At 41.1% G+C, this 57,671-nt stretch carries 50 protein-coding genes (1 of these 50 running past the window's edge); 15 read left to right on the forward strand and 35 right to left on the reverse strand.

Features of this window, described 5'->3' with window-relative positions:
- Positions 1-485: 485 nt before the first annotated feature.
- Together D5018_RS10250 and D5018_RS10255 are read left to right on the forward strand one after the other, a co-directional pair.
- On the forward strand, positions 486-1,436 hold the full coding sequence (locus D5018_RS10250; RefSeq protein ID WP_121838912.1) for a hypothetical protein: 951 nt from the start codon (positions 486-488) through the stop codon (positions 1,434-1,436).
- Positions 1,437-1,449: 13 nt separating this feature from the next.
- Entirely contained in the window at positions 1,450-2,010 is a 561-nt protein-coding gene (locus D5018_RS10255) for a sigma-70 family RNA polymerase sigma factor (protein ID WP_121838913.1), read from the forward strand.
- Positions 2,011-2,021: 11 nt separating this feature from the next.
- On the opposite strand, the gene D5018_RS10260 is transcribed toward D5018_RS10255, so the two are convergent.
- Genes D5018_RS10260 through D5018_RS10270 form a run of 3 tightly spaced genes read right to left on the reverse strand, consistent with a single transcriptional unit; the run spans position 2,022 to position 4,506 of the window.
- Entirely contained in the window at positions 2,022-2,351 is a 330-nt protein-coding gene (locus D5018_RS10260; RefSeq protein ID WP_121838914.1) for a 5-carboxymethyl-2-hydroxymuconate Delta-isomerase, read from the reverse strand.
- A gap of 20 nt (positions 2,352-2,371) precedes the next feature.
- Complete coding sequence (locus D5018_RS10265; RefSeq protein WP_121838915.1) at positions 2,372-3,487, reverse strand: site-2 protease family protein; 1,116 nt, start codon at positions 3,485-3,487, stop codon at positions 2,372-2,374.
- Complete coding sequence (locus tag D5018_RS10270) at positions 3,487-4,506, reverse strand: methyltransferase (RefSeq protein WP_121838916.1); 1,020 nt, start codon at positions 4,504-4,506, stop codon at positions 3,487-3,489. The genes D5018_RS10265 and D5018_RS10270 overlap by 1 nt, the downstream gene beginning before the upstream one ends.
- A gap of 164 nt (positions 4,507-4,670) precedes the next feature.
- Here D5018_RS10270 and D5018_RS10275 point away from each other — a divergent pair, with 164 nt between their 5' ends.
- Positions 4,671-6,077 carry a hypothetical protein gene (locus D5018_RS10275; protein ID WP_121838917.1) on the forward strand — a complete coding sequence of 469 codons (1,407 nt, stop codon included), beginning with the start codon at positions 4,671-4,673 and terminating at the stop codon, positions 6,075-6,077.
- A gap of 34 nt (positions 6,078-6,111) precedes the next feature.
- Here the strand turns inward: D5018_RS10275 and D5018_RS10280 are convergent, their stop codons facing one another.
- The 4 genes from D5018_RS10280 to D5018_RS10295 all read right to left on the reverse strand — a co-directional run bounded on the left by D5018_RS10280 (position 6,112) and on the right by D5018_RS10295 (position 13,915).
- The gene (locus D5018_RS10280) at positions 6,112-8,355 is read right to left on the reverse strand and encodes a hypothetical protein (RefSeq protein WP_121838918.1); all 2,244 of its coding nucleotides are present in this window, start codon (positions 8,353-8,355) and stop codon (positions 6,112-6,114) included.
- 97 nt (positions 8,356-8,452) lie between these two features.
- The gene (locus D5018_RS10285) at positions 8,453-9,514 is read right to left on the reverse strand and encodes a hypothetical protein (RefSeq protein ID WP_133309274.1); all 1,062 of its coding nucleotides are present in this window, start codon (positions 9,512-9,514) and stop codon (positions 8,453-8,455) included.
- Positions 9,515-9,620: 106 nt separating this feature from the next.
- A complete protein-coding gene (locus D5018_RS10290) occupies positions 9,621-12,752 on the reverse strand; it encodes an efflux RND transporter permease subunit (protein ID WP_121838920.1) in 3,132 nt (1,043 codons plus the stop codon).
- 2 nt (positions 12,753-12,754) lie between these two features.
- A complete protein-coding gene (locus D5018_RS10295) occupies positions 12,755-13,915 on the reverse strand; it encodes an efflux RND transporter periplasmic adaptor subunit (RefSeq protein WP_121838921.1) in 1,161 nt (386 codons plus the stop codon).
- 362 nt (positions 13,916-14,277) lie between these two features.
- On the opposite strand from D5018_RS10295, the gene D5018_RS10300 reads away from it, so the two are divergent.
- Complete coding sequence (locus D5018_RS10300) at positions 14,278-15,369, forward strand: death domain-containing protein (RefSeq protein WP_121838922.1); 1,092 nt, start codon at positions 14,278-14,280, stop codon at positions 15,367-15,369.
- Positions 15,370-15,686: 317 nt separating this feature from the next.
- Positions 15,687-16,646: a hypothetical protein gene (locus D5018_RS10305; protein WP_121838923.1), complete on the forward strand. Its 960-nt coding sequence runs from the start codon at positions 15,687-15,689 to the stop codon at positions 16,644-16,646.
- A gap of 48 nt (positions 16,647-16,694) precedes the next feature.
- Here the strand turns inward: D5018_RS10305 and srmB are convergent, their stop codons facing one another.
- Positions 16,695-17,918 carry an ATP-dependent RNA helicase SrmB gene (gene srmB, locus D5018_RS10310; protein WP_121838924.1) on the reverse strand — a complete coding sequence of 408 codons (1,224 nt, stop codon included), beginning with the start codon at positions 17,916-17,918 and terminating at the stop codon, positions 16,695-16,697.
- Positions 17,919-18,028: 110 nt separating this feature from the next.
- Between srmB and D5018_RS10315 the strand changes: the two genes are divergently transcribed.
- Entirely contained in the window at positions 18,029-18,466 is a 438-nt protein-coding gene (locus D5018_RS10315; RefSeq protein ID WP_121838925.1) for a nuclear transport factor 2 family protein, read from the forward strand.
- Positions 18,467-18,526: 60 nt separating this feature from the next.
- Here D5018_RS10315 and D5018_RS10320 read toward each other — a convergent pair whose 3' ends face one another.
- From D5018_RS10320 to D5018_RS10345, 6 genes are all read right to left on the reverse strand, one after another.
- A complete protein-coding gene (locus D5018_RS10320) occupies positions 18,527-20,068 on the reverse strand; it encodes an HD domain-containing phosphohydrolase (protein WP_121838926.1) in 1,542 nt (513 codons plus the stop codon).
- Positions 20,069-20,077: 9 nt separating this feature from the next.
- The gene (locus D5018_RS10325) at positions 20,078-21,691 is read right to left on the reverse strand and encodes a sensor histidine kinase (RefSeq protein WP_121838927.1); all 1,614 of its coding nucleotides are present in this window, start codon (positions 21,689-21,691) and stop codon (positions 20,078-20,080) included.
- A 277-nt stretch (positions 21,692-21,968) separates the two neighbouring features.
- On the reverse strand, positions 21,969-23,033 hold the full coding sequence (locus D5018_RS10330) for an efflux RND transporter periplasmic adaptor subunit (protein WP_121838928.1): 1,065 nt from the start codon (positions 23,031-23,033) through the stop codon (positions 21,969-21,971).
- Positions 23,030-26,131, reverse strand: a complete 3,102-nt coding sequence (locus D5018_RS10335) for an efflux RND transporter permease subunit (protein WP_121838929.1) — start codon at positions 26,129-26,131, stop codon at positions 23,030-23,032. Before D5018_RS10335 ends, D5018_RS10330 begins: the two co-directional genes overlap by 4 nt.
- 124 nt (positions 26,132-26,255) lie before the next feature.
- Positions 26,256-26,513 carry a hypothetical protein gene (locus tag D5018_RS10340; protein ID WP_121838930.1) on the reverse strand — a complete coding sequence of 86 codons (258 nt, stop codon included), beginning with the start codon at positions 26,511-26,513 and terminating at the stop codon, positions 26,256-26,258.
- Between the two features lie 67 nt (positions 26,514-26,580).
- A complete protein-coding gene (locus tag D5018_RS10345) occupies positions 26,581-27,282 on the reverse strand; it encodes a tRNA1(Val) (adenine(37)-N6)-methyltransferase (protein WP_121838931.1) in 702 nt (233 codons plus the stop codon).
- Between the two features lie 194 nt (positions 27,283-27,476).
- Between D5018_RS10345 and brnQ the strand changes: the two genes are divergently transcribed.
- From brnQ to recJ, 4 genes are all read left to right on the forward strand, one after another.
- Positions 27,477-28,802, forward strand: a complete 1,326-nt coding sequence (gene brnQ, locus D5018_RS10350; RefSeq protein WP_243637421.1) for a branched-chain amino acid transport system II carrier protein — start codon at positions 27,477-27,479, stop codon at positions 28,800-28,802.
- A gap of 62 nt (positions 28,803-28,864) precedes the next feature.
- Positions 28,865-29,773 carry a site-specific tyrosine recombinase XerD gene (gene xerD / locus D5018_RS10355; RefSeq protein ID WP_121838932.1) on the forward strand — a complete coding sequence of 303 codons (909 nt, stop codon included), beginning with the start codon at positions 28,865-28,867 and terminating at the stop codon, positions 29,771-29,773.
- Positions 29,774-29,860: 87 nt separating this feature from the next.
- The gene (dsbC, locus tag D5018_RS10360; protein WP_121838933.1) at positions 29,861-30,586 is read left to right on the forward strand and encodes a bifunctional protein-disulfide isomerase/oxidoreductase DsbC; all 726 of its coding nucleotides are present in this window, start codon (positions 29,861-29,863) and stop codon (positions 30,584-30,586) included.
- Between the two features lie 98 nt (positions 30,587-30,684).
- The gene (gene recJ, locus D5018_RS10365) at positions 30,685-32,409 is read left to right on the forward strand and encodes a single-stranded-DNA-specific exonuclease RecJ (RefSeq protein ID WP_121838965.1); all 1,725 of its coding nucleotides are present in this window, start codon (positions 30,685-30,687) and stop codon (positions 32,407-32,409) included.
- Positions 32,410-32,481: 72 nt separating this feature from the next.
- On the opposite strand, the gene D5018_RS10370 is transcribed toward recJ, so the two are convergent.
- On the reverse strand, positions 32,482-33,783 hold the full coding sequence (locus tag D5018_RS10370; protein WP_121838934.1) for a hypothetical protein: 1,302 nt from the start codon (positions 33,781-33,783) through the stop codon (positions 32,482-32,484).
- Positions 33,784-33,959: 176 nt separating this feature from the next.
- Positions 33,960-36,044: an elongation factor G gene (gene fusA / locus D5018_RS10375; protein WP_121838935.1), complete on the reverse strand. Its 2,085-nt coding sequence runs from the start codon at positions 36,042-36,044 to the stop codon at positions 33,960-33,962.
- 362 nt (positions 36,045-36,406) lie between these two features.
- Between fusA and D5018_RS10380 the strand changes: the two genes are divergently transcribed.
- From D5018_RS10380 to D5018_RS10390, 3 genes are all read left to right on the forward strand, one after another.
- Positions 36,407-36,823 carry a hypothetical protein gene (locus D5018_RS10380; protein WP_121838936.1) on the forward strand — a complete coding sequence of 139 codons (417 nt, stop codon included), beginning with the start codon at positions 36,407-36,409 and terminating at the stop codon, positions 36,821-36,823.
- 124 nt (positions 36,824-36,947) lie between these two features.
- A complete protein-coding gene (locus D5018_RS10385; RefSeq protein WP_121838937.1) occupies positions 36,948-37,481 on the forward strand; it encodes a DUF2878 domain-containing protein in 534 nt (177 codons plus the stop codon).
- Positions 37,482-37,884: 403 nt separating this feature from the next.
- Entirely contained in the window at positions 37,885-38,781 is an 897-nt protein-coding gene (locus D5018_RS10390) for a hypothetical protein (RefSeq protein WP_121838938.1), read from the forward strand.
- A gap of 60 nt (positions 38,782-38,841) precedes the next feature.
- On the opposite strand, the gene D5018_RS10395 is transcribed toward D5018_RS10390, so the two are convergent.
- Positions 38,842-43,392 carry an ATP-binding protein gene (locus tag D5018_RS10395; protein WP_121838939.1) on the reverse strand — a complete coding sequence of 1,517 codons (4,551 nt, stop codon included), beginning with the start codon at positions 43,390-43,392 and terminating at the stop codon, positions 38,842-38,844.
- A 159-nt stretch (positions 43,393-43,551) separates the two neighbouring features.
- Here D5018_RS10395 and D5018_RS10400 point away from each other — a divergent pair, with 159 nt between their 5' ends.
- Both D5018_RS10400 and D5018_RS10405 read left to right on the forward strand, forming a co-directional pair.
- A complete protein-coding gene (locus D5018_RS10400) occupies positions 43,552-44,463 on the forward strand; it encodes a LysR substrate-binding domain-containing protein (RefSeq protein ID WP_121838940.1) in 912 nt (303 codons plus the stop codon).
- A gap of 9 nt (positions 44,464-44,472) precedes the next feature.
- On the forward strand, positions 44,473-45,627 hold the full coding sequence (locus D5018_RS10405; protein WP_121838941.1) for a C15 family peptidase: 1,155 nt from the start codon (positions 44,473-44,475) through the stop codon (positions 45,625-45,627).
- Here the strand turns inward: D5018_RS10405 and D5018_RS10410 are convergent.
- From D5018_RS10410 to sctD, 18 genes are all read right to left on the reverse strand, one after another.
- A complete protein-coding gene (locus D5018_RS10410; protein ID WP_121838942.1) occupies positions 45,624-46,487 on the reverse strand; it encodes a hypothetical protein in 864 nt (287 codons plus the stop codon). The genes D5018_RS10405 and D5018_RS10410 overlap by 4 nt on opposite strands.
- Before the next feature lie 48 nt (positions 46,488-46,535).
- The gene (locus tag D5018_RS10415; protein WP_121838943.1) at positions 46,536-46,997 is read right to left on the reverse strand and encodes a hypothetical protein; all 462 of its coding nucleotides are present in this window, start codon (positions 46,995-46,997) and stop codon (positions 46,536-46,538) included.
- Positions 46,990-47,391 carry a hypothetical protein gene (locus D5018_RS10420; RefSeq protein WP_121838944.1) on the reverse strand — a complete coding sequence of 134 codons (402 nt, stop codon included), beginning with the start codon at positions 47,389-47,391 and terminating at the stop codon, positions 46,990-46,992. The genes D5018_RS10415 and D5018_RS10420 overlap by 8 nt, the downstream gene beginning before the upstream one ends.
- 9 nt (positions 47,392-47,400) lie before the next feature.
- Positions 47,401-48,738: an EscN/YscN/HrcN family type III secretion system ATPase gene (locus D5018_RS10425; protein ID WP_121838945.1), complete on the reverse strand. Its 1,338-nt coding sequence runs from the start codon at positions 48,736-48,738 to the stop codon at positions 47,401-47,403.
- Positions 48,739-48,751: 13 nt separating this feature from the next.
- Positions 48,752-50,809, reverse strand: coding sequence for an EscV/YscV/HrcV family type III secretion system export apparatus protein (locus tag D5018_RS10430; RefSeq protein WP_121838946.1), 2,058 nt, complete (start codon positions 50,807-50,809; stop codon positions 48,752-48,754).
- The gene (locus D5018_RS10435; RefSeq protein WP_121838947.1) at positions 50,806-51,168 is read right to left on the reverse strand and encodes a type III secretion apparatus; all 363 of its coding nucleotides are present in this window, start codon (positions 51,166-51,168) and stop codon (positions 50,806-50,808) included. Before D5018_RS10435 ends, D5018_RS10430 begins: the two co-directional genes overlap by 4 nt.
- Before the next feature lie 77 nt (positions 51,169-51,245).
- Entirely contained in the window at positions 51,246-52,277 is a 1,032-nt protein-coding gene (locus tag D5018_RS10440; RefSeq protein ID WP_121838948.1) for a TyeA family type III secretion system gatekeeper subunit, read from the reverse strand.
- A 23-nt stretch (positions 52,278-52,300) separates the two neighbouring features.
- On the reverse strand, positions 52,301-53,014 hold the full coding sequence (locus D5018_RS10445; RefSeq protein ID WP_121838949.1) for a type III secretion protein: 714 nt from the start codon (positions 53,012-53,014) through the stop codon (positions 52,301-52,303).
- A complete protein-coding gene (locus D5018_RS10450; RefSeq protein ID WP_121838950.1) occupies positions 53,011-53,670 on the reverse strand; it encodes a type III secretion system domain-containing protein in 660 nt (219 codons plus the stop codon). Before D5018_RS10450 ends, D5018_RS10445 begins: the two co-directional genes overlap by 4 nt.
- A gap of 28 nt (positions 53,671-53,698) precedes the next feature.
- Positions 53,699-54,424, reverse strand: coding sequence for a type III secretion system inner membrane ring lipoprotein SctJ (sctJ, locus tag D5018_RS10455; protein WP_121838951.1), 726 nt, complete (start codon positions 54,422-54,424; stop codon positions 53,699-53,701).
- A complete protein-coding gene (sctI, locus tag D5018_RS10460) occupies positions 54,421-54,780 on the reverse strand; it encodes a type III secretion system inner rod subunit SctI (protein ID WP_121838952.1) in 360 nt (119 codons plus the stop codon). Before sctI ends, sctJ begins: the two co-directional genes overlap by 4 nt.
- A 12-nt stretch (positions 54,781-54,792) precedes the next feature.
- Entirely contained in the window at positions 54,793-55,098 is a 306-nt protein-coding gene (locus tag D5018_RS10465; protein WP_121838953.1) for an EscG/YscG/SsaH family type III secretion system needle protein co-chaperone, read from the reverse strand.
- 32 nt (positions 55,099-55,130) lie between these two features.
- The gene (sctF, locus tag D5018_RS10470; RefSeq protein ID WP_121838954.1) at positions 55,131-55,346 is read right to left on the reverse strand and encodes a type III secretion system needle filament subunit SctF; all 216 of its coding nucleotides are present in this window, start codon (positions 55,344-55,346) and stop codon (positions 55,131-55,133) included.
- A gap of 13 nt (positions 55,347-55,359) precedes the next feature.
- Complete coding sequence (locus D5018_RS10475; RefSeq protein ID WP_121838955.1) at positions 55,360-56,058, reverse strand: helix-turn-helix domain-containing protein; 699 nt, start codon at positions 56,056-56,058, stop codon at positions 55,360-55,362.
- A 124-nt stretch (positions 56,059-56,182) separates the two neighbouring features.
- Entirely contained in the window at positions 56,183-56,758 is a 576-nt protein-coding gene (gene sseB / locus D5018_RS10480) for a type III secretion system translocon protein SseB (RefSeq protein WP_121838956.1), read from the reverse strand.
- Between the two features lie 41 nt (positions 56,759-56,799).
- On the reverse strand, positions 56,800-57,213 hold the full coding sequence (locus D5018_RS10485) for a hypothetical protein (protein ID WP_121838957.1): 414 nt from the start codon (positions 57,211-57,213) through the stop codon (positions 56,800-56,802).
- Positions 57,214-57,222: 9 nt separating this feature from the next.
- Positions 57,223-57,438, reverse strand: coding sequence for a hypothetical protein (locus D5018_RS10490; protein WP_121838958.1), 216 nt, complete (start codon positions 57,436-57,438; stop codon positions 57,223-57,225).
- A 10-nt stretch (positions 57,439-57,448) separates the two neighbouring features.
- Positions 57,449-57,671, reverse strand: the 3' end of a protein-coding gene (gene sctD, locus D5018_RS10495; protein WP_121838959.1) for a type III secretion system inner membrane ring subunit SctD. The gene runs 986 nt beyond the window's last position; 223 of the gene's 1,209 nt are visible here — the last part of the coding sequence; its start codon lies beyond the right edge, outside the window; the stop codon is at positions 57,449-57,451.

Genomic DNA, 57,671 nt, shown 5'->3' on the forward strand with positions numbered 1-57,671 from the left:
GTTGCTTAACTGAAATAATGGACATCGGCTTCTGAGTAATCTGTTTGTTTTTGGCGAAATAATTTGATCACATATGAAGCCTTTTTTCTATCTTTTTATTATCTTACGCTTAAGATCCTGTCTATGATGCCTATATAACAAATAAAAAGACATAAACATGAAAACGAAATTTACTTATACTGAACACTACTTAAAATGGGTTGTGGGTGGAGTAAAAGCCTTACAACAGCTACAAATTTGATGTGCCAATAGCCAGATAATTTATCTAAAATAACACCCCGACTCTCTTTAAAGCCAAGGTGAAATAATAATTTTAGCTGTCATTGAGTAAACCCACTCAACTCACTCCACAACTAGCTCTAGAATTACAAAAAATCTAACAAATTGAACCAACTCTGAATCGAGTTTCATCTTTCTTAATATTTATTGAAGATTTAAAACAATACGATTAGCTTTAATTCAAATTAGGTTTTGGAGATAACACATTGCTAGAAGTTACAGCCACTGTTGACCTATCTCAGCCTATAGTCCAACTATCTCCAATCACTAAACTTAATTCCGTAGATAGTGAAATGTATCAAGGCATTTTTTCAATTGCTAACTATCAATTTCAAGTGACGTTTGATCTAGCTGGAAACGTAGAAGCTATTACCTCTGATTATTCGCTTCAAAACGCAGATGTAGGCCCCAATGAATTACCGAGTTGCATGGGAGTTCAGGCAAAAAAAAACAGAGACAAATATTCAAATTTTATGAAAGGACTATCTTTTTCAACTTATATCCCAAAAGAAGCTGATAGCACTAATATTCATGAAGCACAGGAGTTTCCGCTCCATCAGGAACAGATTGGAAAAGAAAGCCCGCATAAATATTTAGTAAGCTACCCCAAACCTGATGTACCTAGTCATAGTGCTCCTAAACAAGTAAGCTCATCCACTCCAGCTAAAGGCGAAGATTATTCCTTATTGCTACTAAGGCAAAATTCCAGTCAAGGTAGTGAATTAAAAGATGTAGTTGTTGTTACTAACTTCCACAATATAAAAGACCCTAATATGAAGGATGCAAAAGCGACTGCTTTTGATGATCATTCCAAAAAAAAATTCGAACTTGAAACCTTAGCTGAACGCCTTCATCAACAAAAACTTGAACTCGAATCCTTAAGAAAAAGCCTTCAATTACAACATGAGCAGCAAGAAAATAAAGAACAGGAGATCAAACGAGAATATCAACAACTTGAAGCTGAAAAACAAAAGGTTATAACAGAGAAAAAAAAAGTTGAGGGCATAGCAAAAGAAATATTAAGACGAGAGGAAGAGTCTAAAATGAACGAACAGCAATTATTAACCAGAGAATATATCAAAAGAATAAAAACCAGCCAGAAAGAAGTGCGGAAAAACCCTTCTCTTGCCAAAACTAACGAAAGAACAATAGTATAGGCTTTTTACATTGATGAAAATAGAGCATATTTGGACACAATACCGCACCAGCTTATACCAATTTTTATTATCAAGAGTGTCTTCACCGGAGGATGCTGAAGATATTTTGCAAGATGTAATATTGAAAAGTGTTAACTCTATCGATCAATTAAATGACACCACAAAGGTGAAAAGCTGGCTATTTCAAGTCGCTAAATACAGTGTCATTGATTACTACCGCATAAAATCTAAACTCAATCTAAACCGTGAAGCCTCGTCTAACATTGAGATCGAGCAGAAATGGAATGATGATGAGCAAAGCCTATACGTTGAGCTCGAACCATGTATCCAGCCTTTTATTCAAGCACTTCCACCAGCACAACAGCTTATGCTTACCGAGATTGACATCTATGGCCAATCGCAAAAAGCCTTTGCTGAGAGTCAAAAACTTCCATACTCGACTCTGAAATCACAACTCAAGCAAAGCCGCTTAGCCTTAAAGCAGCTTTATTTGCAATGTTGTCGATTTGAAACCAATAACAAAGGTGAGTTATTGGATTATGTGCAGCATAAATCAGACTGCGGTCACTGCTAAGCTATAGGTGATCAGCTTAATGCCATAGAGTAACTCTCTCGATCGATATCCACTACTTCTGCTGTAATTGCCACATTTTCGTATCCCAGTTCAAGCAACTGTTCTATCACGCCCTCAGATAAGCCCAATTTTTGCCCTTGGGTTCTACCTGAGATAATTTTTAATGTAACATGAATGAAAGCGGAACGTTTAAAGCCTACTTGATAATGTTGGTATGGCAAAGCACGCACTTTAATGGCTCTGCTTTCAAATAAACGCGAGCTTAATGCACCTTTAAATACCGCTTCCATCAATATATCAGCATTAAACTCATTTGAATGTTCAATAATTAAATGTGGCACTAAAATGAACCTGTTTGTATTTACGACTGTAAAATTTTCATTGGTATCGACAGTAAGGTATCACCACTTTTTGCTGTAAGCCAAATCACCGCCATTAACCCTGTAACTGTTATTCCATACCAAACAAAGGAAAAAACTTGCCCATATCGGTCTAACGGTAATAAATGGGTGTGATGTCGGCTTCGCCACTCTAAAATGATTTCAATCGACCCTATGGCTAATAAAAAGCCAAATAATGTCATGCCAAAGTAATAGCTGATCGCTACTCCAAAAACCGCACCTGCAATGCAGATAAGTAAACCGGCCACACTGTTCATTGAAAAGCTAACGCTTTTTATGATGTGACCACCGTCTAATGGCAGTATGGGCAACATCTGGAAAAGGTTGATCAGAGCACTGAGAGAAGCTAAGCCAGCAAACAGCATATTATCGGTTACCCAATAGGTAATGAGACACACCCACGCCATGATCATGCCAAAGGTTGGTCCCATAATGGAAATCACCACGTCTTGCCAGCGGGTATTAATTTTTTGATCCGTCAACGCCAAACCGCCCATAAATGGGATCAAATAAAAGCCTTTGGTTTTCATGCCAAAGTATTTCATGGCTTTCACATGCCCGTATTCATGCACCACCAATACCGCAATCAAAGCAAGAGCAAATTGAAAAGAAAACAACCATGAATATGCAGCTAAGCTGGCTCCTGCCAATACCACTTTAATGACTTTGGCACTTTTCAGTAGCTTAAAACCTAAAGAAACCAAACCTAACACCCCAGGCTTTCTGGCTTCTTGTTTAGAGGATTCAACAGGGGTTTGTTGTTCGATATCCTTAGCGTTGCGTTGTCCATCTGTCAGCATTTGACCATCCACTTGCAGCTGGTAATCCAACTCAAACGGCTGCCACTTTAGGTCGATATCCAATTTTACCTTGATGGTTTGGGGCTCAAGTTCTGCATCTGTTTCTGCTTGAGGCTGAGTGCTCAGTTCAAACTCATGGCTAAATTGTCCCTCGTAATTTTCACTTGCAGTACACCCCGCCACAGGCCTATTATCCCAATACAGCTGTTGCCATCCCGCAAGCGAGGCCTCTAAACGCAGCTTTTTACCCAAACAGTCAATGTTTAATATTTCCATTAATTTTGATAAACCTTGTATTTGTTATTTTCAGCAGTGGTATTCACTTTACCAAAGTGCTGCTGCAAAGCATCTGAGTATGGTAGATGGCGGTTTGCCACGATCTGAAATACGCCTTTGTCCGTTAAGGCATTAGCACTATCCTTTACGAATCGCTCGGCAATATCAGTCGTCGCCATCAAACCATCATGAAACGGAGGATTAGAGACTATGCCATCTAACTCCCCTTCCACTTGTGCTAAACCGTCAGAAGGATAAACTTTTGCACGGAAGTTATTGGCTTTTAACGTCAATTCACATGACAACAAAGCCATAGCATTAATATCCACACACTCCAATTTCAATTCGGGCTGAGCTTTAAGCAAAGCAGCAGTGATCACTCCAGCACCACAGCCAAAATCCAAAACTCGACCTTGAAACTCTGTAATATTTTCCAACAGTAATGCCGTACCTGCATCCAATTGTTTTTGGCTAAATACCCCGACCATATTACAGATGGTCAGCTCACCTTGGGGCGTTGGCAAAAGATATTGGCTACACCAATCTTTTGTTGATAATTCAGGAGCACTTTCCATTAACTCACTCACGTACAGTAAACAGTGACGAGCATTATCTAGCTTTGTGGCTTTGGAAAAATAATCTGGTAAGGTTTTTGGGGCAGACTTTATCCCCCCTTTGTTTTCACCTACAAGGAATACACTGCCACCAACGTCTAAATATTGAGCCGCCAATTGATACAAATATCCTGCTAATGGCTTAGCTTTAGGGAAATAAATAATGACGTTATCAAAGGTGTTCAGCTCAGGCAGCTGATGCCCAAAGTGTACCGAAAGCTGGTTATTTTCCAGCGGTTTGAGCTGCTGATAATGATTATAATCCAATGCCAAAGCCGTCACAGATTGTGTTGTACTTAGCAGTTCTTGTGCTAAATGATCCGCTTCAATGTTGATCACCAAAACGCTTTGTTGTGCGAATAAACTTGTATTTCTAAGGAGTAACTGAGAGGAATTAGTTAACACAATTAAATCTATTTAGTTTTAAATTGTAAGCATTATACTGCTCCCTCTGGCATTTAGTAAGTCATATTGAGGTTTAGGTTATACCTGTCACAATGCAGATATTTACGATTTAATCTTCTGAAGTACGGCTTATTTTCACAAGAGATTCTATTGAGGAAGATAAGATGTCACTAACACCTTATTACCTTAACGAACACCAAGATAGGTACCTAGATGCTTTAGCGTTATTAAGTTTAAAAACCAACCCACGTGCAGATTTTTATATTTCGCCACTTTCACCAAAAAACCTTACATATAGAATTACTATCATCGATCAGCAAGTAGAGCTTGTCCACTTGATCCGTAAAACCGACAGTGCATATGAGTGGCCTTGTATAGCTTCTGAAGGAGGCATTGCAAGAGATATAAAAACAAGGCTCACAGTAAAGCTATCATCATTGCAGCGCCCGACAATAGTAGATCGTTTTTTCAATAACAAAGATTATTCATGGGAGCTTCAGCACCTTAATCGTTGCTCCGAGGTATTAGAGCTAACACAAACATCGTTGTTAACACAAACATCGTCTCAATGGTTTGATAAGGTAAAGCAACCTGCAAGCAGCAATGAAGCTCTAGTGGCAGCATTCAATTTCAATGTTGCTTTTCACTCTCGAGAACCTTGTTCACGTCTTTACGACTGTCATTGTGTTGAAGACTCTCAAGGTCAGCTATTCGGCTATGCCGATCCTGCAGTATTTCAATTTATGTTTAGATTAAAAAAGCTTGGTCACAGAGTGATAATTTTATGCTCATCGTCACTAAACTACGATTTTGCACAGAGGTTATTTAGTCGATATAACATAGAGTTAAAATCCAACAATCTAATGGATTTAAACTATATGCAACATGAGGGATTAAAAAACATACCTGAGCTCATTGAACATTTAGGTTTTACGGATAACATGTTGTTATTTGATGCTGATCAAAAGCATTTTTCAAAGTGTTGTCACTTTTATTGGGTAAACAACAAAACTTCTTTTCCCATTCACTTATTACCGCAATTACCCAAATCAATAGAGCAATGGATAAAATGTGCCAATGAAGAGCCATCAGCCACAAATCCCTTACTCACACTCGTAGTTAATTTAAATACCCTTTTTGCTCACGACAAGAAAAGAGGAAGATTTACTGTACGTAGGCTTCACTATAATATGGGAATATACACACCCTATATCGATTTAGATGCAATTCAGCAATTGAAGGTGTTTATTGCTAAAGGGCATAGGTTACATATTTTTTGCACCGACTACCCTAGAACAAAAGCATCAGCAGTCAATGCATTATTATCTAGGTTAGGATTAAAACTTCCCCCCGTCTGCGTGAGACAATTGTGTTCCAATAAAATAGCCCCCAAACATGTAACATCAGAGTTAGAAAAAATAATTTCAGGTAAAGATACTTTGTATCTTGACAGTAATAGCAACTATAACCCTTTAAGGACTGAGTTTGAAAAACAGCTCAATCCATTCCTTAACTATTTTTTTAGAGTTTGTGATTCCAATAATTTTCTCAAAATATACAAGCTTCAATAAAGCAAAGCTCGCTTACAACCCTTTGACAATAAGACTATTCTTCCGTTAATTGCCGTGTAAACGCTTGGCAGATATTTTGCTCAACATTTTGCTTAGCTCGTTGTAAAGCAATTTCGGCATTATCCATAAAATCTTTCAAAGACTGATCTTGGTGATAAGACACTATGCCAATACTTATGCCTTCTGATAAACCAATCTCATCTAGGCGATTATAAGTATCTACCGCAAATTGATGTGCTTCATCAGAACTGGTGTTGGGTAGCATGACCATAAGTTTACCTAATTGACATTGTGCCAATTGATAAGCTTTAGGCAACTCAAGCAATAGACGAATCTCGATGTCATGCTGACGCTTTTCTAACTTATCAATGTCACTCATATGGCTAAAGACGCCTACAGGTCTGATGTCCAATAGCATCATACTGGCGTATAAGCGCTTATCGTCATCTAGGCTCGCAAAATAACTTTCAACCTCGTCGTAACCCATTAAAATTCGACTACGGTGTGGGATCATTTTTTGTTTTTCTGTCTCATCAGAGGCAATCGATGGCACAAGGCTACACACAAATAAATCAGGCTCGTTCATGCTAGCGTCAACACTATTAATCATCACTTCAAAATAAGTGTACTGACCATCATAGAAGTGCTGAGTGCATCCATGCCATTGCCCTGTTAATGCCAACTGTTGCTGAATGTGACCCCATTGCTTTTCAATTTCGCTCCCTAATAAATAGATTAAACTGTCGGAGTTAGACTTACGTTTAAAAGCTTGATCAAATTTGCGGTTAGACTGCTGAATCCTACCTTTAATATTGACCAATACCACAGGAATTGCGGCTTCACTTATCTGATGGTTTAACGCCGCTTGCTCTTGCATCTGTCTTAACTCAGTGATGTCGCTAATGCTGATCAAGAGGTACTGTTCTCGGTCTCCATTAACATGCTGAGTTAATGGTAATGAAGAGAGGGTGATTTTTAACACGCCCAAATCAGCATGGCGAAGATCCAACTCAAATTGATGATGTCTATTTTTTTGGTAAGACTTCATGAGTGTCCGGTATTGTTGCTGCTCTAACCGTAAAACCCCCATTACGTTTCGGTCAGCTAACTCTTCTTGAACCATCGCAAGCATGGCCGCAGTGGTTGGGTTAGAAGCAATCACTCTCCCCTCTTCAGAGGCAATAAGTAAACCTCGTTCATCCTTAAACAGCTGCTCTACTAACTCCATATTAAAAAATCTGGCGCGGCGTTCTAAAGTAAAACGGTTTAACATTACAATGAGGCTCGCGATAAGTAAGGTCAGTAATACTGAAAAGCCAACTAAAATCATCTGCCGATGAGCAAACGCTTTGTTAATATCTTTATCAAGAATGTTTGATAAGAAAAAATAAGGGTAATTACTGTTGTTGCTCTCGCCAAAATCAACTTTTAAGTAGACATAAGTAGACGCATTTCCGTAAAACTCACCAAATTTTTTTAAGGTAATGGCATTCCAAAGCTCAGGAAACTGGGTACTCAATAACGTATCAATATCATCATTAGAGCTTTGTTTCGCGCTAATGAATTTATTACCATCAAACATTCGCCCCTTGGAATCCAATAAAATAAGCGGCGATGAATTACCCCCAAAATTTGGTTTTATTGACTGTAGTGTGCGATTAATAGAATTAAAAGTAACAAAAAAGCCCACCAATTGCTTTTGAGGGTTCATCACCTTAATTACTTGAAACTGATAAGGCTCCAGTACTCCATTGATAGCGATTTTATGGATCTCTGAAGCATACACTTCGTTTTCTCTTAGTAAATACAATTTCGCTAGTAAAGACTGAGATAAAATAGGCATAATCTTTTGATTTTGTGTTACTAACCTTCGATACCCACCTGCATCATAAAAAGCAATCGACAATAGCTCTGGAATATTTTCAGTTAGCGTCATCCATTTTTTATTGAGTTGCTGATGCCGGATTTTACTGGGGCTTTGCAAAAAATGAACAAAAGTATCACTAGAGGCAATGGTCTTAATTCGAAAGTTTTGAAATGCTACCTGATCGGCAAGCAGTGTACTGAACGTTTGCAGTTCACTGTATCGTTGAGTCGCCCATTCACTTTTTAACTGCTTTTGACCTAAGCTAAGTGCGACATTCGTCAGGAGTACCATTGCAATTAATAACATCACTAATTGGCTGGCTAAGGCTAATTTTCGCTGATAGGACCAATGTATGCCCTGAGCAGAGAATAGAGGTTTGGTGAATTGAGGAAATGGACTGAATTTTAGCATGAAATCGTAATGGCATAAAAGCAAAGTCTAATGTTATACCATTAAGTGAGTGATTGTGAACTGAATGCATTTCAAGGGTTAGAAATTGAGGAAGTCTTTAATTGGGAGCGCCCCTAGGAACAAGCTTTGAAGGAAGAAGTTTTGATAACCCTATGGTTCGACGGGCAAACATTGAAGGAGCAGGATTTACAGGGACAGCCCTTAAAGAAGCCGCCTTCTCAGAAAATGAATCTGTAAGTTCGTTTTTAAGAGAATCTACCATTGAAAAGATAACGCTCTTATCGTCTAACTCAGACTTTACCTTTTCCTGTGGAACTTTCTGGGCAGTGAACACTTTAACCACCGAAAATGTAGATGCGTAGTAATTACTTCGGGTTACCGGTTCAATGTTTTCAGGTGTTAATTCTGTCATCTTAAATACTTTTGACAAGTCTGAGGGCTCAGTAAAATAATCTGTTCTGATATTAAAGTTTTCAAGCAGTAGTCTTCGAAAGCCATTTTTACTGAGTAAAAGTGAATTACTGTTTTGACGTAACATAACAGCATTACTATGGGTTAAATGAACACCAATAACAGGACATTTAAGAGTATTATTAAACCAAGAGCGTAACGTAATACTTGATTCCACTTTTTCTAATTCATGCAACTTAATATTAAAAGCCCGTATTTTAGCACCTATTGAATCAGGCTTAAGTTTACCATTAACTGCACCTGCATTTAGCAAGGCTTCAACATTAGTTTGAATTCTATCATTCTCAAAACCCGGCCGTATTCTGAGTGTGCGGTCAGCATAAGAAACCTGAGTGTTATCGCAAAGTTTTTTTATTTCTGTTATTTCCAGCGTATCTAAAGCTACCGTGTAATGATCTTTTAAGTCTTTTCGAAGAGAAAATAGGGAAGCATTCACCTCGAACTTGGCTAACATAAACAATTCTATGCCATAGGGTTCATTTAAATTTATCCGCATTTGGTAGTTACAACCGCCACTATAAAACACATACTGCTCTAATGGGGTGTTTGTGGTATTCCAAACGGCGTCACCGATTGCGTCAATAGAAGAGTCTAGACTGTCTGTGGGTAGCTGGACATGAACATGAGAATCATCATAAGACCACAACAAAAAACCTTGTTCGACTATTACATCTGCTCTAATTGCCACAGTAAACCTAAAAAATTGACCTTTATCGGACAATTTTAAAACTTACTCCATATTATTACTGCTTTACAAACAAAGATTCATTTCGTGTTTATAAAGCAGCAAAATATTACACCAATGACTTTGGCTGCCACCACCATTGATATATTCGCTGGCAGTAATGGCGAATATCTTCATGGATCACGTATAACGCAGGCATTAATACCAAAGTCACTACGGTAGCAAAGGCAATACCAAAGGCTAATGAAATTGCCATCGGAATGACGATTTTGGCTTGTAAACTGGTTTCAAACATAATGGGGATCAAGCCAACCACCGTTGTTAATGAAGTCAACACAATCGCTCTAAAGCGACGGCAACCAGCATTAATAGCCGTTTCAATAACGCTTGTTCCTTGCTGTCGAGACTTGTTAATGTAGTCCATCATTACTAGGGCGTCATTTACCACAACCCCAAATAACGCCAAAATACCATATTGGCTTAATACACTCAGTGGCACGCCCAATAACCAATGCCCAAACACGGCACCAATCACAGAAAATGGAATAACTGCCATGATCAACAATGGCTGAGTATAAGATTTTAGTGGAATAGCCATTAATCCAAAAATCACTAATGCGACAAATACTAAACCTTTCTTAAAGGCGGCATCCGCATCGGCGGCTTCTTGGCTTCGGCCATCCAGTGATGTCGTTAACTGACGATATTTTTGAGTCAGAGTTGGAATAAATTGCCCGTTCACTTCTGACACCATCTTACCCGGCTCAGCAATGGTTTTATCTACATTAGCGGTAACGGTAATTGCTCGGTGACCGTCAGTGCGGTTAATCGAAGCCAAGGATTCGCCAAACTCTATTTTAGCCACCGAACCAAAGGGCACCATACTGCCATCTTTGGTTCGGATCATCATTTTTTCAAGATGACCTAACGTTCGCCGTTGCTCAGCAGGGTAACGCACCATAACTTTAACTTCTTCACGGTTACGCAAAATCCTTTGCGCCTCATAGCCGTAAAAGCCATAACGCACCTGACGTGCTAAATCAGCTAGGGTTAATCCTAGCGCTTGAGCTTCAGGACGAATTTGTAATCGTACTTCTTTACTGCCTGACGAAAAGTTATCGCTGATCCCATACACACCTTCGAAACTTGCCAGTTTTTGTTTTAACTCTTTAGCGGCCGCAGTGAGTTCATCAAGGTTTGTTGCCATCAATCTAAAGGCAACATCGGATGAAGCTCCCGCTTGAGTGCTACCATCGACGGTCAGCTTTTTAACATCAGTAAAAGTCGGGTTCTCTTCACGCCATGCACGTGCAATTGCGGCACCGTCTACTTCCCTGTCTTCCCCTTTTGTTAGCTCAGCAAAAATAAATCCTTTAGTTCGATTCAGCACATCAAGCTGACTGTTTTCTAAAATCGAATAACCAAGTTTCTGCTGCATTTTTGCATCAACACGATAAAGGGCTTGCTCAATTTCCAGCGTCGTTTCTAACGTTTTTTGCTCCGAAACGCCTTTGTTCATCTCAAGGTGAACTTGTATAAAATCCGATGGCACATTAGGGAAGAAGACTTGACGTACTGAGCCACCATCTACCATACCCTTCGATAATATGAGCAAACCTACAAAAACGGCTACCACGGTATAACGCCATGATACGCAAGCTTTGATAAATGGCTGGTAATAATTTTGAACAAAGTTTTGCATGCCTTGGTTAAACTTCGCTTTTAGTCCCAACACGCCGGACTTTGGCTTAGATTTAGGCTTCACTTTTAGATGACGTAAGTGAGCTGGTAAAATCCACTTTGATTCAATCAAAGAAAACGCCAGACACAAGATCACTACCCAAGCGATGGATTTAAAGATCTCACCGACAAATCCTTGTGCGGCATACAAAGATGGAATAAAGGCCACGATGGTGGTCAAGACTCCAAAGGTCGCTGGCATCGCCACTCGCTTGGCTCCTGCTATTACGTTATCAAGACCCGAACCTTTCTCTTCGACCTCGGTATAAACGCTCTCGCCAATGACAATGGCATCGTCAACGACAATCCCCAGCACCAATAAGAAACTGAACAAGGTGATCATATTGATAGAAAGCGAAAATGGCTCAAAAGGCATAATAAATATCGCGCCTAAGAACGAAATCGGGATCCCTAGCATGACCCAAAATGCCAGCTTTAAATCAAGGAAAAATGCTAATAACAAAAATACAAGCAGTGCACCTAACCACATATTCGATAGCATCATATTTAAACGACCGTCGAGATAATGGGTTAAGTCGCCCCAATAATTCACTGTAATTGACTGCGGCAATTCTGGCTGCTTGGCAGCAACATAATTGCGAACTTGTTCACCAATCCTAATCGCGTCTTCATCATCAATGCTAGAAACTTCAATAATGGCCGCAGGTTTGGCATTAAAACGGGTATAGAACAAACCCTCTTGCAAGCCGTCTTTAATATCGGCTAACTGGGATAAGAAAATTCGACTGCCATCTTGAGTCGTCGCCACAAGAATATTGCCATATTCTTCGGCACTATAAGCTTGGCTTTGGGTACGTAATAAAATATCACCATCACTGGCACGAATAGCACCACCGGGAAGATCAAAAGATGAGTTTTGTACCGCTTGTACAACATCATTGAAGCTCAAGCCATATTCTCTTAGCTTATTTTCTGATACTTCAATGGCGATTTCATTGTTGGGTTGATCACGCAGTTTTACCTGAGTTATTCCCGAAAGGTTAGCGATATCTTCACGCACCTCTTTGGCGATTTTTTTTAGCTCAAATTTAGAGACTTCACCTGACACAGCTACCCAAATCACACTGTTTGGAACTGTAGGGTGAGTGATGATGGGCTTTTCAATGTTCCCAGGGAATGTTGAAATGGCATCAACCTGAAGCTTCACTTTATCCAAGACATCTTGAGGTTTATAGCCAGAAGCAATTTCAATGTTGACCGTACCAATTCCATTACCAGAATTGGAGGTAAGTTTTTTTACTCCTCGAATATTTTTAACCGCTTCCTCAATTTTGATGACAATGCCTTCTTCAATCTCTTGAGGGGCAGCTCCTGGGTAAGCAACCGAGACATTAACGGCATTGTTTTCCTCAATTGGAAACATTTCTTTTTTGATGGAAAGCGCACTGAACACACCACCAATCAATAACACCCACATCAACAAGTTGGCTGCCACAGGATTATGGACAAACCAAGCAATCAATCCTTTTGGTTTATCCATTTTTACTTACCTAATGCTAATTCAGACGTTTGAGATTCTGCAACTTCGACACCTTGACCATCATCCAAACGGTCGAAACGCGTCAAAGATACTCGTTCGGTTTGAGCAATGCTGCCATTGATATAAACCCAAGATTCATCTTTGTACACCACATCTAAATCACGAATATCAACCTTGCTATCGGTATCAATTAACGCCACAAACTCATCACGAACTAAGTGCCTTGGTAAACGAATCAAGTTTGATTGTTCTTTACCTTGAATATCTGCATTAACAAAGCTACCAAACTGCAATGGCATTCCTTGCGCTAAGCTCTGGTAAGGCTTTTGTACTTCAGCTACGAGATACACCATCCGGCTTTGGCTATCCACCACGCCCTCACTGCGCACTAGTTTCGCAGGCCATTGATATAGCTTTCCAGCTAAATCCAATTTAAGGATGACTTTGGCGTTAGGCTTTGTGATTGAATTAAGATGGATAAGATCATCACTAGCAACAGGCAAACGGACTTCTGCGGTACTGATATCTAACACTTCACCAACTTCAGCCCCTTTTGTCACATACTGACCTAAGTTTACGACTCGACTTTTTACAATGGCATTATAAGGTGCTCGTATAACGGTACGTTCAAGATTGCGTTGAGCACGCGATAACGCGGCTTTTGCAGATTTTACTTTAGCTTGCTCTTGCTGAAGCTGAGGAATACGTAACCCTAAACTTGGCGCTTGGCTATGACCTTTAAATTCTACTTTAGCTACTTCACCACGCGCTTTCTCAGCATCCAGTTCTGCATTGGCTTTGGCTAAGTTCGCTTCAGCTTGTAATAAATCCGCTTGATAGTCAGCATCATCAATACGCGCTAAAACATCGCCTTGTTTCACCATACCGCCACTGACAAATACATCAGCAAGTTCAACTACACGACCACTGACTTCCGCCGCTAAACGCGTTTGGTTTTTCGGCTTAACCACACCAAACGAATCCAGCACGATCGGCTGTACATAAGGTTCGACCGACATCACCTCAACAATCGGTAATACTGGAGGTGGTGGTGCTTGTTCTGATATTGCTTCGTTTTGGGTTGATAAAAAATAAAGCCCGATAAAAATTATAATTATTATTAATGGGGAGAAACGCCTCACCCATACTGCATTGTCATTCATAGCGCCATGTTTTCCTTCTCAGGGCAAAATCTGGCACACGTTACCAAAGAATCTGTTAATAATAAACGATTAATGTAAAAAAAATGTTAGTCAAAATTTTGGCTAACTTGATAAAATTCAAGCAGCTATCAAAACAACCAAAACATAGTGAGTATTCACCATCAATAAGACCTATATACAGCAAGCTTGAATCCATAAATTGAAACTAACTGATTTTTGGCGGCATCAGTTTGGTAAATCGCAGATATGCTCAAGCAGTATATTTGTCAGAGAAAAAACAAGGCAATATTCGAAGTTGAAATATAAATCAACACAACCAACGAGTTAAACATTTTTCATACACTGCATAATGATTAACTTTCATGCTAGCTTTATTAGTCGTTAATCATTTGATGGTACATCTTGGTATGGAATCTAGAGTTAGCTCCGTTCAACCGACACAAGGTTTTCCTCAGGCGGCAACCCAGTCATCCGCGAAACCTGATGTAAATATCATCGCTTATTTTACTCAAAGCAAAGATCCATCCTGGTGTTGTGACTGGCAAAAAATGGCAACTTGCTTAATGTTGGCAAGTACAGTGAGCCTAATTTCGAGAGAGCATCAGACAGAGGATGAGAGAATAAAAGCGCTATTAAATAGATGGGTAGAAAAACCAGATGCTAACATAAAAAAGCTTATTAGCGTCCTGGAGGAGATAGGAAATCGTCGCTTAGCTTTGCAATTCAAAGAGCAATTAGAGGTAGATCCTCATTATTTTGATTTGAAGATGGACGATAGAACTAACCCAGATACCGCTTCTCAGGTCACTACACAAGCATATCGTGCCCTTCAAGACGAAAATCAACGATTGCAGCAACAACTTCAAAGTATCCAAAGTGAGCTACAAAGAGCACAAGATGAATCACGCGCTCTCAAGCAGCAAGTTGAACAATTAACTCAAGCAGCAAAAGCCATGGAACAACAAACAGAAGAGGCCAAACAACAGCTCTTACATTCAAACAAGCAGCTTATCTCTGCTTTAAAAAAGCATGATCAGCAATCTCATTTGACTTACCCGACCCCATTTCACCAGACGGCAAGATATGGTTCAAAAACTACCAAATTGCATCTTACACCAAATCAAGAGTTCACGTTTAGGCTGAATTTCTTATCTAAGATCCCTGTAGATCGTATCAACAATCTAGTTAAGAGGTATCAACTTTTCAGTGCCAACGGGCAACAGTTCATTGATGCATTGGGAGTAGAGTCAATAAAAAATGAGATTGGAGTTGCACACCTTTCATATAATTCCGACGCTTATAATTATCACACCATCATAACCAAATTATATGAAAAGTGTGGTAGCTCTTTTACTGTCTATGACTTTGTATATGCCTTAGCTCAAGCTAAAGGTGGAGCAAGCACGGCAATTTCTATGGAGTTTATAACGGATATAGAAAAGTTATTAAGATAATATTAAACACCATTTGCTTTGCTATCGTTAAAAACAATCACAACTTGAAATACCCCACAAGAGGCCATATACGGCCTCTATTAAAACCAATCAATTAAATATTATTCATTAAAATTGTATCGAGCATTTTTTATGCTAGCCTCCACAATCTGTTTAATATTTGACCACACCTTCAAACTATGACTATACAAAGCAGTTCAGCTCGCCCTCCACATGTTAATTTCTCTGGCACATTATCATCGAATAAACCAGACATAAATATAATCAGTCAATTTGCCCTAGCAAATCACGACACATGGTGTGGAAGGTGGCATGAGGTGGCAACAGGTTTATATCTTGGAGGGCAAACCGGTTTCATTTCATCTGAAAATAATACTAACAATGCAAGAATGGCTGAAGTCTTGCGGCTATGGGCTAAAAAGCCTGATGCGAACATAAATGACTTTATACATGCTTTAGAACTATCTGGCCTAGGGGTATTAGCAAGAAAGTTTCAAGCGAAAGTAGACCAAAATCCTCAATTTTTTGATGTGACAAAGCCACACGCTCGCAGACAAGAGCTAGGCATGGATGATGGAGCTAGCGATGATGTGACTCCCCAACAAGTTCCACAAATTAACAGGGAACAATTTCATAACCTTCAAGACGAAAATCAACAGCTCAAGCAACAAATACAAAGTTTGCAAACTGAACTGCACGGAGCCACTTCCACAAACCAACAATCACAAATAACAATCAGTTCTCTTCATCAACAAATAAGAAGATTAACATTGCAATTACAAACAGAAAGGGAAGAAAAAAATGCAGCAATAACTAATATACAACAGCAACTTGAAGCCGCCCTAGTAAATCAAGCCCAACAACCAAATGTTACAAGCATGGCTGGGCAACCTGAAAGCACCTCACCAGTGCAAAATCCTGCGACCTGTAAATTATCAGCTTATCAAGAAGCATTATTTAAAATGCATCCATACACTAAAGTCTCAATGAACAGATTGCTACAGTTTCTTCAAAGACATCAAGTTAACAGATCAAAATGGAAAGAGTTTGCCACCGCATTAGGATTGGGTTCCGAAATAGAGGGGATTGAATCGGATCCCTTTATGTATAGAGATTGCTCAAGATGTTACAGCAAATTAGTAACCATGGTTTACGCTCGACGAGATAGCACATCTTTTAACGTTTACGACTTGGCTCAAGCGGTATCTCAAGCTAGAGGTGACATGAACTTAGTGAAATTTTTCAAAGATATAGAAGACTGTTTACCCAAAAGATAAATCCTATACCGCTAACTGGGTTGAGAAGGTTAGCCTTCTCACTCCAGACTACTTTTTCTTTTTCTTAGCTTTTGCCTTGGCCTTCATTTTCACTTTATCTTTCTTTTTCGCTGGCGCTTTAGCTTCTTTATTTTTTGGACGCAAGCCTTCAATGACTCGACGTTTTAGCTTTTGCTCGGTATAACGTTCAATTTTACCAAGAATACGTACATCATGCGCTTCCACCAATGAAATTGCTGTGCCTTTGGCACCTGCACGACCTGTTCGCCCAATGCGATGAACATAAATATCGGCTGAGCGTGGCATATCGAAGTTGATCACATGGGTAATACCTTCAACATCAATGCCACGGGCAGCGACATCGGTACAAAGCAGTACGTTCACTTCGCCTTTGGTGAACTTACCTAAAGCTTGGAAGCGCTGTTTTTGCTCCATATCGCCACGTAAAAACGCGCTTCGAATGCCCGCTTGTTGCAATAAGCCTTCGAGACTTGCTACTACTTCACGAGTTTTCACAAAAACGATGGTGCGCTTAACGTCTTCGCTGTTGAGCAAGGCACACAACAATTGGAATTTATGGTTCTTGTCGTCAGCTAAATGCACCCATTGATGGATTTTGGCTTTTTCTGAACGAGGAGCATCGTCAATGTTCACTTGAATAGGATCGATAAGTAATTCGTCTGCAAAGCGACGGACACCGCCTGTTTCGAGCGTAGCGGAAAATAGCATATTTTGCTTACGCCCTTGCGCTTCTGTCGCGATACTTTTAACTACCGTAGCAAAGCCCATATCTAACATGCGATCAGCTTCATCTATGATCAGCACTTCCACCATTTCAGCTGAAAACTGGCCTTTATCAAGGTACTCAAGTAAACGCCCGGGTGTGGCTACCAGTATGTCTAAATTTTCTTTTAATGCTGCTTCTTGCGGCGCATACGGAACACCACCTGTGATAATGCCAATGTCTAAATCCAATTCATTAGCAAGGTGCGAAGCATAACGATGAACTTGGCTGGCTAGTTCTCGAGTTGGCGTAAGAATAAGTACACGAGCTTGTCCTGAGTGACGACGAGGAAAGTCGATAAGATGCTGTAATGCAGGCAATAAAAATGCCGCCGTTTTTCCCGTTCCTGTCGGTGCCATCGCCAAAATATCGCGCTGCTCCATTGCCATTGGAATGGTCTGTTGCTGCACGCTGGTTGCCGCTTTATGCCCCATATTTTTTAAGGAGTTAAGTAAACTGGGATCTAAATCGAATTCTTCAAATAACATAGTGACACTCTAGGCAGGCGAGAATAGGACACGAATTATACCCGTGATACTAATGGATGCAAATATTCGGTAAAATACATCACCATTATTCACATTAAAACCGAGCTTTTATGCCCAAAGGTCAACTCATCGCACTTGCTAATGAATACATGAAGCAGCATTCAGCAAAAAATGCAGAAGCCATTGCAAGCCTGTTCGTTCAACATGGTTCAATCCAATGTTGGGGTACCAGTTCGGATGAAGAAGTGCATTCATTAGCTGAGCTAAAAACTATGGTGCAACTCGACTATGACGCCACTCAAACACTTTCACTATCATGTAATGACCTTGAAGTTTTTCATACCGACCACTCTGGTGTGGTTTTTGGCAATTGGAAAGCCGAGTATCGGCTGATAGGGGAAAATATGACTCATGAGTTAATACTAAGAACGACACTTTACGCTGAAGTAATCAATGAAAAGTGGCAAATTAAACATGCTCATTGGTCTGTTGCGGCGGACAATCAAACATTAGCCGAAGATCAACCGATTAAAATAGATATTCAGTAAATAGAGTTCGCATATTATCTATATCAAGCGAACTCTAACGCGACCTACAATATCTAGAAACTAACGATCAGGATGCGCTTCTAAGATCCATCTAAACTTATCAAAATGCTGCTCAAAAACCGTCACTAATTCAGGGTCAAAGTAGGTTCCACGACAGTTGATAATTTCCTGTTTTGCATCTTCCACAGTCCATGCGGGTTTATAGCAACGCTTACTACACAGGGCATCAAAGACATCCGCTAATGCCGTAATGCGTCCTTCTATCGATATATCGCTGCCCGCTTTGGCGTTGGGATAACCCGTGCCATCCCAACGTTCATGGTGATCTCTGGCCAAATTTGCCGCCATTTGAAATGTGGAATTATGATTTCCACTTAAGATCTCCCAGCCTTTTTCAGCATGCTGTTGCATGGTTTGCCATTCTTCAGCAGTCAGTTTGCCTGGTTTGTTAAGCACACTATCCGGCACCCCAACTTTACCAACATCATGTAACTGCGCAGCCAGACGGATGGTCTCGCTAAATACTTTTGATTGACCACTGAGCTCAGCGAGAGTTTTAGCGTAAAGTCCTACTCGAATAACATGCTCTCCGGTTTCTTTTGAGCGTGACTCCATTGCACCGCCCATCAACGAGATGCTCATTTCTTGGGCTTCTTTTAGCGAATTATTTAACAGCAGATTTTCGTAACTGAGCATGACGTTTTTCAGGTAGAGGTCGATCATTTCTATACCCTGAAAATCAATCTCTTCTGAGGCAGAAAACGCAAATACGGTATTGTGTTCATTATCAGATTTGTGGTAATAAACGTAGTAATTGTCTTCTTTAAAGCTTTCTTTAATCGTCAGTGCTTTTGAAAACAACGCCTTGTATTTAAAATTCAGCTCTTCAGCGTTACTGCGGGTGATCACCTCAACCTGTGAGGCTTTACCCGAGAACATTTTTAAATGGCTGTCCATTTTTGAAATGCCAAAACTATCTTCAACATCAATATACATTTTGGTATTGGTGATATTGAGAACTAATTTTAACTGCTCCAACACGGCTTCAGCAAAGATGCGAAGGTTACTGAACTCACAAACATTGGTGATCGTCGCGATCACTTGTTTAAGCACTTTGCGATGTTGCTGTAATAAACAAATGTCACGATAAGCACGTAAAGAGGTGAAAAAAGTGGTCTCCAAATCACTGCGACGCAGCTCAGTTTTGGCTTTGTAGCCATCAATATCATAGTCACGAATGACACTTTGCTCGGGTGCGATGCCTGGTTGCCCTGTCCGCAAGATTATACGTGAGTAACTATTGTTCATTTGCTTACGGATAAATTTGGCAAGCTCCAGTCCTGCGCTGTCGCTTTCCATAACCACATCTAACAAAATTAAACTGAACTGTTGCCCTTGCTCCAAGATAACTCGTGCTTGCTCCCCCGAATATGCACAGTGAAATTTAACCATCTTATTTTCAAACTCAAATCCACTCATAATGAGCTTTGTTGAAGCATGTACATCTTTATCATCGTCAACGATGAGGACATGCCAAACATCTTGCTGTTGTGCAGGTTCATTATTTGAAATGCTTTCTCTATCGTCTTCTAACCATTCCATTTTGAACTCCTAAACATTGTCTATTACTAGCGGTAGCAAGATGGTGAATTGCGTGCCTTGATTTAAGCTTGATTTACAGCGGATCTGCCCATTCATCTTATGAGTAACTAAGTTATAAACGATACTCATACCCAATCCGCTGCCACCTTGTCCTCGCTTGGTCGTAAAGAAAGGTTCAAAAATTTTGGCTTGCTGTTGCTGATTCATACCCACACCATCGTCAGCAAACATCAATACCAACTGCTGATTTTGCATTGAGACATTGATGGTGATTCGACCATGCTTGTTACCATCGTCGTAAGCATGCATTAAGGCATTCATCAATAAGTTACTGATCACTTGTGAAAAAGCGCCAGGGTAGCTTTTGATGACCAGCCCACTTTGAGAAATTTGAGTATCTATGGTGATAGAAGTAGGTTTAAATTTATGGTGCAGACTTCTAATGGTGTCAGTCAGATAAATGTCTACCGTAAATTCTCGCAGTGCTTCACTGCTTTGCTCGACAGCGATTTTCTTAAAGCTGGCGATAAGCTGCGCAGCACGTTCATTGTTGCTGAGTAATAATCGGCAATTCTCGGTTGATGAAGCTAAAAAGCTTTCTAATTGAGTTCGCTTTAGGGTGCCATTTTCAACACCTTTATTGAGTACTTCAATTTCTTGTTCTAAATGCGATGCCAAAGCCATACTGGTACTTAATGGCGTATTCACTTCATGGGCAACGCCAGCCACTAAGTTACCCAAAGACGCCATTTTTTCGGACTCCACCAGCTGATCTTGGGCTAACTTAATTTGCTCAATATTACAATTCAGCTCATCATTTTTGTCATTGAGCTCTATGGTTTGCTTATCCACCTCAGTTTGCAACATTCCAAGTAATTTTGAAGAGGATTTGAGGCGAAAATATAAAATCAGAAACAGACAAATCACGAGCCCTGCAAAACCAAAGATTGCCAAGGTTACAGTACGATTATGATAGGTGTTGAGGGCGCTAATATGTGCAGCTGTTCGCTCATCTTGGAGCTGATAGAACTCATTGATGTACGACATGATTTTCACCTTAGTGTGAAAATACGCTTCGCTATAGAGAATTTTAACCGCACTTAAATCATCAAGGCTTGAGTTTTGCGTTAACTCAAACGCCTGTAACTCCAGTTGCGCTAAATTATCAGACTCAGCTTTGGCTTTATCAAGCTGTAATAACTCCGCTGATTCAATGCCACTTTCTATCATCAACTGATGTAATGATTTACGACTGCCAAGTTCAAAAGGCGGCATGCTGTGTTCAGGCATTAAAAAGTCCCAATACACGCGCTCATAGTTATTGGGTCTTGGAGACTCCCCGTCTCGAATCTTCATGATTTGCTCAAAGTATTTCAAGAACCTTGGGTTCTTGGTAACCGCATAGGCTCCCGCCATTAAGGTTAACTGATCTGAACTCAACCTAAGTTGTTCTGTGAGCAGATAGGACTGATATCGGTTTTCATTGGCATCAAGCAAGCTCTTAAACGAGCGATAGGACAATACGGTAAATACTAGTGACACGATAAGAAAAACAACGGATAAAATGCTTAAGATTTTGGGAATAAAATCCAGTTTTTTGATACTTTTTTGATTAATTGACATTAAATAACCGAACAAATAAAAAGGTAAACCTGTGAAGAACAGACACCGCCATTCTCTGGAAATGCTCCCAGAACAATGATTAATATTTAGAAGAATTCAGAAGTGTTCACTCAAGCGCAGTGTTCACTAATACAGCGGAAAGTGAACAAGATACGCTCAATGTGAGAGAAGTAAATTATCGGGATGACTAAATGTGACATAGAGCAAAAACACCAACCACATTTGTGATACTTATCATATTTTATGACAAGTACCATATCTTACAGTGAGCCTTTATTTAGGTTGATTGCTTTCGCTCCACCTTCGCATTAACCAATTGCCCATCTTGCAGGGTTTCAGCACCTCGGATCACAACTCGGTCTTTATTATAGATATCACCTTTCACCGCAATCCAATCTCCGTCGCCATCACCTAATTCAACCTTGACCTTTATGGCCTTGTCTTGCTCATTGATCTTAAATACAAAAGCACCTTTTGAACGCAAAACAACCGCATCTCTCGGTACCAATGTTGTCAATGTTTGCGGTGCTATCGGTAAGGCTAATGAAATCAGCTCACCAACACTAAAATTATCTTCAATCCCCAATGGAAGGTTTAAACGGATTTCAAAGGTTTGTGAACGAACATCCGATACCGGAATTAAACTTCTGATCGAAGCCGAAAACTCTCCTTCACTGTGATATACCTTAAGGACATCCCCCACTCTGACTCGCTTGCTGTGCTTGAGAGGTGCATGCAGTCGAATTTCTAAATGTTCAGGGTCGGTAATAGCGACAATGGCTTTAGCACGTCCAATATCTTCGCCCTTTTGATGATAACGCTGAGTGATGATCCCAGAAAAAGGTGCTTTGACATCAGTACGATTGAGTTCATCATTAATCTCTTTTAAGCGTACTTTCGCTAAGGTGAGATTTGCTTTAGCCAAATCCCGCTGCGATTGGGCTTCATCAATTTGAGCTTCAGACACATGCTGGCTTTTTCTCAAGGCTTTAAGTCGATTAAACTCTCTGATCAACCTTTGGTGAGACACCTTACTGTGTTGAATTTGCGCTTGTTGTTTCTCTTTTGCGAGTAATAAACGTGTCTTTTCAAGTCGAGCAACCACCTCACCTTCTTTAACGTTAGTTCCCGCTTCTTGTACCCATTCTATGCGTCCATCGACACCTGAAGTAAGCTCAGCACTTTGACGAGAATGTACTGAGCCAATCACATTCACTTTTGGTGATAATGGTCGGTTTTGAACTTCAACAACACTGACCAGACGGGGCTCTTCGCTTGCGTATGAAGTCAAAACCGTTAAAGAGAAAAATAATGCAATGAATATAGAGGTTAAAACTTTCATACTTCATTCCTTGTGAAACTCGTGATACCTGAAGAAAGACGGTTGAATTCCAATCCATGCGTTAATCGCAATAAACTCGGCATTAAAATCAAGGTAAATAAGGCACTAAAGGTCATGCCTCCTACAATCACCGCCGCTAATCCGCGATAAATTTCACTTCCCACACCTGGCACCAGCATTAGAGGTAGCATGCCAAAAATCGAAGTTAAGGTACTCATATACACAGGTCTGGATCGAGTGCGCACCGCTTGTGCAATGGCCGCATCAATATCAAGTCCATTTCGTGTACCTTGACGTGTTTGAACCACCAACAAAATGGCATTATTCACCACGAGACCAAGGAGAATAATAAAGCCTATCATAGTGAGTAAGTCGAGGCTTTGGAAACTCAATAGGTTTAATAGACGCAAGCTAATCACACCACCACACACCGCCAATGGCATAGACAGTAATACCAATAAACTGTCCTTTACCGATTTAAACATGGCCGCCATCAACAAAAATAAAATCATCACAGCAAGGGCAAAGTTAACACTCATTTGCTCAATGGCTTGCTTTAATTTATCAGAGCTTCCTCTAAATTGAACTGAGCTATTTTCAGGTAAATCGGCTTTTATTTTGGGCAATGCTTTCGATGTAATTTGCTCTAACGCTTCATCAAGAGACATATCCGCAGGCGGGAAAATGAGTAAACTCACACTGCGATTGCCATTAACTCGTTGCAGCTGAGTCGGACCCACCGTTCTTTGAATATCCGTCAATTCACCGATGGTTTGGATCCCTGCTTCATGGGTATAAATAGGCGTTGCCGCTAATTGTTCGGGTACTTGCCATTTAGGACCTTTGAGCAACACATCCATACGCTCGTTTCCATCAAAATATTCCCCCACAAATAACCCTGATGTATAAGCGCGAACCGCATTGGCTAATTGACTCCTATCAATCCCCGCTTGTGCAAGTCGACGTTCATCTGGCACCAACTGTAACTCAGGTTGAGCTAACGAGAGTCCCGGAATGGGTCGAACTACTGCTCCGGGTAACGCGTCAGTAATATGTGTCATGCCATTTCGAGCCGTTTCCATCAAGGCTTCAGTATCAGCCCCCAATAAATCGACATTAATCGCTCGCCCGCCATTGATACCGAATTGCAGCAATGTTCCTCGATTGGTAAAAGCTTGCGTATCGGGTAAGTCTTTTAACAACTCGGTTTTCAGTAATTGCATCATTTCGTCAACGCGACTTGGATCTTCAAGATAAATGAATAAAGCGTTAAACGAGTTGAAAACTGAAAAGTTATACCCCTTTATGTAGGGCTGCTGTTTTTTCTCATAATAAGGCTTCAGTCGCTCTGTCATGATTGAGCCAAATTCCTTTTCTAACACTTTGATATTGGCACCCGGAGGTAATGAGAAAAAGGTAGCAATCGCATCAGATTTGGCTTGCGGTAAGAAGTCAGGTCGCGGCATTAATACCGCTGTTAAAACGCTTGCGCCCAGTATCAGGGCGGCACACCACAATAGCGCTAACTTTCTATTACCTGTAATACGTTGAATAAACGCCGTTAACTTATCCCAAACGTTGGCCTGTACTTGAGCTTGCTCTGTAGGTGCTAGCTTCAGCCAAAGTAAGCTGAAAACAGGCAGTAAAGTGATAGAGCTAATGAAAGACGAAACAACCGCAACCGAGAGGGTTAAAGCTAAATCGGAAAACAGCTGCCCTTCGACGCCAGTCATAAATAAAATCGGTAAGAAAATAGCAACTGTAGTTGCTGTTGAGGCTAATAGTGCACCTTTGACTTGCCCTGTCCCTTCCAACACCGCTTGTTTGAGGGAACGACCTTGTTGAAGTAAGCGCACAATATTTTCTTGCACAATAATCGCGGCATCAAGCACCAATCCGACCGCAAAAGCCAATCCCGCTAACGAAATCACATTTAAAGTTCGTCCTAAGCTCTCCAATGCAATAAAAGCGATCAACAAGGCCACTGGGATGGTGGATGCAATCATCAAAGTGGCAGGAAAACTTCTTAAAAAACCGAACAAAATGACTAAGGCCAAAACGACCCCAATCACTATGTTGCTCTGCACCAAAGCAATAGCACGTTTGATATGGATGGAGGCATCAAAAGATAAATCCATCACCAAACCAGCGTCTTTCAACGCCCCAGAATTCAATTCGTTAATGGCTTTATTAACGCCTTCAAGTACATTCACTGTATTGGCATCAAACGTTCCCTCAAGTGTAATGTAATAGGCTGAATAACCATTTCGTTTAGTAAAGCCTTGTTGTTCAGCGTTGGATATTTCAACATCTGCAACTTCATTTAAATAAATCGGGCGACCGTTGTTATAGCTTAAAATCAGTTCTCCTAAGTTCTCAGGATGGTATTGACCGATAAATCTCACCGTGTATTGCCTGCGCCCGACATTAGCCGTACCACCTGAGACATCAGAAGCGCGGAGTAAGACACGTCGAAATTGATCCAGTGTTATTCCTAACGCCGCCGCTCGATAAGGATCAAAATTGATGTGTAACTCTTTTGGCAAACGTCCCGCTAACTGCACATTGGCAATACCTTGAATTTGGCGAAGCCTAGGTTCAACCACATCATCAATAAGTTTTTGATATTGAGTGAAATCTTGATTGGGGTTATCAGGAGCGGTGCGGATCAGCAAAGAAGCCATTCCCGGAGCACCTCCTCCACCACCACCGACATTAATGAACGGCTCCATCGCATCCAATGGTCTGGGAGGTGTTTGATTTAACGCATTAATCACGTTGATCATCGCCTCTTGCATGTTGGTACCTACTTCAAAAGTGAGGGTCACTATGCCAAAACCTTGGGAGATATGTGAGTTAACTTCAATAACACCAGTAACACGTTTGAGCACATTTTCTTGAGGCTCAATAATGTTCGACTCCATCTCTTGAGGCGCAGCCGAACGCCAGTTATTCATCACCGAAATTTGCGGCTGTTGGATATCAGGTAACAACTGAATTGGAAGTTTAGAAATGGCAATCAAGCCAAATACGGCTATAAGCAATACAGCGACAATGGTTCCTGCGATATTCTCGGTACTGACTTTGGTAAGACTCATCGCGGTTCCTTGCGAAGGGTTACAACAATTAGCCCAGAATCCTACCAGCTACTACCTAGAAATGAACAGTAAAACATACACTCTGATTACAATTTGTAACAATTTAGAAATATTAGGATTAAAATCAATCTCCGCCACCTCCGCAGCCACTGCTGTCACCTCCATCTCCCCAACTGGAGCCACCACCGTCTGCACCACTGGAGCTTGATTTTTTTGAGCTGGAAGACCAATTAAATGAACCTGATATCACTAGCAAGATGTAAGCAATGGAAAAAACGATAAAGAGTTTGCGTAAATCAAGATAAGTAGCACCAGTAATAAAGACATCGTAGGCCAATACGCCAAGCATGATGATAAAACTGAGTAAGAGTTTGGTTTTCATAACAACTTTCCTTGTAAAAAAAGCCATATTCAAAACCAAGCTACTGTTCTTTTACGGTAAATGCAATTTATAGATTTAAATAGAAATCCTTTGTAAGGGCTATCATTTCCTCAGTGTAAGTATTATCACGCTCTCTTAATATCAAGCTTTCTTCTAATACTGAACCACCTACAAAATTAAGCTCAAGTAATAACCTCCTTGCCGTTTTCTCTCTTACTGGAATGACTTGTACACGTTTACTGACCTTTATTGAACTCGTCGATAATGTCTTTAAAAAATTGACCTCAACTTCACAGGGCAAAATCAAACTTGCACTGCCATTTTTGCTTAACAAGTTTTGAATGCTTTCGATCAAATGTTCAAACGTGAGGGTATTGGTATGACGCGCATTGGCTCTAGAAGCATCAGTCGTTTGAGGGCCAGCTAGAAAATAGGGCGGATTACAAATGATATGCTCAAATTTGGTATTGGTAATTTCTGCATATTTTTGAATACACATATGCTCAACCTTGATCCGTTCAGGCCAAGGGCTTGCGTCAATATTCTTTTTTGCCACATCGCAGCTCACTTGATCATACTCCACTGCCACAATGGAAGCCTTTGAGCGCTGAGCAGCCATTAACGCTAACACACCACTGCCTGTTCCTATATCGAGTACAGTGTTTGAATGTGAAAGGTTTGCCCATGCTCCCAAGATAATAGCATCGGTACTTACAGGCATTCCGCAGCCCGAGTCATCTATATGAAATTGTTTTAAGGTAAATGGCATAACAAAACAGAAATTAGGGCAATAGTAAGCCAGTAGTGTGATCTTGGGCTGTATTGTGCCTAAAAGTGAACGTTAGAGCTAACATTCTTGTTGCTACTTTTCTTTAAACAGTAGCCAACAGACTTAATTTCGAATAAGTTATCAATAAAAATAATTATTAAATCAAAAAATCTTGTAAATAACAGAGGTCTGCTGTGCAAAATAATCAAATGAGTGTCACTGACACATTTGGGCTTGGCTTTATGACATTCGCCTTTTTTTTAGGAGCGGGTAACTTAATTTTCCCTCCATTCGCGGGTATGTTAGCTGGCGAAAACATGAGCTGGGCCATGATTGGCTTTCTTATTACAGCTGTTGGTCTGCCGCTTTCAGGCTTGATTGCTGTGGCTCGTTCCAAAGGTAATGTTATGGGCATGCTGCCACCCTTTGCAGCTACAGCCTTAGCTGTGGCAATTTACATTATCATTGGTCCTGCTTTTGCCGCACCTCGTACAGGCCTTGTGGCATACGAAATTGGTGTTCGACCATTTTTAGAACATACCTCAGCGGTTTATCACATAGCAGGCTTAGAGTTGAATGCATCTCAAATGTGGTCAACCCTCAGTTTCTTTATCATTGCTATGCTGTTGGCTCTCTTTCCAGGTAAGTTACTCGATAATATTGGTAAAGTTCTGACCCCTGTGCTGCTAACCCTATTGGTAGTATTAGCGATTTCAATCATCATGTTCACAGGTTCAGCGCCAAGTGCTCCAGTTGGCGATTATGCAACTCAGCCACTTGCCAAGGGGATCATCGAGGGTTACAACACCATGGATACCCTAGCCTCTTTGATGTTTGGTATGTTGATCATTGATGTACTAAAAAAGAAAGGCGTCAGCGATCCTAAAGCACAAACTAGGTATTTAGTTAGAGCAGCTATCATTGCGGCATCAGGTCTCGCCTTTGTTTATGTCTCACTTTTCTTTTTAGGCACAAGTGCTGGAGACTTGGCCAAAGGTACGACTAATGGCGGACAGATTTTGACAAACTTTGTTGACCATCAATTTGGCAGCCTAGGCACGATCTTATTATCAGCCGTAGTATCACTGGCTTGTTTAACCACAGCGGTAGGCTTGATTGTGGCGTGTTCAGAGTTTTTTGAAGAACTGATCCCAGCTTTTAGCTATCGCCCATTGGTGATTTTCTTTAGTGCGGTTTGTGCATTAGTGGCAAACGTGGGACTAAGCCAATTAATCTCCATCAGTATTCCTGTTCTTGTCACGATTTATCCTGTTGCTATTGCGTTGGTAGCCATAACCTTTGTTACCACTAAACTGGCTCGACCTGAGTTTTCCCATCGCCTAGTGTTAAGCGTGGCATTGGTGTTTGGTATTGTCGATGGGCTTAAAGCGGCAGGCGTTGATATGAGTGCATTGCAATTCCTACCTCTATTTAATGATGGCATGGCATGGGTTATCCCAACGTTCTTCACCATCATTGCATGTGTCGCAATCCCAAGACATAAAGCACAGCAAGCCTAAGCTTGCTAGTGGGCTTACCTGTTCGTACAATTGAATAACATTATTTTCATATTTTTGTATTTATGGTAAGCCCAACCTCCTATCAAGCCGATCCCATTATCGAGCAATTTTTAGATGAAACTTGGTCTATTCATGGCTTAAGCGATAATACACTTTGTGCTTACCGCACCGATTTGCGCCATCTTGATAAATTTCTTCAGCAGCGCCAATCATCTTTAACCAAAGCTCAACTTAATGACTTGCAGGACTTTATTGCTTATAAAGCTGAAACGGGAACGTCAAAAAGTAGTCAAGCCAGAATGCGCAGTTCAATGCGTCGCTTGTTCTTATTTTTATTACAGAAAAAATTAATTGAAAAAGACCCAACCGCATTATTAGGCAAAACTAAACTCGATGCTCGTATCCCAAAAAGTTTGACTGAAGAGGAGGTAGATCAACTACTTTCCGCACCAAGCGATGATGATGTTATTGAAGCACGAGATAAAGCGATGCTGGAATTGCTTTATGCAACCGGCTTGCGTGTTACCGAACTAGTGTCGTTAACTATAGAGCAAGTCAGCTTACGTCAAGGCGTTATCCGTATCGTAGGTAAAGGTGGTAAAGAACGTTTAGTTCCACTTGGAGAAATCGCATCTGAACAGCTTGAGCATTATTTAAAGTTTATAAGACATGAGCTCAGTGCTTCAGCCAGTTCTGATGTTTTATTTCCGTCAAAGCGAGGTCGACAGATGACCCGCCAAACGTTTTGGCATCGGATTAAACATTATGCTGTTAAAGCCAATATTCAATCTGAGCTTTCGCCTCATACACTCCGCCACGCGTTTGCCACTCATTTGTTGAACAACGGCGCAGATCTGCGAGTCGTACAGCTATTATTAGGGCACAGTGATTTATCTACCACTCAAATTTATACTCATGTAGCTAAAGCGAGATTACAAGAATTGCATGCAGAACATCACCCTAGAGGCTAAAATTTGATTTAACCGTCATTTAACGGTAACTTTTAGCCCACAATTCCGGTCTAAAAAGACGAAGCACTTAATCCAATAGGAATCCTCATGAAGTTTGCCCGTATTATGTCACTGTTTACCGCATTAATGGTGACCTCGGCATTTGCCGCAGCACAATCCCCCCAATTACCTGACGACAATGCCATTAAAGCAAAAGTTGAAGGAACATTGGGCTTGAAAGTACTCTCCATGCAAGACTCTCCTGTTCACGGTTTATACCTAACCATGACCAACCGTGGTGTACTTTATATCAGTAATGATGGTTCTAAGGTTATCCACGGCAATATGTACGATTTAGATAATCGTATGAAAAACCTGACCGAAGCCGCTTTAGCCAAACCTCGTGTTAAGCAACTGAAGAAGTTTGAAAAAGACATGCTGGTGTATAAAGCCAAAGACGAAAAGCATGTAATCACTGTTTTCACCGATATCACCTGTGGTTACTGCCGTCGCATGCACAGCCAAATGAAAGAATACAATGACTTAGGAATAACTGTTCGCTATTTAGCCTTCCCACGTGCAGGCGAAAATTCATCAGTTGCCAAAGAAATGAAATCAATTTGGTGCTCTAAAGATCCATTAAAAGCGATGGACGATGCTAAAGCAGGCAAAGATTTAGCAAATAAAACCTGCCATGCCAATATTGCTGCTCAATATGAGCTTGGACAAAGCTTTGGTGTAAATGGTACTCCAGCGGTTGTGTTAGATGACGGTACGCTTATCCCAGGTTATCAACCACCTGAGCGTTTACTACAAACCATAGAACATCATTGATTAACACTAAAGAGACGTCTTAAAAGCCACTGACTCAAACAGTGGCTTTTTTGTTACACTCAGTTCAGTTTCATAATCCAAAATAAGAGATGCGCCCTGTGATAAAACCCATTGTTCGTCGCCCAACCGTCGATGATTCACACCTACCAAACTCTTTACCACCGCTTTTAAAACAACTCTATGCACGCCGTGGTGTAATGGCGGAACAATGTCAAGCAGGCTTAGCAGGATTGCTTCGACCAGAGACTCTAAAAGATCTCCCCAAAGCGGCCAGCATCATCAGTGATGCCATTGAAACCAATAAGCTCATCACTATCATTGGTGATTTTGATGCTGATGGTGCAACGTCGACTTCAGTGTGTATGTTGGCATTGCGCTCAATGGGTGCCTATAAAGTCAATTTTCTTATTCCGAACCGTTTTGATTATGGTTATGGATTAAGCCCTGAGATTGTCGATTTGGCTCATCAACAAGGTTCTGAACTGTTATTAACCGTTGATAATGGTATTTCATCCATATCAGGAATTGATCATGCGAATAAGTTAGATATTCCTGTTGTTGTAACCGATCATCACCTTGCCGGAGAAGAGTTACCTCAAGCCGCAGCTATTGTGAACCCTAATCAGCCTGATTGCCCGTTCGCCAGTAAAGCCATTGCAGGTGTCGGTGTGGCATTTTATTTAATGACGGCAATTAAAGCTGAGTTAGTTCGCCGTCAATGGTTTGAGAAACACAATATTGCTCCACCAAACCTGACCTTTTTATTGGACATTGTGGCATTAGGCACGGTAGCCGATGTGGTGCCATTAGATGCCAACAATCGAATATTGGTTGAAGCAGGCCTAAGACGGGTACGTTCAGGTCAATGCCGCCCCGGAATAACAGCTTTATTGGATATTGCTAAACGCGATCCAAGTAAGGCCGTTGCCAGCGACTTTGGCTTTGCAGTTGGTCCTCGCTTGAATGCGGCTGGCCGCTTAGATGAAATGTCATTAGGCGTTGAGTTGTTAATGTGTGATGACATGAACAAAGCGAGACAAATGGCTTATAAACTTGACTCCCTCAATCAAGAAAGGCGTGAACTGGAAGCTGGCATGCAGCATGAGGCGATGCAAAAGCTAGCTTCATTAAGCCTTAACGATGATGACTTACCTTCTGGACTCGCTATCTATCAAGAAGACTGGCATCAAGGCGTTATTGGCATTTTAGCGTCGCGGATAAAAGATCGTTATCATCGCCCCGTGATTGCCTTTGCTAAAGCTGAAAACGGTGAAATTAAAGGCTCAGCTCGCTCTATTAAAGGCTTACACATGAGAGATCTGTTAGCCGATATTAATAATCTTGCCCCCGATCTCATTATCAAATTTGGTGGCCATGCCATGGCAGCCGGTTTGTCTCTTAAAGCTGATGCTTTTCCTCGCTTTGCTAAACTGTTTGAGCAATTATCCAGCGAGCGCCTCACTCAAGCACAACTTACTGGAGAAATTTTCACTGATGGCGAATTACCTCTGCAATTAATGGAAATGGAAACAGCTAATCTAATCCGCTATGCGGGACCGTGGGGGCAAGAGTTTGAAGAGCCATGTTTTGATGGGCAATTCCGTATTATCCAGCAACGCATTGTGGGAGAAAAACACTTAAAGTTAGTGTTAGAGTCTGTATGCGGCACCATGATGTTTGATGCGATTGCGTTTAATGTGGACTTGAAAGTATGGCCAGATCTTCAAGTTCAACATGTAGAACTGGTCTACACCCTAGATGTGAATGAATTCCGTGGTAATCAATCTTTGCAATTGATGGTAAAGCAAATAAAGTCAACGTAAGTAATTTACATTTCATACAAAAAAGCCCGAGATAGTTAATCTATTTCGGGCTGATTTCAAAGCCTTGAAATTCTAGCTTCTCAACTCATCTAGACGTCGCTGTGCTTCTCTTAGGTTTAACTCTTCTTGATGAGCATCAATTGAGGGAGAACTGTTAGTCGTACTCCTTTGAAGATCAAGTTCATCATCCTCTTCAATATCTGCATTCTGCAAGCAGCGTTGAAGCCACTCATCCTGAGTTTCATCAGGCAAAGAACTTAACTCTGAAAGAGAAGTTACGTGAGAAGAACTTGATTCAGAACCGTTGTCACTTTCAGCCTCATGCTCAGCCTGTTGTCGTCTCAAGTTCTGTCGTAGTAAGTTATCATTTCTAGTTGAATCAGTATCAAGCTCTAATTCATCTCTCTCATGCAATTCAAATTCACGATTGTTTGCCCATTGTTTGACCCTATCTCGTTCTGATGGAGTTAAAGTTTGTTTCTTAATCATATTGGGAATATCAGGCTTATTTGTATCGGCTAATAGCGTTACCCCTCCTAACCCTATTCGAATACCTGCTGCGATTCTATCTGCCCACTTTAAACGAGTGTCTTCATCTTTAATGTTTAACTTAGTAAAAATACGATGGAGTATTGTGCCAAGTGAATCTCCGTGTAAGGCCGCACCATCATCGCCTTTTTTGCGACTGATAACATCATATACAGCACAACCGGTGTCACTAGTGGCCACCACAAGATTTCCCACTGCGATAACCAATAATGGCGACGCTAAACCTGCACTTAATATAGTCACAGGTATCGCAACCACTGTTAATCCAACACTTAACAATAAAGTACCAACTCGGTAACCCGCTTCTTTTTGGGCAATATCGTTACGAACCTTAGACATTTGAGCTTTATGCTGAGCGTTCACGAACTCATCTTGCATTCTGAGATTTTCAAGCTTACGAGTTAGCTCAGGATTAGCTGACGGATCTGGTGTAGGCTTTTCAAGGTGTTCAAACTCTCTCATAAATGAATCATCTGAATCAACAGAGGTGTTAGAAGTAGAAGAGGCACTAGAAACCGATCGACTTCGTAGACCTGATATTTGGCTTTGAACTTCTTCGCCACTCTCATCGTCACTATCGGAAAGCACTTCGATTGTTGGCTCTAAAGGTTCATGAGCGTTATGAGTTGGAAGGAGAGAGCTTGGTACAGGTCGGCTTTGCTGAGCGGGGATAGGATGTTCGAGAGGTACTTGCTCCCCTTCAAATCTGGCTGCACCTTGTAAACGCGCGCTACGGTTAGTTTGTGAACCTGATACATCAGGTTCGATTTCATTGCCATACTGATCACATAAAGGGACACCCTTTGGTCCTAGATTTACTGCCATAACGAAACCTCAACTGTTATCCCCCGACTTCCTGTTAGTTGTAATAATAGTTGGTGCTTAATAGCTAAGCAATTGAATTAGATTAGGGTTTGATTAAATTTGATTCATAAAAAAACCGCTGAACTCATTATTAATGAGACAGCGGTTTTTTATTTTATTAAAGAATTAAGCAACAATTACTTATTTGCTTCTCTTTCTTTAACGTCAGCAATTACTTTTTCAGCAACGCTTGCTGGACATGCTGAGTAGTGTGAGAACTCCATAGAGAACTGACCACGACCAGAAGTCATTGTACGTAGAGAACCGATGTAACCGAACATTTCTGAAAGCGGTACGTCAGCCTTAATACGAACACCCGTTACGCCAGCCATTTGGTCTTTGATCATACCACGACGACGGTTAAGGTCACCGATTACGTCACCTACGTTGTCTTCTGGGCTGAATACGTCAACGTGCATCACAGGCTCAAGAAGCTGTGCGCCAGCTTTTGGCATAGTTTGACGGAATGCACCTTTAGCCGCGATTTCGAACGCGATAGCTGAAGAGTCAACGGCGTGGAATGCACCATCAACTAGCTCTAATTCAACATCTAGAACTGGGAAGCCAGCAACAGTACCAGTTTCCATCATAGATGCGAAACCTTTCTCAACTGCAGGCCAGAATTCTTTAGGTACGTTACCACCAACTACTGAAGAGCTGAACGTGAAGCCAGAGTTTGGCTCACCTGGACGGATAACATAGTCGATCTTACCGAACTGACCAGAACCACCAGATTGCTTCTTATGAGTGTAAGAATCTTCAACGATCTTAGTGATAGTCTCACGGTAGGCTACTTGTGGCTCACCAACGATTAGGTCAACACCGTAAGTACGCTTCAAGATATCAACTTTAATATCTAAGTGAAGTTCACCCATACCTTTAAGGATGGTTTCACCTGAATCTTCGTCAGTCTCAACGCGGAAAGATGGATCTTCTGCAACCATTTTACCGATTGCGATACCCATTTTCTCACTACCACCTTTATCTTTTGGAGATACAGCGATAGAGATTACTGGCTCTGGGAATACCATAGCTTCAAGAGTACATGGGTGCTTAACATCACATAGAGTGTGACCAGTTTGCACGTTCTTCATACCCACGATAGCGATAATGTCACCCGCTTGAGCTGAATCTAGTTCGTTACGCTCATCGGCTTGCATCTCAACCATACGGCCAACACGCTCAGTCTTACCAGTTGCACTGTTAAGAATGGTGTCACCCTTCTTGATACGACCAGAGTAGATACGTACGAAAGTAAGAGCACCGAAACGGTCATCCATAATTTTGAATGCTAGCGCTTTTAGTGGCTCATCAGCAGAAACGATAGCGTGCTCGCCAGTCTCGTTGCCTTCTTCGTCAGTTAGAGGCTGTGGATCAACTTCTTGTGGAGCTGGTAAGTAATCAACAACAGCGTCAAGTAGAAGCTGCATACCTTTGTTCTTGAACGCAGAACCACAGTATGTTGGGAAGAACGCCATAGTACGAGTACCAGTTCGGATACAACGCTTGATGTCTTCGATAGAAGGCTCTTCACCTTCCATGTAAGCTTCCATTAGATCGTCATCTTGCTCAACAGCCGTTTCGATCAGTTGCTCACGGTATTCTTCAACCATGTCAACCATGTCAGCTGGAATGTCTTCGATGCTGTAGTTTTCAGCTTGTCCAGTTTCATCCCAAACGTAAGCTTTGCGAGAAAGTAGATCTACAACGCCTTTGAATTCGTCTTCGATACCAATTGGCAATACCATTACCAATGGGTTAGCGGCTAGAACGTCTTTAGTTTGCTTAACAACGCGTAAGAAGTCAGCACCCATACGGTCTAACTTGTTTACGAAGATGATACGAGCAACTTCAGATTCGTTCGCATAGCGCCAGTTAGTTTCTGATTGTGGCTCAACACCACCAGAACCACAGAATACACCAACACCACCATCAAGAACTTTAAGAGAACGATATACTTCAACAGTGAAGTCAACGTGTCCAGGAGTGTCAATAACGTTTAGACGGTGCTTGTTCCACTCACAAGTAACAGCCGCTGACTGAATGGTAATACCACGCTCAGCTTCTTGCTCCATGAAGTCAGTAGTAGATTCACCATCGTGAACTTCACCGATCTTATGGATTTTACCGGTAAGCTTAAGAATACGCTCAGTGGTAGTAGTTTTACCCGCATCAACGTGAGCAAAAATACCAATATTTCTGTATTTTGATAAGTCAGCCATGATTCAACTTTAATCTAGTTAGGTTAAGAAGTAGACGGAGTATGCGAATAACCGACACACCACACATCAGAATAAGGCGCATATTGTAAAGTGGAACGGACAATGGCGCAATTAACTAGTGCAATTTTTAGCGTTTCAAATAGTTGCCACATTACAAAGTGAAAAATAACCTATACTAAACAATGCCTTACGGATAAATATTTTTTATATTTTTTTTGGTTTCTTAACATAAATGCAGATATAACGCTGTTTTTAAATAAAAGTGGTATTCGTCACAATGGTTAATCTTTATTTATCAACTCTGGTGATAATGTGAACATGGGAGTAAAAACAACAGGGTTGACCTTATTTAGGAGATAACCATGGCAACTCGCTCTGTAACACTCTACGCTCCACTCCTACTTTCTCTGACATCATTAGTCACTTTTAATGCCTTTGCTATTCCTGTCTCACAAATGAAATCAGGCAACTATCTAGCGTTTTACCAGCATGGACTCCCCAAGGATATGAAGTTATGTAATCAGACATTGAACATCGGCAACACCAATAATTCTCCTATCAATATTAATATCGAGTACACACCGGAAAAGAACATGCCCCCGTGTTCATTAAGCCATACTGATTTAGTTTGTAATGCTAACGGCCTATGCGCAGGAGAAGAAAGTTATGAACAAATTGTTGTTAAATTCATCCACAATAATACATATCAATGGGAAGACATTACGAGAGGGTTTGGTGGTGAGCTGTTACTGAGTAAGTCTCAAAAGCCTAGCAAATAATCATAAAGCCGAAGGTTTATAGCTGAATCAATATAAAATGGGCAATGGCAACAGGACAAAGTGATCCTTTGTCCATATGGTTGCGTATTGCATATAACCCCACAATTAAGGATGAGGTGTGGTTATGTTGTACAACCTAGTAATATTCAGTATCTTGTGGCTGGCTTGTGTACTCTTCGGTAATATGGCTGTCCCTTTCGTCGTTCTATTTTCCGTCTTGTATTTTTTAAAATACAAATCCATTTCTGATCTAAACCTAATTTTATTTATCGTAGCATTAGGTGGATTGGCTGACACCATTTTGATGCACTTTGACATCATTGAATATCGTTATCATAACGAGTTTCAGCACAACAGTTCTGTTGCGCCATTATGGATGTGGGCAATATGGTTAAGCTTTGCCATTAGTGTTAAACCTTTTCTTCAGTGGCTGGCGCAATCAGTATGGGTACAATTGTTATTTGCCGTAACGGCTCCAGCATCTGCATACTTCATAGCCCAGCAACTCGGCGCGATGAAGTTTACCTTACCAAATAGCGAAATATTTATGCTACTCGGCATGATAAGTGCGGTTCTTATTCCATTGTTTACTGCGATACAAAAGTGGACAGATGAAGATAAAGTGCCCACTCACAAGCCAATGCTTATTAAGAATTAATGACACTCCGGTCAAACTCCCCTTTTTCAAATTTAAAGGGGAGTTTTTTATGAAAAAATACCTATAACCTCGGCTCTGTATAACAAAATCAATAATATTTTGATTTACAATCCAAACCTTAAATTTTTATCTACAGTGCTGCTGATTTTGTGTAGTTCAAGGCAGAACAGTTCGTAATAATCGGTCTATTGGGGGCTGTTCTAACACAGAAATACGCATAAGTGGCCGTGCTATAGAGGTTGGCTTATGCAGAGCTGAGGTTATATATGATAGAAACTGACAATCATCTTTAAAATCTGTACGTTACTGTACACAAGATGATTAATTTGTTTTTATCTTTCATTCCGAATGAGAACTCTGCCAAGCATAATAATGACTCCTGAAACCACCAGAGGTCACCACTATGGTTGCAACAATACCTTCTACAGAGCAAGTGCCGAGTAGTTCGGAGCAAGAAACTCCTATTGAATGCTTTGACCCTCAAAAGATGAATATGCTGCAGTTTACTCAGCAGAATGAATTTAAAACCATTAAAAGTGAGTTACATGCACACTTAACCTCATTATCATCTACGCTTGCTCAGCAACACGAAATTCCGGATAACATAAAACAACTAGAGCAATTAGCTCAACTTACAGAGAGTGCACCAGCTAACCTAACACAAGAACAATTTGAACGACTCTTTAGTGAATTTTGTGTTGAAATGAAAGCTTTTAACGAACTTTTCCATAGAGGCACTTATGTGGAGAACAAAGGAGTAAGTAAACTACTAGTAGTCAAAGAACAATGCCAAAGCTTTGATATCGATAACCCGGATTTAACCAGCGATCTGAAAAGGATAAATCAGCAGTTCAAAGAAATAGAAAATGAATTGGACAGATACCAATCAAAATCAGAGAAAGTTTTTAAATTAATTCAACTATCAGAACAATTTCAAGACATCATTTCGCGCAATTTAGAAACACTTCCACCTTTAACGCCATCAGAGCCTCTTCATCAAAGAAATCCATCTGAGGTTTTCCAACCAGATGATGCCTTTGATATTGAAGAACAATTACCACATAGTCATGATTTAGCCGATTCAGTCGTAAGACAAGCTGAAGAACTAGATACACCGCAAGGTAACGTACGAAAATTAAAAGATCATCACACCCACTTAACCTTTCTTTTATGTTCTAGAGTTGGTTTTCCACAATCAGAGGCGCCGGATGCACCTACTCCTAAATACGATGAATCATTTATTCTCGAACTTCTACACTGTGTAAAAACAACAATCCTTACTAAAGTTTACCCAAGCTAATTCGTTGATAAAAAAATCCCCAGACTAAGCTGGGGATTTTTCTTTAGAAAAGGCTTGTGATTACTCGTCTAATGGCGATACCACAAACATCAAGTCACCTTGTGAGATCTGCTGACCATTAGTATTCAAAATACGCTCAATGCGGTATTTCTTATCTTCTGGGTACAACACAGCATCTTTACGGTTAAAGCCTGCTAGATTCACTTGCGAGAACATCTTCATCGCTTCAGTCAGTGCCAGAGTTTGATCAGCAGTAACAATGTCACCTTCTTCAACAAAGTTTGGCTCTCCTGGCGCTGGTGAGGTATAGAAGATACCCGCACCTTGCGATAGTACTTTCAGCTCGTTACTGTCACCAACACGCAGTGATTCCGTTGATACACCAGCGGTTTCTGCCGCGGCTTCCATTTCTTCGATTAGAGCAGGAATATCAAGCTCAGCCATTAGGCGAGGTAGATAGTTGGTATCGTACACACCTTGACGGAAGGTGTTATCTTTCAGAATACGCTTCAACAGTGGAATGTTAGTCGCGATGCCTTTGATCACTACTTGATCGAGATACTCAACAAACTGATCAATCACTTGCTCACGGCTTTCACCACGCATGATCACCTGTGCAATTAAGCTATCGTAGTATGGTGATACTTCTTTATCGGTTGCAGCAATTGAGATGATTTCAATATCGTCACGCTCTGGGAAGTTACACTCAGTGATCATACCTGGGTTAGGTAGCAACTGAAGTACACCTTCACTATCTAATGCTGCTTTTTCAGCCGTGATACGAAGCTCCATCGCGTAGCCAACTTCTTTTGGCTCTAGCTCAGCGATTGAATTACCCGCTGCTACGTCAAACTGAGCACTTACGATATCAATGCAAGACGTGGCTTCGGTAACCGGGTGCTCTACCTGTAGACGCGTGTTCATTTCCATGAAGTACACTTCGTTGGCATCTAGGTTATAGATGAACTCGACGGTACCAGCACCCATGTAGTCTGTCGCATCACCCAGTGCACGAGTGTAATCCATTACTTTCTGCTTCAATTCAGCAGGTAGCATGGTAGATTCAGATTCTTCAATCACTTTCTGGTTGTTACGCTGTACAGAACAGTCACGAATACCCAGTACTTTGGTGTTACCGAACTTATCACGTAAAAGCTGAACTTCGATGTGACGTAGCGAGGTTACGTATTTCTCTAGGTAAAGGTCACCGTTACCAAAGGCTGCTGCTGCTTCGGTAGAGGTTTTTTGGAACAAGAAGATCATGTCTTCTGGCTTTTCAACAACCTGAATACCTTTACCGCCACCGCCTTGTACCGCTTTAAGCAGTACTGGGTAACCGATTTCATTAGCCACGTTCACCGCTTGCTCAGCGTTATTCAAAATACCGTGAGAACCCGGAACCACTGGAACATTTTGCGCTTGTGAAGTCTTAATCGCATTCGACTTGTTACCCATAGTGGTCATCGACAACACGCTTGGACCAACAAAGTTAACACCATTGTTTACACATAATGCAGCAAACTGTGGGCTTTCAGATAAGAAACCAATCCCTGGGTGAAGCGCATCTACCTGCTCGTATTCAGCCACTTTCAATACAGAATAAGCATTTAGATATGATTCATCTGAGGTGTTACCACCGATACAAACCAGCTTGTCGTTCTCTTTGAGCATTTCTGCTGGAACAGCTGTCATATCTGGATCTGACGCCACCAATACCACATTGATGTTGTTGTCGTGTGCTTTACGGATAAGCTTAACCGCTGTACAACCACGAGCGTGGATAAGTACTTTATCCATTGGCTTCATCAGAGCACGTGGATCGTCTTGCTCGATGATTTCTTCTTCCGTTTGCACTTCTGGTACCAGCGTCGAGAACGCACTTGCGATCACATCACTGATCTCTTGACTCGGCAAAGGCATCAATGGGTCGATGCTTGTTAGCTGTGCATCTAGGGTATCGCTGAATGGGTTATTGACTAGACCATTCATCGCCCCCGGCACTTTCGATAAGTAGTTCGAAAGCGTTGACGTTGATGGCAAGTAAGCTGGAACCACCATTTGACCCGCAAATGGCATGTTAGTGCCTGATAGGTAGTAAGTTTGCACTAATGGGTGAGTCACGAAACTCGCCTGTGCACCACCGGTACAGTCACCATAACCAAACATCATTACAGGTAATTCGTTATCACGGATGAAACGAGTAATACGGTCGTTTACTACAGCCATTGAGAATAGCGCAGCCGCACCTTCTTTAGTCTGCATACCACCAGAGCTGATAAAGCACACAACAGGAAGTTTACGCTTAGCACACTCAATCAATAGCGAACTGAATTTCTCAGCACTTGCCATATCGAACGCACCCGCTTGGAATGCCGTGTTAGAAACGGCAACACCGACACGTTGCTTTTGACCATTGTTGTCAAAATCAGCCAAACCTGTGATCAAACCACACGGACGAATGCCTTTGTCTAATGCATCTTCAATCGATAAACGGAAACCTGGGAAGTTAAGCTGGTTTGCGGTCATCTTATCCGCATCAAGCTCATCAAACTGAGTGAAGAACTTACCGATGATGTTTTCCCAGCTCATCTTGCCAGAACGTTTTTCATCACGAAGCACTTTCTGGATCAGCAAATCTTGATAACCCATAGTCAAACGGTTCCAGAAGTCTTTACGACGACCGATACGCACTGGGTTAATCGCACCTGTATAAGCACTTTGATCGTTTTCACTGTCAAAGTATTCAGGCAATAGACGCTCAAAGAAGTAAGTCAGAATTACGAACAAGCTGTCGTTCAATTGTGGGAAACCTACACTCTTCCAAGACTCAACACGAGTTAGAAGTTCAGCGCGGTTAGACTGAGACATAAAGTACTTCAGCCACTTGTAGAACTTACTCTTATCGTTAGCAATGTCTTGAGTCGAAATCGCTTTATCAATCGACGTGTGCAGTAGGTTATCCACTGACGCACGAGACAAGCTTTTCGCCATCATGGCTTCTTTCGCGATAGACGCTAGGTTAACTACAACATTGTCATACAAAGAGTTGAAGATAAGGATGTTGTAACATTGCCAGATAAAGTCTTCACGTAGCTCATCGTTCACGACTACATCAAGAACGGTCAGTTGGTTTAGTTCAGGCCAATCTTTTTGAGTGACATCGGCTGGTAGGTTTTCAAGATGCGCAATCAAGCCTTTAAAGTTGTTTGCTGCATTACCTTTCCAACGATGGTATAAAGACCAACCAATGTTGAACAATAGCGCCTTACGTGCTTTTTTGTAGTTTTCTTTTGGCTCACCCAAAATCAAACGGGTGATCATGTTACGCTCTTCAGAGATCTCTTCACGCTTAGAGGTAAAGGTTCCCCAAAGCTTGTTTAGCTCATCGTCATAGACGATTTTATCTGGGCTAGATAACCAAGTCTGGAAGACTTTATCTTGTTCTTGCTGAATACGCGCCAGTAAATCACCTTCAGGCACACTTACTTTAGACAAACGACCATATTCGCCTTCTGGAATTGAGTGAATACGGCTACGAAGCGTTAGGTAACGTAGGTAACGATATGCACTACCAAACAGGTTCAGGTGCATGGTTGGGTTACTTGCGACTTCTAGCTCTGCATTATGTTCTAGTGACTGTAGGCTGTCAGAAGGATTTAAGAAACGGTTTAATGAGCGATCATAGTGTTCACGTAAATCGTCAGAATCACGAACAAACTCAATTGCTGCTTTTTCTACCGCTTCAATCGAGCTAATGATTGCGCGACGCAAGTTATGCTGACGCTCATCTTTGTCAAACGGAGTAAAATCAACAATACCATCGATACAGCCGTGGCTGTATAACTCTTCAGGTGATACACCTACTGATTTAGCACACTCTTGCCAAGACAAGTTGTACTTACGAGCGATGCTTTGCAAACCTTGAGGTTGAATCGTATTGAAAATACCATCACGCAGAGATAAAAGAATGTTTGCTGCCGCTAATGGGATCGCACCGCCAGAGTAACCTGCACCGATAACGATACCAACCGTTGGTACGTCAACGTTAGCACTTTCAGCAATCGCTTTAGAGATTGAGTGCGCTTGGTTTTGGCTGTTCGCCGCCTCACCTGCATCCGCTCCAGGAGTGTCAATCAGATAAACGATTGGCATTGACAGCTCAGCAAAATGACGGATTGCTTTACAGGCTTCTAAATGATGCTCTGGCATCCAAGCGCCATTTGATGTTGTACGCTCTTGAGCGATAAAACCAATACGGCGAGTGCGAGCACCAAAATTCAACTCTACTTCTGCACTATAAAAAGGCCCTACAGATTTTTCAGTAACGATTTTACCCTTTAGATCCGCAATCATGCGCTTGGCGCCTGGGCGGTTTTTATCTTGGGTCGGTTGAATAACTTTACTGACGTAACCATCTACATCAAGTAAAGATAAACTTTTTAAATTTGCCTGAATGCTGTCTTCATCCAGTAAACCTTTCACCTCGTCAGACAAGCTTTGCTTGCTGTGTTTAGGAAATAATGAAAAGTCATTGGCTAATTGTTCAGCTTTTAAAAAGAGTACATCAGCACCTTCATTGTGTGTCGTTGCTGGCTGTTTCTTGCTGGTCATCCTAAGATCCTCTGCTTATCCTAGCCTCTAGGCCTTCGCTATTTCTATCTAGCTTTTAGACCTGATTTTTTATTAGAGTAAATATAACTTTTATCTATCTCAAATTGCCATTAAACTGGCTTAGACGCTTTGTTCCATATTTGAGACAGTGGTAAAAACATGCCTGATTTGAATGGGATGATGCTCTTTGCTGCCGTTGTTCGCGCTAAGGGTTTCTCACAAGCCGCCCGAGATACTGGGCTACCAAAATCGACCATTAGTCGTAAAGTTGCTCAACTTGAAGAGCAGCTTGGAGTGCGATTATTGCAACGAGATACACGCAATTTGAGCCTGACTCAAGTTGGGGCCTTGTTCTATCAACATTGTGACAGTATCAGTCACGAAATCGAAGCAGCCAAAGCTACCATCGAAAACACCCATAATGATGTGTCAGGATCTTTGCGAATTGCCATCCCAGTTTCCTTCAGTCAGGAACTGATTGCCAACTTGGCAAGCGGATTTATGCGACTTTATCCTAATGTCACCCTAGATATCCAGTTTACTGACAACGATGTTGGACTGGTCGGAGAAGGTTACGATATCGCCATCAAGTATGGTCCTCTACAATCTTCAGACCTCGTTGCGCGACTTTTGTTCGAAAGGCAGCCCATTTTAGTTGCCAGCCCCGGTTATTTAAAAACCAATGGTACTCCTGCAACACCTAATGAACTCTCTGCTCACAAAGGCATAATGCTTGGTAGTTCTCGCTCTGTTCCGATATGGCCATTAGGTAAAGGTTCACGCAAAACAATGGTGAGCTTTCAAAAGAAGCTCAGTGTTAACAGTGCCACCATGGTAAAAAAATTGGCATTGGATGACTTTGGGGTTGCTATGATTTCAAATACCAGCTGCAAAAAAGAACTTGCTAATGGTACTTTAATTCCAATTTTGCAAGAATGGCCTATCGAAGCAACTAAGATTTATGGTGTGTATTCTAGCCGCAGACAGCTAGCGGCCAATATCAGTACCTTTTTAGACTTCTTTGCTAAGCGCTTCTCAAGCCAAGAGTCGTTACAAATACTAATGAATTAAGGAATAGTGATGCTGCCTTATTTTCAATTGAGCTTGATTGCACTTTCAACTTTTATCTCGGTATCGCTTCAAGCTATGCCTTTAAATGTTGAAGAATCCAGATTACAAACAGCTAAAGACAATATGGCTGAAGTAGTCAACCGCTACCAAACTAATCTCGACTCGTTAGCAGCCAAACTCTCTGAAAAAAACCAACTCACATTAACCCATAATGTGACCCGAAATGCTAAACGCCTCTGGAAGCGTGCGGTAAGTGACGTTCGCTCGGGTCATCAAGATGACCGAAGTTTGTACTGGGCACGTTTGGCAATACGTAAACAAATCAAAGAGTATCAACAGCGAGCAAAGTGGCCTGACTGGCAGCTTAATGTAATTCTTAACGGGGTTGAGTCTGCAACACGAGGTATTGGCGATGTGCATTTCGGTGATAACGTTGATATCAAAATCTTATTAACCGGCTTTGACCCTTTCTTTCTTGATAGGAACATAGCACAAAGTAATCCATCAGAATTAACCGCACTTGCGCTTGATGGTTACCAGTTTAAAGTGAATGGTAAAATAGCTCAAATTGAAACAATGATGATCCCCGTTCGATTTGATGATTTTGATGATGGACTGATTGAATCGATCTTTACTCCTGCCTTTAGAGATAAAAGCGCAGATATGATTTTCACTGTCAGCATGGGACGTAAAGATTTTGATTTAGAACGTTTCCCAGCTTTAAACCGAAGCGCAAAGACCCCTGGTAATTTAAATGTCTACACAGGTGCAACTAAACAACAACCACTTCCGCCCCTCTTAAAAGGCCAGACACTGAATGGGGCTCAATTTGTTGAGTTTACGCTACCCGTAAAAGCCATGCAGTCAGTCCAAGGAAAATGGAAAGTGATCGATAATCGCGAGGTGACGACATTGGAACGTGGTCAATATGAGGCTAAATCATTACATTCACTTCAGCAACAAACCTCTGTAGAAGGCTCAGGAGGGGGTTATTTGTCTAATGAAATATCGTATCGTGCAATTCGGTTAATGCAGCAATTTGAACATACGATTCCTGTCGGGCATATTCACACACCACGCATTAAAGGTTATGAGCCAAAAACAGAAAAACAAATAGTAGATCAAGTTCGTGACATGGTGAAAGCAGCGGCTGGAACGCTTTAAAGTACTTTTGCAATTAGGCCATCAGGGCTTCGAAGTAAGCAGATATGAGCAAAGTTCTCTTTATGAGAGGCATCGGTTTGGCGGCATAAACTTAATTGTCCATGGTTCACAAATTTGACCGGAATACCTTCACCTTCAGCCATGGTGCCAACATCAGCAAGACTCAATGATACGCTTGCAAGTTCAGCTAATAGAGGAGGGTAATGGAAGTCGATTTCGGTCAGTACTTCTTCCACCAGCATCAGTTTTTCCCCTGTCTCAGGATCATCTTGAATACGCACCTTTGCAAGGGGGCGTTGCCACCAGAGAAGAGCTTGGCCTAGCTCAATATCCGTTTCTGCATCAAGCCAAAGACCATTGCCCGCTTCTGGTAATTCAGGTTCAGACTGAGTTTGGGGGATATATCCTGCAATTAGACTTAGTGAGACACTCGGAGAGTCAGTAATACAAGGCGCCCAATGAGAAACCATAGGTTGCCATTCATTGACAGGCCATTGAACCAATACGCATCGAACACCATTGAGGGTCAATATTGGGTATACGTCCTGCTCTAAAATATGAGCACTTGGCGTTTCAGACACCGAATCAACCAACCATTGACCAACAATCTCGAAAATAGCAGCACTAATGCAAGGCACGAAGTCTTCAGGTAATTTATCAAGAACGGATATTCCTGTATTATCAGACACGGCTTTTTTCCAGTCAGATAATGGTACCCATATTCCGATACCTTCGGCAAAGCTTTGGTGTTGCCACAGCAGACCATCACCGCCAATGGATTTGATTTCTAAACGGCAATTCTGGGCTTCTAGTCCTGTGCCTATTACTCGGCTTACTTCTAAAAGTACACTGCTTTCCATCAGGTTTCCTATATTTGGATATTCGTTTACTGTATTGGTTTAGCGAAATTACTCTCTAGACGCCTGAACATTGATGTGAACATGGTGTTTACGACCTTTCAAATTCTCAACGATTTTGGGCATTGCATTATTAATAGCTTTCGCTTGGCGTTCATTTTTGGGGTGCAGGCTTAAACGAATTCCACGTTTATCATAATTAGCCTGAATAATAAGGCCTGTCATGGGACCGTTTAACATGCGATAACATAGCATGTCACCCTGCCTTGAAACTTCAGCACCACCTAACTTACATACACCACCATCATGGCTCAAAATCGACTTAGTAGTTTTAGTAATGTTTTTATTTTTGCTATCGTCCATCTCAAATTCATCTTGCTTATGATGAAATGGGTTAAATAACTCCTTAAAATGGCGCACTTCACGTGATTGTGGGTCGGCTTTTTTATCTTTACTTTCATGCTCGCTTGAGGTGACCTGCTCAGAACGATTGACATTAATGGAATTACTCATCAAACACCGCCTGCAATTTTTCTTGATCCTTTACTAACTGTAGTACCTCTCGATTAAGTTGCTCGATGGTATTATCTGTTTCATGGATTTCATTCTGAATACTCACCACCTTTTCTGCTAATTCTCGCTCTTGTTGATATTGTTTAGATTGCAACAATCTAAATTCCGACAATTCGCTGTGCCCTAGTGATTCACTGGGTATGCTGCCATTGCGTATTTGCTCTATCAGTTGATTGCGCTCACGGATCGTTTGCTGTCGTTGATCTTTTAACTCTTGCTTTTGTTTTTTTATATCATTAATTTTACGACGAAGTTTTGTCTCTTTTTGCGCCCGAATTTTTAAAATCTGTTTTAAGGTTTTTTTATCGTTACCATCCAATGCAGCATCTTTCATAGCATAGCCTTAACGAGATACAGCCTGAGTTAACAGAGCTTGAGTGTCATCGTAAGAGCAGTACTCTTTCACATCCTGCTTTAAGAAACTCATAATGCCGGCATGTAACGCAATGGCCTCATCTGTTTCAGGATCTTGCCCTGACTCATATTCACCGACTCGTATAAGCAACTGAACTTCTTCATATTTTGCCAGCATATCTCGCAATTTCGCAGCCGCCTGTCGTTGCTCAGGACTGACGATTTGATCCATCACACGACTGACACTGGCATTAATATCAATCGCAGGGTAATGCCCTGCTCCTGCTAGTTTTCTGGATAATACAATGTGACCATCAAGCAAAGAACGAACTTCATCAGCGATGGGCTCATTCATGTCATCACCTTCAACCAAAACAGTATATATGCCCGTAATACTTCCTAATTTTGCTGGTCCAGCACGTTCTACTAGTGAAGACAGCTTCACGAATACACTGGGAGGAAAACCGTTAGAAACCGCAGGCTCTCCAGCTGCAAGACCAATTTCTCGAGCACTTCTGGCAAAACGAGTTAAGGAGTCCACCATCAACAGTACATCTTTACCTTGGTCTCTAAAATATTCAGCAATCGTAGTCGCAGTGATGGTTGCTTTCATTCGTTCAAGCGGTGGCCTATCAGAAGTAGAAACGACCAAAACCGTTCGTTTTCGAGCCTCTTCAGACAAGTTATATTCCATAAACTCACGCACTTCACGTCCCCGCTCACCAACAAGGGCTAATACAATAACCTCGGCTTCACAACTTGAAGCTATCATCCCTAATAAGGTAGATTTTCCTCCACCTGCCGCAGCAAAGATGCCAATACGTTGACCAACACCACAGGCCAGTACACTGTCTATGGCTCTGATCCCCATAGGTAATACATCTTTGATTAAACTACGACTGAGGGGATCGGGAGCAGCTCCTTGGTTGTCCCTAATTTCAGAAGCAGAAATATCACCATATTCGTCAATAGGTCGACCAAGTCCATCTACCACTCGCCCTAATAAACTATCGCCTAAAGCAATTTGATGGCCATGACCTAAAAGCTCTACAGGTTCGTCGGTTTGTAATCCAGTGGTGGCGTCAAAAGGAGATAAGATGGCTTCATCTTCTTTAACGGCAATAACCTCAGCATGCAATTTACCTGCGATTTCACAGAGATCGCCTTGATGAGCGCCAGCCAATGTTGAACGTACCAGAGTTGCACCAACTTCTTGCACCCGACCAAAAAATCGAACTGATGGCGCCATACTTTCAATTTGATATGGCTTAAAAAATAATGCCTTATCTATGGCTTTTACGAGAGTAGATTTTTTGGGTAACTGCATCGCTTACCTCTCACTAGGCGTTCATGGCTTCATCAAGGGCTTCACCTACTAGATCCACATGATCTAGAACCTTAATTTCCACATCATCCCCCAACTCTTGGTATGACAATACAGGGGTGTTAAACAAATCTCGTTCAACAATTTTTCTTAAGTAACGACGCACATCAAGCGAGGTTAATAAAGCACACTGTTGATTATCTGGAAGTAGTTCTTTGATGGCATTTAAGATCATCTGGGTTTGAGCACTATTCAGAACTGAATAGGAACCTGCCGTAGATTGACGAATCGATTCCCGAATTAAGTTCTCTATACCTTCACCAACCATGAGTGCCGAAATCCACCCTTGCTGATTAGAAAATTTTCGACGTATATGACGCCTTAGTGCAATACGAACATATTCAGTAAGCATGATGACGTCTTTTTCTTTAGGAACCCACTCAACCAAGGTTTCAAAAATCGTTCTTAGATCTCGAATGGAAATCCCTTCTTCTACTAAACGTTGTAAAATCTCTGCAACCTTTCCTACCGACAGCAAGCGCTGTAATTCACGGATAAGCTCACCATATTTATTCTCCATCGCATCCATTAAGAAACGTGTTTCTTGCACACCAATAAATTCACCAATGTAGCGATCCACTACTTTATTGATCAGGCACGTTGGAATAGCTTCACCTTCAACCACGGTTAAATTTTTCAACTTGGCTTCAGCAATTTGTGGCTCCTTTATCCAAAACAAATTCTGCCCATTAAAAGTCATGGTCTCTTGTCTAGATTCAAGATCGGTAAAAGGAACATCCAAAAGCACTTCTTCCGGCTTGAGTTGCACCTGCAACACAGGTTCTTGGTATAAATGAATATCGCATTGGCCCGGAATGTCTTTTTTTACTACCTGCAGCTGTATTTCAGGAAGAGGCACTCCGAGCTTTTCAAACAGTGACCACCGTAACCGATGTAGATTTTCTTTCATTCCTTGATGAGGTGTATCTGATCCTAGGTAAAGCATCAACGGTACCGCACCTGGTTGCATCTTTGAGTCATCAGAAGCTTCTTCTCCTCCCTCAGCAAATGGAACGGTCTCATCCCCTGCTTCACTTTGTTTCTGCTGTTTTCGCCCTAACCACCATGTGGTAAAGAATGTAAGAAAACCAAGAGAACCAAATACCCACCAAGGAAACCCTGGGATCACAGCAAAAGTAATCATCACTATTCCAGCCATTTGCAATGAAGATGGCTGCTTTGTAATTTGGCTAACAACTTCTTTGCCTAAGTTTTGTCTTGCCTCACCCGGAACTCGAGTAACAATCAAACCTGCCGTAATAGAAATGAGTAGCGAGGGAATTTGCGCAATCAAACCATCACCAACAGATAGAATTGAATAGGTGTTTACGGCTTCCGAAGCTGTCATGCCTTTTTGTAAAACACCAATTGAGATACCTCCAATAATATTAGTAAAAATCACAATAATACTGGCTATGGCATCCCCTTTTACAAACTTCATGGCACCATCCATCGCACCATAAAGCTGACTTTCTTTTTGCACTTTTGCTCTGAGCCTTTTCGCTTCTTTAGCGTCAATCATTCCAGCACGCATATCGCCATCGATACTCATTTGCTTACCCGGCATACCGTCGAGTGAGAAACGAGCTGATACCTCTGCCACACGTTCAGAACCTTTAGTGATAACTATAAACTGCACAATAGTAATGATGGCAAAAATGATAATACCCACCGCTAAGTTGCCACCCACAACAAAGTTACCGAAAGTAAAAACAATTTCACCAGCATCGTGTTGGAGCAAAATCAACCGACTGGTACTGATGGTCAATGCTAGACGATATAAAGTGGTCACCAATAACACTGATGGAAAAACTGAAAATTCAAGAGGGTCACGAATATAGATAGCAATCATCAATAGCATTACTGATAACGCTAAGTTAATGGCAATCAATAAGTCTATTAATGGCGTAGGCAGAGGAATGATCATCATAAATACCGCTACCATAAGCATGACTGCTAAAATTATGTCATGGCGTCCTGATATTTTATGAAGCCAGTTAGTGATCATGTTCATGAATCAGCTCCATACCCAACCCTATCTAAAAATTGTTGCTGTAATTTCAACATTTGAAACCAATCCCGTCCTTCGCTGCTTGAGGGGCATAAGCAACTGATCATCAAGTTTTGCTTAATGGTGAATAGCCGCTGTGGAACTCCCATAAAAATTTGTGGATGCCAACGTGCCAAACAGGGCTTTAGTTCCAAAATTTGTCCGTCTAACAACCACGATGTCATCAGTAAGCGCTCTTCTCTCATTTCCAGCATTAACCCATAAGGCGTCCAGTGATATTCCATATGCTCATCAATGGCTACAGGCCATTTTTCAAGCAATTGAAATAATTCTTCCAATTTTCTGGACGAGCGCAAATCCATAAATTATCAACGCCTATTAGTATAGAAATTAAACACTTTCATAAGCTTAGGACTTCTTCGCAAAAATGATAAATATTTCATGAATATTCTTCATCACACCATTTATCAAGTAAGTCCAACATGGCGTCAGCCACATGTGATTGCTGATCTTGTTCACGAAAACAGGTATTTGGGATCTGCAGCAATAAATCTCGCCAACGACGCAAAAAGCTGATTTGTCTTTCTTCATCTACTATCAATGGTTTTATCTTGCCTTCTAACCATTCGGCGTAAACCCAAGATTGCTCAATTAGCTCTAAACTGATTGCTAATACATCGGCTGACTTCACATCATAAGCTCGCGCGAGTGCATTGCAGTGTTCCTCTATACTCATAAAGATCAGCAATCGCCTTAAATCGTCTATTACAGTAACGATTTTCACCATATCGGTACTGGTGCTATCCTCATTTAAAGAATTGGATAGTGCTCTAAGCAATACTCGAATCCGCTTACGTCTATCTGGCATTTCTTTTAAATGATTAAACCATTTCGCAAGCCCTGCTTCGCCATGCTCAGCACGCTGATAGAGATTCTTTAAGGTCTCAAGCCCAGCTTGATCCAGCGGTAATCCTTCCATCGCAGCGATCAATGCCAACTCTGCACCTTCTTCCGATAGCAATTCTTGGAGTTTCTTCCTGAGTTTTTCTTTTACTTGATCACTCATCTGCCCGGAAGATATTACGGTTGCCAGTAATAACATGACCTCGCCAGAGTCCATATTCATATTGCCGACTTTGGCTAGAATCGCATCGCCATCATTTAAGGCTGCCAGTTCGCTGGCTAAAGCAGCCATGCCTTCAGCTTGCTCACCTTCTAAATTGGCCACTAGCTCTTCAAGTGAATTTAAACGTGTTTCATCTTTTTGGTTTTTACTAGAAAGTTTTTTTAGAAAGTTACTGGCACCTAAGCTGATATCGTCCATGGCCTCCTGCATTGATTCAGCTTGTACTTCAGCAAATTCAGCAGCAGCCAAAGCCGCTGTATTATGAGCAGGGTGCACCTGACCGTTAACGGATTGGTTCTCGGTTTGAGTGTTTAGATTTACGGTATTTGCACCATCAACTCTCATAGAGGCATTTTCCTGAGTTCCAATTAGGGTTCAATTGGAGCTTCATTCTCTTGTGATTGGGCTTCTTCACCTATAGCGAGGATTTCATGCTCGTCAGTGGCCGGCTTACTGATAAATATTTCTAATAGTGTGGCTAAGTGCTGTTCTACGTCGATACGTGCGGTTAAGGCTTTTGAATGTAACTCGGCACAACCTGACGCTAAATGAGGATCGACCTTAATGGTAAATTTGTCATTTAACAACTCAGTCAATTTAGACTCATCGTCAGCGGCTACAGATAAGGTCAACACACCTTCTCCGACTTTTTCTACCACCTCTTCGGTTAGCCTTTGAGCAATCAATGTAGAACTTTCTTGTTCGCCAGCCCATTGAGTGATTACTCGTTGTATTTGCTCGGCAATTTTAGGCTGAAGCTCCTGTAACAATTGTTCAGTAAACTCAGTTTCATCTTTAACCCATTGCACCATTTCTGACATAACCGATTCTTGAGCTTGTTGCTGCCACAGCTGGAGATTTTCTTGCGCTTGAATTTCGGCTTGCTGAAGTAGTTGCTCTGACTCGGCTCTTGCTTGCTCACGTTGTTCATGAGCCTGTTGAAGCGCAACTTGAATGCGCCGCTTAACCTGCTTCTCCATGTCTTGAAGCTCGACCGACTGTTGCAACAGTTCAGCCGTAACAAGGCGTTCTTCACCTCGCAAAACTTCACAGGACTCAACATTGATCATAAAAGCACTCATAGTAGACGCTCCAATCGGGTTAACGAACGGGACATATTGATGGACTGCTTATCTAACGCTTTTAGATGAGCTGTTATTGACTTGGGCAACTTGTCAGTCTCGGTCGCCGGAAAAGTCATCAATAGAGCTCTCCATACAATACTATCGGTCAATTCTTTAGAAAACTGGATCACAGCAATTTGCAATGCAACTTCAACGATGTCTTTCTCAGCGATATCATTGATTACAGGTTTTAATTTAGAAGTAGGCCTTTGTGGCCACAAGGCCCATGCTTGCTGTATTTGATCATCAGTTAATATTGTTTCCAATGCTTGTCGATAAGTTTTGAGGGAAAAGTAATCCTGGCAATTTAAGCTGTATAGACCAAATACCAATAACAATTCATTGAGCTTATCTTTCCTTTGTATTAGTAAGTTATCTTGTTCATTGAGTTTGGTGGGCATAGGTTCATCGATCAACCCGGCACGGCTAACAATCATAGTTTCAATTCGATGTCCCAGTATTGAATCTGGTTCATACTTTTCTTGCCAAGCTTGTACTCCCAGTTTTTTCCACCAACTGGGATGCATGCTAGCCGTAGGTCGCCAAATCAGCTCGAATCCCTGACGTAATGCTAAACCCGAATCGCTTGTTGACGAAAAAAAATCTTCACTCATTACGCACCCTTAATATACAACACGGTCGTTAAGACCGCCTTCGTAACCAAACAACGCCCACTAAACTCAGTAAGAAAATTAATGTCAAACTGATAACCGCTGGCATTTTATTTTCTTCTATTATGGAGATAACTTCTGACCACATATCTTCGTCCTTAAGAGGAGGAGCAGACTGATAACCATAGTTTGCGGCTTGTAAAAACAAACTTATACGTTCATAGCTGAGTCCTGGTACAGCATTCTGAACTAAGCCTTTTATGTCATTTTCTCTCGTCGACAAATTAGCTTGCGGAGAATACTTAATGTAAACCGAAGCGGACTTCTGCTGCTCAACCTGAAATTGATCTTCTTGTGTCGGTTCCGCAATAGAAACTCTGGCGCTGATCACCCCTTCAATATTGGATAATGTACGCTCTAATTGCTGCTCTTTTAAAAACGCAATTTTAGCTTCTTCTTGCGCTGGTGAGGTAACCAACTGACCGGAAGGGAATAAGTCCTCAATATCGGCATATTTGGGTTTAGGTAAACCATTTTGCCTTAATAAAGCTACGGCATTAATAAACTTATGTTCATCAATCATTAGGGTGGCCATGCCTGTTTTATCATCCACCTGAGTTGAAGCACTGATATCATTCAATCTCAATAAAGCCACCATTTGGTTAGCTTCTTCTTGAGAAAGATTACGATACAGTTCAACTTTACAACCCGCCAATAACAAAATAAGTGGTATAAATAATAAAAATCGGATTCTCATTGCATACTCGCTAGCTTGTTAATGGATTGAGATAATGAGCCTGCTATTTTTGCAAATAAATCGACTTCGATAACAGCTTTAGTAATATGACGTTGCCCCTCTAAAGCGGCAAGCGGAGACATACTGTGCCCCAATTTATTGTTATTATTGAAATCTGGATTACCCAGTTTTTTTATCAATTCATTATCATTTCCTGTCGCCTCTAATTTAGCCGCTTTATCAAGATCCCCTGCACCAAGGTTTAACAGCTCTTGGAATTTGGCTGCAAGCTGCTGGTTGGCTTCAGGTTCATCCTTTGTTAACTGTTTATTTCTATTAATTTCAGCGAGTTGGCGTATGGTTTCTAAATTAGGCATGTTGACCTCCGATCACTCAGATAACGTTGTTATTTGTTGGTTCAACGCAACGTCTTTATCTGAATTGTTCATCCTTGCACCTGAGAAGATAACAAATAAGGCTTTCGCCGAATCACTATTGCACGCATTTAATTGCTCTAACGCTCCATAAACATCATTTAGTGCGAAGTAAATTATGCTCGTACAAATACGCCTATCCTCCTCATCTTCAATTAGATCAGGGAATACATTAACGATGGCATAAGATTCTTTTTCTAAGCCATGATTAGCTGCAGCAAGCGCTGCTTCTACCAATAATTGTTTGTGTTCACTTTCCATAATTCACTGTTATTCCTAACGATTAGTAAAAATCAAATCTTGGCAATAATGCCTTGAATCATGTCTTTAATTGATTTAATAATGGCACTTTCATAGCCGACAAAGTTGGAATATTGCTGGATCGCGAATTGAGCCTTCAGCATTTTATCTGGATCATTAATATCCCCAGATTGCATATTGCCTTGAATGTCTTTTGCTGATTGGGCTGACATTTCTGACAACTGACTAACAACTGTACTTAAATCCATATATAGTACTCCTTTAATTCACGCTACTTCTAAGTGTAGTTGGACAACAGGAATATCGCTTTTTAAATGCATCAGTAAAATGAGAGCTATTACTAAAACCACTTTCATAAGCAATATCAATAACTTTCTTATCAGTACCTAGCAATTGCTGCCGGGCAAAACTCAGCCTTTTATCTAACAACCATTTTTTGGCTGATACGCCATAGTTTTTGTAAAAGATAAAGTTAAGTTTCCTTGCATCAACTTTAAGATCTTCAGCAAAACGATTAACAGGCCAAGGCTTCATAAAGTTGGTTTCTATGTAGCGCAAGACTTCATCGTTATAAGTTAAAAAGTATTTGAATAAGTTAGAAAAATAAGATTTATCCATGCTGAGACAATAAATAAACACGAACTTCATCAACATTTCTCGATTTGAGATAAGCTGCTCAAAAACCTTAATTAAATTGTTGTACACAGGAATGGATTTTACTTCATCAGCCCTAAAGTGCTTAAATTCTTGTTTAGTATCAATGAGCTCAGATATTTCGTTATATAGACCGTGTAATTCTCCTGGGTAGCAATACACATTCAACCAACAATCTCGGCTGATGGCTGTTGCTGTAACATCTTCGGAAGTAACAATGAGTTGATTTGCTTCAATCTCAATGACTTCATCTTTCCGATGCAATTTCCCAGGTTGCTTAAATAGCAGTATTTGAATTGCGCTCATGCGACAGACCGTCCCTCATCCAACTGAAAATACCTTATCCCTGAGTGTAATTAAGTTGTAGGAGCGCTTTAATCAGGTAAACCCCTGATTTTAATCATCAGCAATCTAATTGATTACTTACTAGTTAACGAATATTTTGGGCAATATTTTTGTTCATTTCTGATAACAGAGTTTGTATGTGGTTGATCATACTGACTAAAACATTATAGGTTTGTAATATTTTTTGCAGTTGTAATTGCTGCTGAGAAACAAAGTCTGAAGCTTTGTTGGAGGCTGTATCCAATGCATTTTTGACCGCAGTTAGCTGAATATGGTTTAGTTTACCACCATGTTTTTTTAGATAATCGTCAATACCCATGCCATCAACAGTAAGGCTAGCTTGATGAGCGAAGTCTAATATATCAGGTTGCAGTGATACGGTTGCATTTTCGCCTTGATGACTAAGGTTAGCAATTTGCTCATCGACTTCATTAGACATATTATGGGCGTCACGAGAAAAGTTTGCTCTTTCCGTGATCATTTTATATTTATCATTGGCTTGCTCAGAAAACATATTCATGTTGTTGTAGAGCGTATTAATACCATTAGAAAAAACAGAATCTCCCTGAACCGCTGCTGCGACATCTAAGTGATCAGAGTCGGAGTTTTCAAAACTCGTTTTTATCTGGCCTCCAAGGTCACTAATGTTATTCGTACCCATACCCCATCCTTAAGGCGAGTTGGTAAATGTTAGTGTTAATATTATAGATAACTTCTGACTTTTTTCTTTTTCGCTTTAGGCTTATTATCTTCTGCCACATCTAGCACAGTTTGAGTTGGTTGCGTCTCGGCTTCTTCTGAAGTGGCGGTAACCACAGGAGCAGGTGCTTCCCCACTTCCTATATCCGTAAACTGCTGCTCCAATTTTTTAAAATTTTGGCCAAGCTCATTGACTTTAGACATCACTTTTTGTTGCTGCTGATTAAACCCTTGAGGGAAAGCTCTCTGCAAACGAAGCAATTTCTCTCTGGCTTCAGGATCTGTTTTTGCACGTTGCATCAAAGATTGGATTTCAGCCTGCAGTGATTGAAACTCTTGAATTTGGCGGTTGATTGCTTCTTTACGCTGCTGAATATCATTCATCACCGCTTTTAAATCCTGTAATACTTCGTTCATAGCGCCCCCTTAACCTGATTTTTTCTTAGAGACACGTTTTTTAAAGCGCTTATATAAGACATTAACCACACTTTCTGCTGCATCGGCAGCCTCAAGTAACGCCGCTTTATTTTTCTCTTTAGAATTCAGTAATTCCTGCTTCATATTATCAATTTGCTCTTGATAATATTCTTTTGGATATGTTCTAGCTCGAATATTGTCTTCTAACTTGGTAATTCTTGGCATTATTTACTCCTTATAGCAGCAACGGGATATGGATAACCTGTCCGCTTTTACTTAAATCTATTCCATTAATGTCGATAAACTTGATCACATATCCATTATCAATCTCACTTCCTTGCGATAATCGCACGCCATTTTCAAGTTCAATAAAGGGATCGTCGTGGCTACCACCAAAGCTCACAATGGCTGACGTTAAAATACGATTGACTTCATTTCGAACAGGTATATTCTGAAAC

Source organism: Parashewanella curva (genome assembly GCF_003675895.1).
Classification (GTDB): Bacteria; Pseudomonadota; Gammaproteobacteria; order Enterobacterales; family Shewanellaceae; genus Parashewanella; species Parashewanella curva.

What these genes read in the sequence shown, in the direction of transcription:
- D5018_RS10255 (WP_121838913.1), top strand. Translation starts at nt 1,450, where the DNA reads ATGAAAATAGAGCATATTTGGACACAATACCGCACCAGCTTATACCAA.
- D5018_RS10265 (WP_121838915.1), bottom strand. Translation starts at nt 3,487, where the DNA reads ATGGAAATATTAAACATTGACTGTTTGGGTAAAAAGCTGCGTTTAGAG.
- D5018_RS10275 (WP_121838917.1), top strand. Translation starts at nt 4,671, where the DNA reads ATGTCACTAACACCTTATTACCTTAACGAACACCAAGATAGGTACCTA.
- D5018_RS10280 (WP_121838918.1), bottom strand. Translation starts at nt 8,355, where the DNA reads ATGCTAAAATTCAGTCCATTTCCTCAATTCACCAAACCTCTATTCTCT.
- D5018_RS10290 (WP_121838920.1), bottom strand. Translation starts at nt 12,752, where the DNA reads ATGGATAAACCAAAAGGATTGATTGCTTGGTTTGTCCATAATCCTGTG.
- D5018_RS10295 (WP_121838921.1), bottom strand. Translation starts at nt 13,915, where the DNA reads ATGAATGACAATGCAGTATGGGTGAGGCGTTTCTCCCCATTAATAATA.
- D5018_RS10300 (WP_121838922.1), top strand. Translation starts at nt 14,278, where the DNA reads ATGCTAGCTTTATTAGTCGTTAATCATTTGATGGTACATCTTGGTATG.
- srmB (WP_121838924.1), bottom strand. Translation starts at nt 17,918, where the DNA reads ATGTTATTTGAAGAATTCGATTTAGATCCCAGTTTACTTAACTCCTTA.
- D5018_RS10315 (WP_121838925.1), top strand. Translation starts at nt 18,029, where the DNA reads ATGCCCAAAGGTCAACTCATCGCACTTGCTAATGAATACATGAAGCAG.
- D5018_RS10320 (WP_121838926.1), bottom strand. Translation starts at nt 20,068, where the DNA reads ATGGAATGGTTAGAAGACGATAGAGAAAGCATTTCAAATAATGAACCT.
- D5018_RS10325 (WP_121838927.1), bottom strand. Translation starts at nt 21,691, where the DNA reads ATGTCAATTAATCAAAAAAGTATCAAAAAACTGGATTTTATTCCCAAA.
- D5018_RS10330 (WP_121838928.1), bottom strand. Translation starts at nt 23,033, where the DNA reads ATGAAAGTTTTAACCTCTATATTCATTGCATTATTTTTCTCTTTAACG.
- D5018_RS10335 (WP_121838929.1), bottom strand. Translation starts at nt 26,131, where the DNA reads ATGAGTCTTACCAAAGTCAGTACCGAGAATATCGCAGGAACCATTGTC.
- D5018_RS10340 (WP_121838930.1), bottom strand. Translation starts at nt 26,513, where the DNA reads ATGAAAACCAAACTCTTACTCAGTTTTATCATCATGCTTGGCGTATTG.
- D5018_RS10345 (WP_121838931.1), bottom strand. Translation starts at nt 27,282, where the DNA reads ATGCCATTTACCTTAAAACAATTTCATATAGATGACTCGGGCTGCGGA.
- xerD (WP_121838932.1), top strand. Translation starts at nt 28,865, where the DNA reads ATGGTAAGCCCAACCTCCTATCAAGCCGATCCCATTATCGAGCAATTT.
- dsbC (WP_121838933.1), top strand. Translation starts at nt 29,861, where the DNA reads ATGAAGTTTGCCCGTATTATGTCACTGTTTACCGCATTAATGGTGACC.
- D5018_RS10370 (WP_121838934.1), bottom strand. Translation starts at nt 33,783, where the DNA reads ATGGCAGTAAATCTAGGACCAAAGGGTGTCCCTTTATGTGATCAGTAT.
- fusA (WP_121838935.1), bottom strand. Translation starts at nt 36,044, where the DNA reads ATGGCTGACTTATCAAAATACAGAAATATTGGTATTTTTGCTCACGTT.
- D5018_RS10380 (WP_121838936.1), top strand. Translation starts at nt 36,407, where the DNA reads ATGGCAACTCGCTCTGTAACACTCTACGCTCCACTCCTACTTTCTCTG.
- D5018_RS10385 (WP_121838937.1), top strand. Translation starts at nt 36,948, where the DNA reads ATGTTGTACAACCTAGTAATATTCAGTATCTTGTGGCTGGCTTGTGTA.
- D5018_RS10390 (WP_121838938.1), top strand. Translation starts at nt 37,885, where the DNA reads ATGGTTGCAACAATACCTTCTACAGAGCAAGTGCCGAGTAGTTCGGAG.
- D5018_RS10395 (WP_121838939.1), bottom strand. Translation starts at nt 43,392, where the DNA reads ATGACCAGCAAGAAACAGCCAGCAACGACACACAATGAAGGTGCTGAT.
- D5018_RS10400 (WP_121838940.1), top strand. Translation starts at nt 43,552, where the DNA reads ATGCCTGATTTGAATGGGATGATGCTCTTTGCTGCCGTTGTTCGCGCT.
- D5018_RS10405 (WP_121838941.1), top strand. Translation starts at nt 44,473, where the DNA reads ATGCTGCCTTATTTTCAATTGAGCTTGATTGCACTTTCAACTTTTATC.
- D5018_RS10410 (WP_121838942.1), bottom strand. Translation starts at nt 46,487, where the DNA reads ATGGAAAGCAGTGTACTTTTAGAAGTAAGCCGAGTAATAGGCACAGGA.
- D5018_RS10415 (WP_121838943.1), bottom strand. Translation starts at nt 46,997, where the DNA reads ATGAGTAATTCCATTAATGTCAATCGTTCTGAGCAGGTCACCTCAAGC.
- D5018_RS10420 (WP_121838944.1), bottom strand. Translation starts at nt 47,391, where the DNA reads ATGAAAGATGCTGCATTGGATGGTAACGATAAAAAAACCTTAAAACAG.
- D5018_RS10425 (WP_121838945.1), bottom strand. Translation starts at nt 48,738, where the DNA reads ATGCAGTTACCCAAAAAATCTACTCTCGTAAAAGCCATAGATAAGGCA.
- D5018_RS10430 (WP_121838946.1), bottom strand. Translation starts at nt 50,809, where the DNA reads ATGAACATGATCACTAACTGGCTTCATAAAATATCAGGACGCCATGAC.
- D5018_RS10435 (WP_121838947.1), bottom strand. Translation starts at nt 51,168, where the DNA reads ATGGATTTGCGCTCGTCCAGAAAATTGGAAGAATTATTTCAATTGCTT.
- D5018_RS10440 (WP_121838948.1), bottom strand. Translation starts at nt 52,277, where the DNA reads ATGAGAGTTGATGGTGCAAATACCGTAAATCTAAACACTCAAACCGAG.
- D5018_RS10445 (WP_121838949.1), bottom strand. Translation starts at nt 53,014, where the DNA reads ATGAGTGCTTTTATGATCAATGTTGAGTCCTGTGAAGTTTTGCGAGGT.
- D5018_RS10450 (WP_121838950.1), bottom strand. Translation starts at nt 53,670, where the DNA reads ATGAGTGAAGATTTTTTTTCGTCAACAAGCGATTCGGGTTTAGCATTA.
- sctJ (WP_121838951.1), bottom strand. Translation starts at nt 54,424, where the DNA reads ATGAGAATCCGATTTTTATTATTTATACCACTTATTTTGTTATTGGCG.
- sctI (WP_121838952.1), bottom strand. Translation starts at nt 54,780, where the DNA reads ATGCCTAATTTAGAAACCATACGCCAACTCGCTGAAATTAATAGAAAT.
- D5018_RS10465 (WP_121838953.1), bottom strand. Translation starts at nt 55,098, where the DNA reads ATGGAAAGTGAACACAAACAATTATTGGTAGAAGCAGCGCTTGCTGCA.
- sctF (WP_121838954.1), bottom strand. Translation starts at nt 55,346, where the DNA reads ATGGATTTAAGTACAGTTGTTAGTCAGTTGTCAGAAATGTCAGCCCAA.
- D5018_RS10475 (WP_121838955.1), bottom strand. Translation starts at nt 56,058, where the DNA reads ATGAGCGCAATTCAAATACTGCTATTTAAGCAACCTGGGAAATTGCAT.
- sseB (WP_121838956.1), bottom strand. Translation starts at nt 56,758, where the DNA reads ATGGGTACGAATAACATTAGTGACCTTGGAGGCCAGATAAAAACGAGT.
- D5018_RS10485 (WP_121838957.1), bottom strand. Translation starts at nt 57,213, where the DNA reads ATGAACGAAGTATTACAGGATTTAAAAGCGGTGATGAATGATATTCAG.
- D5018_RS10490 (WP_121838958.1), bottom strand. Translation starts at nt 57,438, where the DNA reads ATGCCAAGAATTACCAAGTTAGAAGACAATATTCGAGCTAGAACATAT.